Source organism: Aeromonas sp. QDB30, from assembly GCF_027707645.1.
GTDB lineage: Bacteria > Pseudomonadota > Gammaproteobacteria > Enterobacterales > Aeromonadaceae > Aeromonas > Aeromonas caviae.
Genome location: NZ_JAPCIY010000033.1, coordinates 1 through 42606 on the forward strand (window position 1 = coordinate 1; position 42606 = coordinate 42606).

The 42606-nt window shown below is 60.9% G+C and carries 42 protein-coding genes, 1 tRNA gene and 1 pseudogene; 20 read left to right on the forward strand and 24 right to left on the reverse strand.

Translation table 11 applies throughout. The features are described 5' to 3' along the window. Together PG896_RS11610 and PG896_RS11615 are read left to right on the forward strand one after the other, a co-directional pair. On the forward strand, positions 1–216 hold a 216-nt coding region (locus PG896_RS11610; RefSeq protein WP_223933732.1), incomplete at its 5' end, for a hypothetical protein. A gap of 153 nt (positions 217–369) precedes the next feature. Then, a complete protein-coding gene (locus PG896_RS11615; protein WP_041212350.1) occupies positions 370–909 on the forward strand; it encodes a gamma carbonic anhydrase family protein in 540 nt (179 codons plus the stop codon). Positions 910–986: 77 nt separating this feature from the next. Here PG896_RS11615 and polA read toward each other — a convergent pair whose 3' ends face one another. Then, positions 987–3740, reverse strand: a complete 2754-nt coding sequence (gene polA / locus PG896_RS11620; protein ID WP_270835740.1) for a DNA polymerase I — start codon at positions 3738–3740, stop codon at positions 987–989. Positions 3741–4141: 401 nt separating this feature from the next. On the opposite strand from polA, the gene elbB reads away from it, so the two are divergent. After that, positions 4142–4792, forward strand: a complete 651-nt coding sequence (gene elbB / locus PG896_RS11625; RefSeq protein WP_103244038.1) for an isoprenoid biosynthesis glyoxalase ElbB — start codon at positions 4142–4144, stop codon at positions 4790–4792. A gap of 72 nt (positions 4793–4864) precedes the next feature. Here the strand turns inward: elbB and PG896_RS11630 are convergent, their stop codons facing one another. The 4 genes from PG896_RS11630 to fieF form a co-directional block, all read right to left on the reverse strand. After that, positions 4865–5074 carry a cell division protein ZapB gene (locus tag PG896_RS11630; protein ID WP_010672454.1) on the reverse strand — a complete coding sequence of 70 codons (210 nt, stop codon included), beginning with the start codon at positions 5072–5074 and terminating at the stop codon, positions 4865–4867. A gap of 221 nt (positions 5075–5295) precedes the next feature. After that, complete coding sequence (locus tag PG896_RS11635) at positions 5296–6576, reverse strand: hypothetical protein (RefSeq protein ID WP_010672453.1); 1281 nt, start codon at positions 6574–6576, stop codon at positions 5296–5298. 21 nt (positions 6577–6597) lie between these two features. Continuing rightward, a complete protein-coding gene (cysE, locus tag PG896_RS11640; RefSeq protein ID WP_010672452.1) occupies positions 6598–7377 on the reverse strand; it encodes a serine O-acetyltransferase in 780 nt (259 codons plus the stop codon). A gap of 8 nt (positions 7378–7385) precedes the next feature. Then, on the reverse strand, positions 7386–8297 hold the full coding sequence (gene fieF, locus PG896_RS11645; RefSeq protein WP_043155671.1) for a cation efflux pump FieF: 912 nt from the start codon (positions 8295–8297) through the stop codon (positions 7386–7388). 87 nt (positions 8298–8384) lie between these two features. Between fieF and PG896_RS11650 the strand changes: the two genes are divergently transcribed. The 3 genes from PG896_RS11650 (at position 8385) to trmL (ending at position 10964) form a co-directional block, all read left to right on the forward strand. After that, the gene (locus tag PG896_RS11650; RefSeq protein ID WP_103244037.1) at positions 8385–9077 is read left to right on the forward strand and encodes a response regulator; all 693 of its coding nucleotides are present in this window, start codon (positions 8385–8387) and stop codon (positions 9075–9077) included. Next, a complete protein-coding gene (locus PG896_RS11655) occupies positions 9074–10429 on the forward strand; it encodes an ATP-binding protein (RefSeq protein ID WP_103244036.1) in 1356 nt (451 codons plus the stop codon). The genes PG896_RS11650 and PG896_RS11655 overlap by 4 nt, the downstream gene beginning before the upstream one ends. A 70-nt stretch (positions 10430–10499) precedes the next feature. Continuing rightward, complete coding sequence (trmL, locus tag PG896_RS11660; RefSeq protein WP_103244035.1) at positions 10500–10964, forward strand: tRNA (uridine(34)/cytosine(34)/5-carboxymethylaminomethyluridine(34)-2'-O)-methyltransferase TrmL; 465 nt, start codon at positions 10500–10502, stop codon at positions 10962–10964. Positions 10965–10995: 31 nt separating this feature from the next. Here trmL and dinF read toward each other — a convergent pair whose 3' ends face one another. The 4 genes from dinF to lexA all read right to left on the reverse strand — a co-directional run bounded on the left by dinF (position 10996) and on the right by lexA (position 14472). Then, entirely contained in the window at positions 10996–12366 is a 1371-nt protein-coding gene (gene dinF, locus PG896_RS11665) for an MATE family efflux transporter DinF (protein ID WP_161470368.1), read from the reverse strand. A 14-nt stretch (positions 12367–12380) separates the two neighbouring features. Then, the gene (locus PG896_RS11670; protein ID WP_270835741.1) at positions 12381–13016 is read right to left on the reverse strand and encodes an SCO family protein; all 636 of its coding nucleotides are present in this window, start codon (positions 13014–13016) and stop codon (positions 12381–12383) included. A 190-nt stretch (positions 13017–13206) separates the two neighbouring features. Beyond that, positions 13207–13416: a hypothetical protein gene (locus PG896_RS11675; RefSeq protein ID WP_080560358.1), complete on the reverse strand. Its 210-nt coding sequence runs from the start codon at positions 13414–13416 to the stop codon at positions 13207–13209. A 429-nt stretch (positions 13417–13845) separates the two neighbouring features. Further along, complete coding sequence (gene lexA, locus PG896_RS11680) at positions 13846–14472, reverse strand: transcriptional repressor LexA (RefSeq protein ID WP_010672444.1); 627 nt, start codon at positions 14470–14472, stop codon at positions 13846–13848. A gap of 204 nt (positions 14473–14676) precedes the next feature. Between lexA and plsB the strand changes: the two genes are divergently transcribed. Next, positions 14677–17100: a glycerol-3-phosphate 1-O-acyltransferase PlsB gene (gene plsB / locus PG896_RS11685; RefSeq protein ID WP_114523353.1), complete on the forward strand. Its 2424-nt coding sequence runs from the start codon at positions 14677–14679 to the stop codon at positions 17098–17100. Positions 17101–17380: 280 nt separating this feature from the next. Here plsB and ubiA read toward each other — a convergent pair whose 3' ends face one another. After that, positions 17381–18244, reverse strand: coding sequence for a 4-hydroxybenzoate octaprenyltransferase (gene ubiA, locus PG896_RS11690; RefSeq protein ID WP_010672442.1), 864 nt, complete (start codon positions 18242–18244; stop codon positions 17381–17383). Then, positions 18241–18792, reverse strand: coding sequence for a chorismate--pyruvate lyase family protein (locus PG896_RS11695; RefSeq protein ID WP_042879173.1), 552 nt, complete (start codon positions 18790–18792; stop codon positions 18241–18243). Before PG896_RS11695 ends, ubiA begins: the two co-directional genes overlap by 4 nt. 145 nt (positions 18793–18937) lie before the next feature. On the opposite strand from PG896_RS11695, the gene PG896_RS11700 reads away from it, so the two are divergent. Beyond that, positions 18938–19369: a flagellar basal body-associated FliL family protein gene (locus PG896_RS11700; protein WP_010672440.1), complete on the forward strand. Its 432-nt coding sequence runs from the start codon at positions 18938–18940 to the stop codon at positions 19367–19369. Between the two features lie 56 nt (positions 19370–19425). Continuing rightward, positions 19426–19596, forward strand: a complete 171-nt coding sequence (locus PG896_RS11705; protein ID WP_201872732.1) for a hypothetical protein — start codon at positions 19426–19428, stop codon at positions 19594–19596. Between the two features lie 57 nt (positions 19597–19653). Here the strand turns inward: PG896_RS11705 and PG896_RS11710 are convergent, their stop codons facing one another. The 3 genes from PG896_RS11710 to PG896_RS11720 form a co-directional block, all read right to left on the reverse strand. Beyond that, positions 19654–19998: a DUF2799 domain-containing protein gene (locus tag PG896_RS11710; protein ID WP_372587649.1), complete on the reverse strand. Its 345-nt coding sequence runs from the start codon at positions 19996–19998 to the stop codon at positions 19654–19656. Between the two features lie 162 nt (positions 19999–20160). Then, the gene (locus tag PG896_RS11715; RefSeq protein ID WP_010672437.1) at positions 20161–20283 is read right to left on the reverse strand and encodes a hypothetical protein; all 123 of its coding nucleotides are present in this window, start codon (positions 20281–20283) and stop codon (positions 20161–20163) included. A 265-nt stretch (positions 20284–20548) separates the two neighbouring features. Beyond that, positions 20549–21571, reverse strand: a complete 1023-nt coding sequence (locus tag PG896_RS11720) for a LacI family DNA-binding transcriptional regulator (protein ID WP_041212112.1) — start codon at positions 21569–21571, stop codon at positions 20549–20551. A gap of 252 nt (positions 21572–21823) precedes the next feature. Here PG896_RS11720 and PG896_RS11725 point away from each other — a divergent pair, with 252 nt between their 5' ends. From PG896_RS11725 to PG896_RS11740, 4 genes are all read left to right on the forward strand, one after another. Next, positions 21824–22267 (forward strand): PTS sugar transporter subunit IIA, encoded by a 444-nt coding sequence (locus PG896_RS11725; protein WP_005307534.1) that lies wholly within the window; start codon positions 21824–21826, stop codon positions 22265–22267. Positions 22268–22299: 32 nt separating this feature from the next. Continuing rightward, positions 22300–22587: a PTS sugar transporter subunit IIB gene (locus tag PG896_RS11730; RefSeq protein ID WP_161470367.1), complete on the forward strand. Its 288-nt coding sequence runs from the start codon at positions 22300–22302 to the stop codon at positions 22585–22587. A gap of 60 nt (positions 22588–22647) precedes the next feature. Then, positions 22648–23904, forward strand: coding sequence for a PTS ascorbate transporter subunit IIC (locus PG896_RS11735; RefSeq protein ID WP_011704190.1), 1257 nt, complete (start codon positions 22648–22650; stop codon positions 23902–23904). A 215-nt stretch (positions 23905–24119) separates the two neighbouring features. Further along, a complete protein-coding gene (locus tag PG896_RS11740) occupies positions 24120–25169 on the forward strand; it encodes a glycosyltransferase family 9 protein (RefSeq protein WP_210538303.1) in 1050 nt (349 codons plus the stop codon). 21 nt (positions 25170–25190) lie between these two features. On the opposite strand, the gene PG896_RS11745 is transcribed toward PG896_RS11740, so the two are convergent. The 7 genes and pseudogenes from PG896_RS11745 to rfaD form a co-directional block, all read right to left on the reverse strand. Then, a complete protein-coding gene (locus PG896_RS11745; RefSeq protein WP_119197083.1) occupies positions 25191–25886 on the reverse strand; it encodes a glycosyltransferase family 32 protein in 696 nt (231 codons plus the stop codon). Further along, entirely contained in the window at positions 25883–26614 is a 732-nt protein-coding gene (locus tag PG896_RS11750; protein ID WP_042864640.1) for a glycosyltransferase family 25 protein, read from the reverse strand. Before PG896_RS11750 ends, PG896_RS11745 begins: the two co-directional genes overlap by 4 nt. Continuing rightward, positions 26595–27917 (reverse strand): O-antigen ligase family protein, encoded by a 1323-nt coding sequence (locus PG896_RS11755; RefSeq protein WP_270835743.1) that lies wholly within the window; start codon positions 27915–27917, stop codon positions 26595–26597. Before PG896_RS11755 ends, PG896_RS11750 begins: the two co-directional genes overlap by 20 nt. Positions 27918–27939: 22 nt before the next feature. Next, positions 27940–28611 (reverse strand): annotated as a pseudogene (locus PG896_RS11760) (polysaccharide deacetylase family protein); the annotation flags it as partial. Then, on the reverse strand, positions 28563–29090 hold the full coding sequence (locus PG896_RS11765; RefSeq protein WP_234887991.1) for a hypothetical protein: 528 nt from the start codon (positions 29088–29090) through the stop codon (positions 28563–28565). The gene PG896_RS11765 and the pseudogene PG896_RS11760, both read right to left, overlap by 49 nt. A gap of 21 nt (positions 29091–29111) precedes the next feature. Continuing rightward, complete coding sequence (locus tag PG896_RS11770) at positions 29112–30230, reverse strand: glycosyltransferase family 4 protein (RefSeq protein WP_161470364.1); 1119 nt, start codon at positions 30228–30230, stop codon at positions 29112–29114. Then, complete coding sequence (gene rfaD / locus PG896_RS11775) at positions 30227–31183, reverse strand: ADP-glyceromanno-heptose 6-epimerase (protein ID WP_010672430.1); 957 nt, start codon at positions 31181–31183, stop codon at positions 30227–30229. The genes PG896_RS11770 and rfaD overlap by 4 nt, the downstream gene beginning before the upstream one ends. A gap of 154 nt (positions 31184–31337) precedes the next feature. On the opposite strand from rfaD, the gene PG896_RS11780 reads away from it, so the two are divergent. The 5 genes from PG896_RS11780 (at position 31338) to PG896_RS11800 (ending at position 37531) form a co-directional block, all read left to right on the forward strand. Then, the gene (locus PG896_RS11780; protein WP_052815559.1) at positions 31338–31982 is read left to right on the forward strand and encodes a TetR/AcrR family transcriptional regulator; all 645 of its coding nucleotides are present in this window, start codon (positions 31338–31340) and stop codon (positions 31980–31982) included. Between the two features lie 183 nt (positions 31983–32165). Then, a complete protein-coding gene (locus tag PG896_RS11785) occupies positions 32166–33356 on the forward strand; it encodes a glycine C-acetyltransferase (protein ID WP_270835742.1) in 1191 nt (396 codons plus the stop codon). Between the two features lie 89 nt (positions 33357–33445). Further along, positions 33446–34471, forward strand: coding sequence for an L-threonine 3-dehydrogenase (gene tdh, locus PG896_RS11790; protein WP_113978939.1), 1026 nt, complete (start codon positions 33446–33448; stop codon positions 34469–34471). A 219-nt stretch (positions 34472–34690) separates the two neighbouring features. After that, positions 34691–35143 carry a c-type cytochrome gene (locus PG896_RS11795; RefSeq protein WP_045522541.1) on the forward strand — a complete coding sequence of 151 codons (453 nt, stop codon included), beginning with the start codon at positions 34691–34693 and terminating at the stop codon, positions 35141–35143. Between the two features lie 84 nt (positions 35144–35227). Then, positions 35228–37531: a putative bifunctional diguanylate cyclase/phosphodiesterase gene (locus PG896_RS11800; RefSeq protein ID WP_223924699.1), complete on the forward strand. Its 2304-nt coding sequence runs from the start codon at positions 35228–35230 to the stop codon at positions 37529–37531. Here PG896_RS11800 and rep read toward each other — a convergent pair. Further along, entirely contained in the window at positions 37518–39530 is a 2013-nt protein-coding gene (gene rep / locus PG896_RS11805) for a DNA helicase Rep (protein WP_103858496.1), read from the reverse strand. The two genes, PG896_RS11800 and rep, sit on opposite strands and share 14 nt — an antisense overlap. Positions 39531–39682: 152 nt before the next feature. On the opposite strand from rep, the gene PG896_RS11810 reads away from it, so the two are divergent. Further along, positions 39683–40903, forward strand: coding sequence for a cysteine desulfurase (locus PG896_RS11810; RefSeq protein ID WP_223924698.1), 1221 nt, complete (start codon positions 39683–39685; stop codon positions 40901–40903). Positions 40904–40916: 13 nt separating this feature from the next. Then, positions 40917–41351 carry a SufE family protein gene (locus PG896_RS11815; RefSeq protein WP_103260989.1) on the forward strand — a complete coding sequence of 145 codons (435 nt, stop codon included), beginning with the start codon at positions 40917–40919 and terminating at the stop codon, positions 41349–41351. Positions 41352–41372: 21 nt separating this feature from the next. On the opposite strand, the gene tcdA is transcribed toward PG896_RS11815, so the two are convergent. Beyond that, positions 41373–42209, reverse strand: a complete 837-nt coding sequence (tcdA, locus tag PG896_RS11820) for a tRNA cyclic N6-threonylcarbamoyladenosine(37) synthase TcdA (protein ID WP_201891191.1) — start codon at positions 42207–42209, stop codon at positions 41373–41375. Positions 42210–42356: 147 nt separating this feature from the next. Beyond that, positions 42357–42433 (reverse strand) — tRNA-Asp (locus tag PG896_RS11825). Between the last annotated feature and the right edge of the window lie 173 nt (positions 42434–42606).

A 42606-nucleotide genomic window follows, 5' to 3' on the forward strand; every position in this document is an offset into this window, starting at 1 on the left:
GAAAATCAAAAATTGTTTTTGATGCTCGATGCTGTGAGTGCCCACACAGATTGCTTGATTCAAATTGTTAAAGAGCGACGCAGCTTTTGGCTGCTGCGGGAGTGGCATTCTACTCAACCGCCTTCTCGAGTCAAGCCTTATTTTTACAGGCTTTTCGAGACTACCGACCGGGTTGTTTGCGTTGCCGCTTGCCCTGTCGATGGAGGCGCATTATAGGGAGCGAATTCGTTCTGGCAACCCCTCCTCTGCAATAAAATTGCAAAAATCGGCACTTTTTTAGTTATTCATATCCAAACACAGCTTTTATACAAACTTATCCACAGAAACCGGTGTCATCTTGCTAGAATGGCCGAAAACAAGGAGGCCAAGATGGACTTGCGACTGAGACCTTACAAGGGAAAATGCCCGCAACTGGGCAAACGGGTATATGTGGATCCCTGCGCCACCCTGGTGGGGGATATCCAGCTGGGTGACGATGCCAGCATCTGGCCCATGGTGGCCGCCAGAGGGGACGTCAACCATATCCGCATCGGTGCGCGCAGCAACATTCAGGACGGTACAGTGCTGCACCTGACCCGCAAGAGTGCTGGCAATCCTGGCGGCTATCCGCTGCTTATCGGCGAGGATGTCACGGTCGGACACAAGGCGATGCTGCACGGTTGCACCATAGGCGACCGGGTACTGGTCGGCATGGGTGCCATCCTGCTGGATGGGGTGATCGTTGAAGACGATGTGATGATCGGGGCGGGCAGCCTGGTGCCGCCAGGCAAGCGGCTCGAGGCCGGCTTTCTTTATATGGGCAATCCCGTCAAGCAGGCCCGCCCTCTCAAGCCGGCCGAGATCGCCTTCCTGAAGACTTCGGCCGACAACTATGTGCTGCTCAAGGATGAATACCTGCAAGAGGCCTGACCCTGCAGCCACAAACAGGAAGCCCGGCATGATGCCGGGCTTCTCTTCTTATATAGCTATGTGACCATCAGACAGGATCAGTGGGCCTGATCCCAGTTGTCACCGGTGCCCGCTTCCACCACCAGCGGCACATCCAGTTCGGCCGCACCCGACATCTTCTCCTTGATGAGGGCGATGTACTCTTCCAGCTTCTCTTCGCGGATCTCGAACACCAGTTCATCGTGTACCTGCATCAACATGCGGATCGACTCGTCTTCAATCCCACGGATCCAGCCATCCACGTTGATCATGGCCCGTTTGATGATGTCGGCAGCGGTGCCCTGCATGGGAGCGTTGATGGCGGCCCGTTCGGCCGCCTTGCGCAGACCGGCGTTGCGGGACTTGATATCCGGCAGATAGAGGCGACGGCCAAACAGGGTTTCGACATACCCCTGGACGTCCGCCTGCTGGCGGGTACGCTCCATGTACTCCAGCACACCCGGGTAGCGTTCGAAGTAGAGATCCATGTACTTCTGCGCTTCGGCGCGACCGATCCCCAGCTGCTTGGCCAGACCGAAGGCACTCATGCCATAGATGAGACCAAAGTTGATCGCCTTGGCACTGCGGCGCATGTCGCTGGTCACCGCATCGAGCGCGACCCCGAACACCTCGGCGGCGGTCGCCTTGTGGATGTCCTTGCCCTCGGCGAAGGCGGTCAGCAACCCCTTGTCACCAGAGAGGTGGGCCATGATGCGCAGCTCGATCTGGGAGTAGTCCGCCGCCACCAGCTTGTAACCGGCGCACGGAATGAAGGCCTGCCGAATGCGGCGCCCCTGTTCGTTGCGTACCGGGATGTTCTGCAGGTTGGGATCGGTGGACGAGAGCCGACCGGTCGCCGCCACCGCCTGATGATAGGAGGTGTGCACCCGCCCGGTCTGCGGCTTGATCATCAGCGGCAGCTTGTCGGTGTAGGTGGACTTGAGCTTGGCCAGCCCACGGTGCTCCATCAGCAGTTGCGGCAGCTCATAGGTCTCCGCCAGCTCGGCCAGCACCTCTTCCGCAGTGGATGGCGCTCCCTTGGGGGTCTTTTTGATGATCGGCAGCCCCAGCTTGGTGAAGAGGATTTCACCCAGCTGCTTGGGCGAGGAGAGATTGAACTCCTGCCCGGCCAGCTCGTGGGCCTGCTTCTCCAGCTCTGCCAGACGCACTTCGATCTCCTGGCTCTGCTGATGCAGCAGCTTGGGCTCGATGGTGGTACCGAGTCGCTCCATCCGCGCCAGCACCGGCAGCAGCGGCAGTTCGATCTCGCTGAACACCTTGGCAAGGCCCGGCTCGGCAGAGAGCTTGCCCCACAGTGCCTGATGCAGACGCAGGGTGATGTCGGCATCTTCCGCCGCGTAAGGAGCCGCCTGCTCCAGTTCGATCTGGTTGAAGGTGAGCTGCTTGACCCCCTTGCCAGCAATGTCCTCGAACGAGATGGTCTCGACGTTCAGATACCTGCGGGCCAGGGAATCCATGTCGTGGCGGCTGGCGGTAGAGTTGAGCACATAGGACTCGAGCATGGTGTCGTAGGCGATACCCTGCAGCTCGATGCCGTGGTTGAGCAGCACGTTGTGATCGTACTTGAGGTTCTGCCCCACCTTGAGACGGGCCGGATCTTCCAGCAGCGGCTTGAGCTTGCCCAGCACCACGGCCTCGGTCAGCTGTACCGGCGCCCCCAGATAGTCGTGGCCGAAGGGCACGTAGGCCGCCTTGCCCGGCTCGATGGCAAAGGAGACGCCAACGACGCGCGCTTCCATATAGTCGAGACTGGTGGTCTCGGTGTCGAAGGCAAACAGCGGCGCCGCCTGCAACCGTGCCAGCCACTCATCGAATTCGGCCTCATCCAGGATGCAGCGATAGTCGGTTTCGATGGCGGCTGCCGGGGCGGCGCCTTCCTCATCACTTTCGGCTTCGCTCTCCTCAGCGCCACCGGACTCCAGCTCTTTGATCAGGTTGCGCAGCTCATACTCGCGATAGACCGCCAGCAGAGCCTCTTTGTCGATGGGGCCAAGCTGCAACTCTTCCAGGCTCTGCTCCAGCGCCACGTCGGTCTTGATGGTGGCCAGCACATAGGAAAGGCGCACCTGCTCTTCCTGCTCGCGGAACTTGTCGGCGAACGCCTTGGAGCCACGGAAGCCGAGCGCAGCCACCTTGTCGAGGTTGGCGGCGATCTCGTCGATGCTGCCTATCCCCTGCAACAGAGCCAGTGCGGTCTTCTCGCCGACACCTGTCATGCCGGGAATGTTGTCCACCTTGTCCCCCATCAGCGCCAGGTAATCGATGATGAGCTCGGGCGGTACGCCGAACTTCTCGATCACCCCTTCCCGATCGGTCTTCACATCCTTCATGGTGTCGATCAGGGTGACATGGTCGGAGACCAGCTGCGCCATGTCCTTGTCGCCGGTGCTGATGAGCACAGGCAACTGTTTCTCGGTCGCCTGACGGGCCAGAGTGCCGATCACGTCGTCAGCCTCCACCCCTTCGACCATCAGGAAGGGGAAACCCATCGCCTTGATCATCTGGTGGATAGGGGCGACCTGGCTGCGCAGATCGTCCGGCATGCTGGCGCGTGTTGCCTTGTATTCGGGATAGATGTCGTCACGGAAGGTCTTGCCCTTGGCGTCGAACACCACGGCCACGTGGCAGTCAGGGTACTGCTTGCGAAGGCTGCGCATCATGTTGGCCATGACACGGACGGCGCCGCTAGGCAAGCCGGTCGAGGTGCGCAGATCGGCCTGCTGCGAGGCAAAGAAGGCGCGGTAAAGATATGAAGAGCCGTCGACCAGAATAAGAGGATTGCTAGAGGCCATGAAAATCGTCCTGCCAAGAATAAACAGCCGCTAGGATGCCACAGGGCCCGCACCACACCAAGGGGACTCCCACCATCACCCCGGCGCACCGGTGGGGCACATTGCTGTGGATAACTCTGTGCTCAAAAATGGCACCATTGCATCACGGCCGTGACAAATCTGTGGATTAAAACAAAAAATATCTTTTAAAACATTGCGTTGAGAACATGAAAACTCAACATGACACACTCATCATGATCTCGATCAATGTGGAAAAAAATTCAAGGGGGGTACTGAGGCAGGATCCAAAACGAAACAATCCTAGCACAGGGAGATGACTTGACCAGCGGAGGTCGAACGATAACCATACAAAAGTACAACAATCTACCCTGGCTCACATTTTCAACAACGAGGAGTCTGTCATGAAAAAAGTGGCCGTGATCTTGAGTGGTTGTGGCGTGTTTGACGGCGCCGAAATCCACGAGGCCGTCATCAGCCTGCTGGCGCTGGCCCGTCAGGGAGCATCCGTTCAATGCTTCGCCCCCAATGTCCCTCAGCTTCATGTCATCAATCACCTGACCGGCGAGGTCAGCGAGGGAGAGAACCGCAACGTGCTGGTCGAGGCGGCCCGCATCTGCCGCGGCCAGATCAGAGATGCGGCTGAACTGGATGCAGCCGACTTCGACGCCCTGCTGGTGCCGGGCGGCTTCGGCGCCGCCAAGAACCTGTGTGACTTCGCCATCAAGGGCGCAGAGTGCCGCATCCAGCCGGATGTGCTGAAGGCCTGCCAGAGCTTTGCCAGAGCCGGCAAACCGGCCGCCTACATCTGCATCGCACCGGCCATGATCCCGCTCATCTATGGGGCAGGCACCCTGGCCACCATTGGCAACGACGAGGGCGCCGCCAACGCCATCGAAGCCATGGGTGGCAGTCATCTCGACTGCCCGGTGAGCGAATTCGTGGTGGATCAGGAGCGCAAGGTCATCTCCACCCCTGCCTACATGCTGGCCAACAATATTGTGGAGGCGGCGGACGGCATCGAGAAGACCGTCAAACAGCTACTGGCACTCTGATTGCCCGGCAGACCAAAACAAGCGGGCCGCTCAAGGAGCGGCCCGCTTTCATTCCGGTCAGTCTAGACGGGATCAGATGGCATCGCCCATCTGGTCCATCTTGCCCAGCAGGGCACGCAGACGCTCTTGCCAGGCAACGTGCTCGTTGCGCAGTTGGTGGTTTTCGTCTTGCAGCTTGCTGTTCTGCTCTTTCAGCTCGTCCAGCTCCATCTTCAGCAAGGAGATGTTGTCGACGGCGGATTGTACTTTGGATTCGAGTTGCTCAAGGACTTCTAGTGACATATGCATACCTGTATGTTCAATTGCGATGCCCCACAGAGGGCGATTCAAGCGCGTGGAGCCAGCATACCCTGATGCGCTCGGCACAAACAAGCCAGCACGTTGCAAAATGCGCCCTGCGGCCCGGTATTGCTTAAATATGCGTCGGTTTTTCTCGCAGGCAGCAGGAACCTCGATCCCGGGCGTCCGCCGTGGCATAACCCGCCCTCCTGCCGATGCCGTCATCAGCCATGCAAGGCGATGAAGCCCCCCATCATCAGACAGGCCACGGCGTACATCAGCAGGCCGTAGAGCAGGTTCCAGCGCAGCAGCAGCCCGGCGCTCAGGTTGTAGCGGGACGCCAGCGCCAGATTGGAGCCGGAGAGCGGGCTCGTCCCGGTCGCCAGCCCCCACCCCATGAGGAAGCACATGCCAAGCAGGCTGGGATCCGGTGCCAGCGGCCAGAGCAGCGGCGCCACCCCCGAGATGCTGATGAGAGGATGCACGCCCACTATGGCCACCAGGAAGATCAGCAGCAGGGTCAGGCAGGCTTCCAGCCAGCCGAAGTGGTTGAACAGCGGCAGGCCGTGGCCACTGCCAAAGTCCAGTACTGACAGCGCGCTGTTGATGCCAGCCGCCAGCAGGCCGGCCCCCAGAAACAGCACAAGCTGGCCACCGATAGCCGGGAAGCGCTCCACCACCTGGCGCTTGAGAGCTGCCCCTCGCCCCGCTTGCGGCATGAACAGCAAGGCCAGCAAGGGCGCCACCAGGGCGATCACCGCCAGAATGCTGAGTCCGGGCCAGAAACGGTGGATCACCAGCACCAGCAGTGCCAGGGTCACCGGTAGCCCCAGGGTCTGGAGCCGCAGCGGATAGCCTTCAAAGGTCTCCACACCGAGTCGCTCTACCTGCCAGGCCGTCAGCCCCATGGCCAGCAAGGCCGCCAGTATGCCAAAAGGCAGTATGCTGCCCAGTTGCAGACCCGGTGCATAGGTGAGGGCCACCGCCATGGCGACGAAGAAGGGGGACCAAAACGCAGCCGCACAGAAGATCCGGCTCAGCACCATGACCTGACGCCGCTCCAGCGTCCCGTTGCGCTCCAGCCGATCGCCGATGATGAAGAGCACCGAAAGATTGATGACGGCCCCCAGCAGATTGAGGCTGGCCATGGTGCTCCACAGCCCCTTGCGACCGGACCAGGAGGCGGTGCCTGTCAAGAGGCCGGAGGTAGCCAGATTGAGGGTGCTCACTGCGGCAAACATGGTCAGCATGTTGATGTTCGGCAAGAGCCAGTCACCTGGGCTGAGGCTGGCCCCCCGCCACCAGGAAAAGAGCAGCAGCAGGAGCGCCGCGCCGTAGAGGGCCAGCGCCTGGCGCCGTGCGGCACCCACCAGCCAGGGCCAGGTGAGCAGGGAGGCGGCCCAGGCCGCGATGGCGGCGGGCCAGGGGGAGAAGTCCAGATAAAGGTGCAGCAGGTTGAGCAGCCACATCCCCAGGATCAGAAAGCCTGACCAGCGCTTGACCATACAACGGCCTCGGTCAGGGGATCAGAGGCACTGATCCATGTCCAGGGAAGGTTTGTCGCACTCGGGGCGGCCCACAATCCTGGCGGGCACGCCAGCGACCGTGGTGTGAGGCGGCACCGGGTTGATCACCACGCTGCCGGCACCGATCTTGGCACCGACGCCCACCTCGATGTTGCCGAGCACCTTGGCCCCCGCCCCTATCATCACCCCTTCCCGGATTTTGGGGTGACGATCGCCACTCTCCTTGCCGGTCCCCCCCAGAGTCACACTCTGAAGGATGGAGACGTCGTTCTCGATGACGGCGGTTTCGCCGACCACGATACCGGTGGCATGGTCAAACATGATGCCCTTGCCGATGCGGGCGGCCGGGTGTACATCCACGCCGAACACCACGGAGATCTGGTTTTGCAGATAGAGCGCCAGGGCACGGCGTCCCTGACGCCACAACCAGTTGGCCACCCGATACCCCTGAAGAGCATGGAATCCCTTGAGGTAGAGCAGCGGGGTGGAGAAGAGGTCGACCGCCGGGTCGCGATCCTGCACCGCGCAGATGTCGGCGGCCACTGCGGCCAGCAGCTCGGGCTCGCTGCGCAGGGCCAGCTCGATCACTTCCCGCAAGGCTATGGCAGGCATGGTGGTGCTGTCGAGCTTGTTGGCGAGCTGGAAGCTCAGCGCCGAGCGCAAATCCCGGTGATTGAGAATGGTGGAATGAAAGAAGCTGGCCAGCATGGGCTCCTGGGCCGCCATGCTCTGCGCTTCCTGCTGAATTTTTTGCCAGGTTCTGGCAACCAGATCATCCATGTTGCAGCCTACTGTTGTTCAGGGTGAGTGCTTTGTCGTTCTTTTGTCAGCACCGAGATGGGGTCCATGTGAATGATCACATCCATCCGCTCGAAGGCCTGGCGGACGGCCAGTTCAGCCTCGTCGGCTATCTGATGGGCCCTGACCAGAGGCAGTTGATCATCGAGTTCCAGATGCAACTGCACGAAACGGGTCGGCCCGGATTGGCGGGTACGCAGGTCATGTACGCCATGCACCCCCTCTACGGCGCAGCAGAGGGCCATTATTCTCGCTTGTTCCTCCTCTGGCAACTGACGATCGAGCAGGGCCTGTACCGATTCGTAACCGATATGGACGGCCCCCCACACCAGGAACAGACCGATCAGAATGGCAAACAGGCCGTCGGCCCAGTACCACCCCTGCCCCGCCAGCACCAGTGCTACCAGCACGCCGCCATTGAGCAGCAGGTCGGAACGGTAGTGCAGCATGTCGGCCTTGATGGCCACACTGTTGGTCTTGCGGATGACAAAGCCCTGGAAGCTCACCAGCAACAGGGTCAGCACGATGGAGCCGACGCTGACCCAGATCCCCGCCTCCAGGCGCACCACGGGCACCTGATTCAGCATCGACGAGATGCCGTGCATCACCAGCAGCAGGGCGGACCCCGAGATAAAGGCCGACTGCACCAGACCCGCCAGGGACTCCGCCTTGCCGTGGCCGAAGCGATGCTCTTCGTCGGCAGGTGCCAGCGCATAACGGATGGCCAGCAGATTGATGAGAGAGGCGCTGATGTCCATGAAGGAATCGGTCAGGGATGCCAGCAGGCTGGATGAATCCGTCATCAGCCAAGCGATCAGTTTGCCCAGGATGAGCAGGGTGGCGGTGGTCACAGCGGCCATGCTGGCCAGGGTAACCCAGCGGGAATAGTGTTGGTGGCTCAAAACCGGCTTTCCTCCGACGCGTAAAAACTTATTATACCCTGACCCGGACGTCAGTTTGGCGTGCAAAATCAACAGAGTGACTCCCAGATGAACAAAATACTCCTGGTCGACGACGATCTCGCACTGACCCAGCTGCTCACCGAAATCCTGACCCTGGAGGGGTTTGAGGTCACCGTCGCCGAGGATGGGGAAGAGGGATTGCAGCGACTGGCAGAACAGGCTTTCGACCTGGTGCTGCTGGACGTCATGATGCCCAGACTCAACGGTTTCGCCATGCTGACCCGGCTGCGCAAGACCCACGACACCCCGGTGTTGATGCTGACCGCCCGTGGCGACAGCCAGGATCGGGTCAACGGGCTGGAGGCCGGTGCCGACGACTATCTCGCCAAGCCGTTCGACGACAGGGAACTGCTGGCCCGGGTGCGTGCCATCCTGCGTCGGACCCAGAGCCAGGCTCCCCAGCGCGGAGCCCCGGACGAGCTGAGATTCATGGATCTGGTGCTGCAGCCCGGCCTGCAACAGGCTCGCTGCGACGATCAGTTGCTGGAGCTCACTGCCACCGAGTTCGGCCTGCTGGAGTGCCTGCTGCGCAATCCGGGCCAGATCGTCAGCAAGGGCCTGCTCTCCGAGCAGGTGCTGGGCAAGAAGCTCGAACCTTTCGATCGGGCCATCGACATGCACCTGAGCAACCTGCGCAAGAAGCTGCCGGAGCGGGCTGACGGCCAGCCCCGCTTCAAGACGGTGCGGGGACGAGGCTACCTGTGGCTGGAGCAGGCATGAAATCGGCCCGCACCTTCAACGGTCTTTCCACCCAGATCTTCCTCTGGTTCTGGTTCATCCTGCTGCTGGTCGTGGCTGCGGTGGTGATCCTCCCCACCCTGGACCCCCGCAATATCATCCCGCTGCCGGCCCACGAGGTCACCCGTCTCAACAACAACCTGGCGGCGCTGCAACGGGGCGCGGATCCCGAGCAGGATTTCGATCTGGCCAAGGCCATCGATGCCGCGGGCCTCTTGCCGGTGGACAACATCTATCTACGCGATGCCAAGGGGCAGATGCAGTCCAGCACCCGGCTGAGCAAGTTCGTGATCCGTTTCATGCTCGACTCGGACAACCCGGCCAAGCCCATGCTGGGCAGCGAACACCAGCGCGCCATCGCCGGCCCCTTCCAGATGGTCCATCACGGCCAGACCTATCACGTCTATTTCGGTCTGAACGTCGAAAACTCCTACCTGTTCCTCTTCATCCAGATCCTGGATCACCCCATCCAGATCCTGGGCATCGCCATGCTGGTCAGCACCCCGCTCTGTCTGTTGCTCGCCTGGCGCCTGACCCGCCCCATACTGCAGTTGCAGCAGTCGGTCTCCCAACTCGCCCAGGGCAACCTGGAAATACAGATCCCCAACCTGGGTCGGCGCGACGAGATAGGCCAGCTGGCCGAACATGTCAGTCGCATGGTCGACACCCTCAAGGACATGATCCAGAAGCAGAAGCAGTTGCTCTCCGACATCTCCCACGAGCTGCGCAGCCCCCTGACCCGCATCCAGCTCGCACAGGCGCTGATCCGCCGCAAGCAGGGGGACAGCGCCGAGCTGGCGCGCATCGAAGGGGAGATAGCCCGGCTCGACAAGCTGATAGGGGATCTGCTGGATCTGTCGCGGGTGCAGCAACATGTGGAGGCGCCGGTGACGCTGCCCCTGGCGGAGCTGCTGGAGCCCATCCTGGACGATGCCATGTTCGAGGCAAACCAGAACGGCAAACAGCTCAGGCTCCCTTCCCTGCCCGCCGAATCCCTCACCATGTGGCCGGAGCTGCTGGCGCGCGCCCTGGAAAATCCCCTGCGCAACGCCCTCAAGTATGCCCGCGAGTTCATCAAGGTGGACTGGTACCGGGAGGGACGGGAATGGGTGATGACCATACGGGATGACGGCCCGGGCGTGCCGGTGGAGCAGCAGCCCCGGTTGTTCCTGCCCTTCTTTCGGGTGGACGATGCCCGCAACGCCAAGACCGGGGGCACGGGTCTCGGCCTTGCCATCGCCGCCGAGGCGATCCAGCGTCATGGGGGGACCATCCGGGCCAGCAGCAATCAGCCGACCGGACTGGTCATCACCATCCGTCTGCCCATGCCCTGACCTCCCCCTTTTCATCGGCACGGGTGCTGGGTATGCTGGCGCCCGTTTCGCACCAGCCCAGGATCCTTCCATGCTCGATATCGTGCTCTACCAACCGGAAATCCCCCCCAACACCGGCAACATCATTCGCCTCTGCGCCAATACCGGCTACCGGTTGCACCTGATAGAGCCCCTGGGGTTCGAGTGGGATGACAAACGGGTCAAGCGGGCCGGGCTCGACTATCACGAGTTTGCCGACGTCAAGCGCTGGCCTGACTATGAGGCGTTTCTGACGGCCGTCGCCCCCCAACGGGTCTTTGCCTGCACCACCAAGGGACGCACCGCCCACTCGGCGGCCCGGTTTGCCCCCGGTGACGCCCTGCTGTTCGGGCCCGAGAGCCGAGGCCTGCCCATGGAGATCATCGAGAGCCTGCCATTCGAGCAGCGGCTGCGCATCCCCATGCTGCCCCAGAGCCGCAGCATGAATCTGGCCAACGCCGTCGCGGTGTTCGTCTACGAGAGCTGGCGACAGTTCGACTATTCAGGCTCGCTCTGACCGCTGACGATATTGGCAAGACGGCCAGGATTCAGACTGACTGCGCCGCCCCCTGCCCCGCCAGCAGCCGTCCATCACGCTCCAGTCGCCAGCAGAGCCAGCCCAGCGTCAGGCCACGACCGGCCATCAAGGCACTCATGGCGGCCCACAGGGCCGCCACACCCCATCCCTGGCAGAACCACCAGATGGGAAAGAAGCCGGCAAACACCGCCACCAGCATGCTGTTGCGCATCTCCCGGGCCCGGGTGGCGCCGATAAAGACTCCGTCCAGCAGGAAGCACCAGACCGCCAGCAGCGGCATGGCCACCAGCCAGGGGAGCTGACGTTGCGCCTCGGCGATCACCGCCGGTATGTCGGTAATGTGGCGGATGAGCCAGTGTCCCCCCAGGGCAAACGAGAGGGTGAATGCCAGGGCGATCAGCAGCGCCCAGCCCAGATTGAGGACGATGGCCTCCCGCAGCAGCGGCCGATCACGCCGCCCGATGGCACGCCCTACCATGGCTTCCACCGCATAGGCAAATCCATCCAGCCCGTAGGAAATCAGCATCAGGAAATTGAGCAGCACCGCATTGGCGGCCACCGCCACATCCCCCAGCCTGGCCCCCTGCAGAGTCATGAACACGAAGCAGAGTTGCAGGCAGAGGGAGCGGATGAAAATATCCCGGTTCAGGGCGAGCAGCCGCAGCAGGGCCGGCCACTGGCGCCAGCGCTGCCAGGCGTTGTGCCACACCCCGGGATCAAGTCGGCGCAGATGCCGGCTCACCAGCCAGAACCCCACCCCGAGCGTGCTGTAATCCGCCAGCAGGGACGCTGCGGCCACCCCTTTCACCTGCCAGCCCAATCCCAGCACGAACCAGGCATCCAGCACCATGTTGACGAGATTGCCCAGGATCAGCAGCAGCATGGGACTGCGTGCATCCTGCATGCCCAGCAACCACCCCATGATGACCAGATTGCACAAGGCCGCCGGGGCGCTCCAGACCCGCACCGACACATATTGACCGGCATAGGTCTGTACCTCGGAAGAGCCGCCGCCGAGGGCGATGATGGCAGGCAGGAACGGCAACAACAGGAGCAACAGCACCATGCCCAGTCCGATCGCCAAGCCCAGGGCCCGCGCCAGGGTGTCGAGCTGCCCTTCGGCATGGGCTGCACCTTGAGCCTGGGCGGTCAGCCCTGTGGTGGACATGCGCAGGAAGCCAAGCAACCAGAACAGCAGATTGATGAAGGTCGCACCGACCGACACGCCCCCCAGAAACCAGGCCTGGCCAAGATGACCGATCACCCAGGTGTCCACCAACCCCAGCAAGGGCGTGGTGACGTTGGAGAACACCATGGGCAGGGCCAGGGCGAAGACGGCTCTGTGGCGGCGAGGATCCTTCAGCCAGGCGGGAATCAGCATGGTGTGCGCCGGGATCACTCGCCAGCCAGCCGCACAATGCGCGCGAAGTCGGCCACCATGGCCTGCATGTCCACGTGGGGCACCTCACCCGGTGCCACTTTGGGTCGGAAGGTGGCCACCAGCTTCCCCTCGGGGTTGATCAGCACGATGGAGGCGGAGTGGTCGATCAGGTAGTCCTTGCGATCCCCTTCCACGATGGAATAGACCAGCCCCAGATTGCGGACCAGAGGAAAGAGGGCACTGTGAGGTGCTGTCGCCGCCTTGAACTCGGGCTCGAAGAAGGCGGTATAGCTTTTCAGGCGGGCGCTGTCATCCCGTTGGGGATCCGCCGAGATGAATACCACCTGGCTAGTGGGGGCTATCTTCTTCAACGCCGGATAGACGCTGCGCAGATCCGCCAGCGTGGTCGGACAGACATCCGGGCAGTAGGTGTAGCCGATGAACAGAAAGCTCCAGTGTCCCGTCAGGTTGGCAGGGGTAAAGGGCTGTGCATCCGCATCCGTGAGGGTAAACGGGTTGATGTCTCGCCCCGCCGGGTAGTAATCGGCCTGTTCCGGCACCGCGGGCTGACGCCAGTAATAAGCCGCCGCAATGGCGCCGATGAACAGCAACAGCAGCAGCAGCAGCAGGTAAAAGCGTGGTTTAACCATATAAAACAAAGCCTTGCTTATGTTAGAAGCCCAGGGGGCAAAACCGGTAGGGGTCATTGTAACCCGCCCGCCCCCGCCGCTGGCTAGTCTTGCATCCCGGCGGGAAAGCGTCTGTGCCATGGATAAGCCGCATCGGCGCCAAAACAAGAGCCCCGCTCTGGCGGGGCTCTTGTCTGTACAGGAAGAGGGATCAGGGCCGCAGCCTGTGCTGCGGCTGGGCACGTCTCAGGGGGACGCGCAGCGGGATGACGGGGGCAGTCCAGGGCTCATCCGGCAATCCGATGTCGTGATGACGGCGAAACAGACGAACCAGGCGGACAATCTTGTCTTTGGGGCACCCAAGCCAGATGGTCCAACCATCTCCCTTGTGATAGACCCAGAGCGCATAGAACCATGTCATCCGACTGCCCTTGATGAATCGGGTGATGGAAGATGCGGGCGCTGCGGCCGGCACCGGATCCCACGGCGAGCTTGAAGCCATACCTGTCCTCCTTGCTCAACAGGTCACGCTGACGGGTCTCTTTGTCCCCAACGACGAACCAACCACGGCAGCGTACTGACTGTACGAGTCCCCAGTCTGAGGCGACTCTCCCTTCTGCGCACCGACCCGGCGATCATGCATCCCTGCCATGGCGTACTGCCCGGTGCGACTCCCCCTTCCCTGATCACCGACCATGACAGGGGCCTTATCAAAGGATATATCCGAAATGCATGTCGTGCGGCGAGACTGTGCACAGGAAGGAGAAGCGAAAAGGTGGGGAGGAAGATGCCATCGGCAGATGAAAATGAAGAGGCCTCCCGCAGGAGGCCTCTTCATCGCATCGGATGCTTACATCCAGTCGGCGTTGCGGATCACGCCAACCGCCAGGCCCTCTATGGTAAGGTGCTGACTGGCGAGATCCACCTCGATGGGGGAGAGCTCTTCGTTTTCCGGCAGCAGCCACACCTGGCTGCCCTTGCGCTGGAAGCGCTTGACGGTGACGTCCTCGTCCAGACGTGCCACCACGACCTGGCCGTTGCGTACCTCCTGGGTCTTGTGTACCGCCAGCAGGTCCCCGTCCATGATACCGATGTTCTTCATGCTCATGCCCTGCACCCGCAGCAGGAAGTCTGCCCGCGGGTGGAACAGGGCGGGATCCACCTGGTAGTGGCTCTCGATGTGTTCCTGGGCCAGGATGGGTTCCCCGGCCGCCACCTTGCCAATCAGTGGCAGGCCGTTTTCTTCAGGCTGCACGTCCTCTTCTTCGAGCAGCAGACGAATGCCGCGGGACGTACCCGGCATGATCTCGATGACCCCTTTTTTGGCCAGGGCCTTCAGATGTTCTTCGGCCGCGTTGGCCGACTTGAAGCCAAGCTTCTGGGCAATCTCGGCACGAGTCGGCGGCATGCCGGTCTCGTTCATGTTCGCCTTGATGAGCTCGAGTACTTCAGCCTGGCGAGGGGTAAGGGGTTTCATAGCATGGGCACCTGTCTTTTTATACAGCACACTGGCAGTATATACAGTGCTGGGGCCAAGGCAAGGCGCAACTGGCATTTGTCGCGACCCGACGCACATTTGTCCCTCCCCCCGCCCTGAAGTGCCGACTCATCGTACCTCTCGGCGACAAGCAGTCGGTGATTTGCTATGCTCACGCCGCATTTTTTTGGAGAGCAGACGCACATGTCCCTTGGACAGAAGATATCCAGAGCCATCCTGCAATGGCCGGTCAGCGGCTTGGTCAATCACAAGAGCCTGCCGGAAAACCCCATCACCGAGCTCAAGCTGGATCCGGCCAGACCCATCGTCTATGCCCTGAAGACCAGCTCGATCACCGACCTGATGACCCTGCAACAGTGCTGCGAGGATCTCGGCCTGCCCGGCCCCTTCACGCCGCTGGAGCTGAACGGTCAGCTGCTGCCACGCTACGTCTGTCTGGACCGTCCGCCTCCCCTGTTCGGCACGCGCAACAAGCCGCTCCCCTTCCTGCAGGAGTTCCACCAGCTGCTGGACCTGCACAAGCAGGATCCGGCGCTGGACATCCAGGTAGTACCCGTCACCCTGTTCTGGGGCCGCGCCCCGGGCCGGGAAGGCGAGGAGGCCTCCGGCTGGAACATCATCAGCAGCCTGGCGCCAAACCGCCTGAAGAAGGCGCTGATCGTGATCCTGAAAGGGCGCGAGAACCTGGTGCGCTTCTCCCCGCCCCTCTCTCTGCGCTACATGGCGGACAAGCACGGCACCGACGAGGCCATCGCCCACAAGCTGGCGCGGGTGGCCCGCACCCACTTCAGCCGCCAGCAGCTGGCCGCCACCGGGCCCAAGCTGCCGAACCGCAACCTGCTGTTCAAGCAACTGCTGGATTCGAGCGTGATCCAGCAGGCCATCGAGGAGGAGGCCAGACGGGAAGGGATCAGCCTGGAGAAGGCGCAAAAGCGTGCCCACGGCTACATGGACGAGATCGCCTCCAATTTCTCCTATCGGTTGATCCGCCTCGGCGAAAGCTTCCTTGGCTGGCTGTGGAACAAGCTCTATCGCGGCCTCTCGGTCAACGGAGCAGAGCAGGTGCGTCAGCTGGCCCAGGAAGGGCATGAGATCGTCTACGTCCCCTGCCATCGCAGCCACATGGATTACCTGCTGCTCTCCTACGTCATCTACCACCAGGGCATGGTGCCACCCCACATCGCGGCGGGCATCAACCTCAACTTCTGGCCGGCAGGCCCCATCTTCCGCCACGGCGGCGCCTTCTTCATCCGCCGCACCTTCAAGGGCAATCCGCTCTACAGCACGGTATTCCGGGAGTACCTCAACCTGCTGTTTGCCAAGGGCTACTCGGTGGAGTTCTTCACCGAGGGCGGGCGTTCGCGTACCGGTCGCCTGCTGCCCCCCAAGACCGGCATGCTGGCCATGACCCTGCAGGCCATGATGCGCGGGCTGGACAGGCCGGTCACCCTGGTCCCCGTCTACCTCGGCTACGAGCACGTGATGGAGGTGAATACCTACCACAACGAACTCAAGGGGAGCCGCAAGGAGAAGGAGAGCTTCCTGCAGGTGCTCGGCATCCTGCGCAAGCTGCGCAACTATGGCCGTGGCTTCGTCAATTTCGGCGAGCCGCTGACCCTCAACAGCTACCTCGGCGAACATGTGCCCACCTGGAAGGAGAGCATCGGCCGGGAGGAGCGCCCCGAGTGGATGGCCTCCACCGTCAACCAGCTGGCCGAGCTGCTGATGACCCGCATCAACGATGCCGCCGCCGTCAACGGCTTGACCCTGAGTGCCCTGGCCCTGCTGGCCGCCGAGCGCCACGCCCTGACCCGAGACGAACTCCAGGCCCAGCTCAACACCTATCTGGACCTGCTCAAGCAAGTGCCCTACAGCCCGCACAGCACCATCCCGGACGAGGACGCCAGAACCCTGCTGGAGCAGGCGATGGAGCTCAACAAGTTCGAGGTGAGCGAGGACAAGCTGGGCCAGATCATCAGCCTGGACCGCTATCAGGCGATCCTGCTCACCTACTACCGCAACAACATACTGCACCTGTTCGCCATGCCCTCCCTGGTGGCGGCCCTGATCGAGCGGTGCGAGGGGATCTCCCGCAGCGAGATCGTCGCCCGCTGTGTCGACATCTACCCCCTGCTCAAGACCGAACTCTTCCTGCGCTATGAAGAGGAGGAGCTGCCTGAACTGATCGATGCCCTGCTGGCCGAGCTGTTACGCCAGCAACTGGTCGAGGCCCGCGACGGCGGCTACTGGGTCAACCCCGGCAACCAGATGCGCCTGCTGCTCTTGGCCGAAAGCATCCAGGAGACCCTGCAACGCTACGCCATCGTGCTGACCCGCATGCTGGCCCAGCCCCACATCGAGGCGGAGCAGCTGGAAGCGGACGGCCTGATGATGGCGGAGCGCCTCGGTACCCTGCACGGCATCAACGCCCCCGAGTTCTTCGACCAGAAGCTGTTCAGCACCCTGATCCACACCCTGCGCAGCGAAGGCTATCTGGATCCGGGTTGCAAACCGGATCTCGGCCGCTTCCAGGCATTGGCCGACAACATAGTGCCGCTGCTCAGCAACAAGATCCGCCGCACCATCCAGGCGGGCAACCGGCTCTGAGGCGTCGACACCCAACAAAAAGGCCGCATCATGCGCAATGCTGTTCACTTAAGAGAATTTGAGTTCCAGTCCACGTAGTATCAGGACAAAAAATCGAGGGAGGCATGATGCCTCCCTCTTTCTATTGCAAGCCCCGCTGGATAAAGGCTGGAGGAAGATCGACTGGACACAGCCTTGCCCCCTCAACTCAAATCCAATTTATGAATAATCAGTCAAAAAAGTGCTTATCTGAACAGCATTGCGCATCATGCGGCCTTTTTTCATCCAGGAAGGGGGCGGGTTAGAGGTAGTGAACCATCACCCCGAGCAGCACCAGCGCCCCCACGTAGTTGTTGTTGAGGAAGGCCTGGAAGCAGGCTTCCCGCTGCCGCTCACGGATCAGTCGCTGTTGGTAGACGAACAGCGCCGCCGCCCCCAGCAGTCCCCAGTAATAACCTGACCCCAACCCCATCAGCTGCCCGACCCCCAGCAGGATCAGCAGGGTCGCCAGTTGCAGCGCGCCGATGATCCGCTTGTCGTGACGGCCGAACAGGATGGCGCTCGATTTCAGGCCGAGCTTGAGGTCGTCATCCCTGTCCACCATGGCGTACTCGGTGTCATAAGCGATAGTCCACAGCAGGTTGGCAAGAAACAACAGCCAGGCTTCCGGCGGCAGGGCATTGGCCTGGGCCGCGTAGGCCATGGGAATGGACCAGGAGAAGGCCATGCCGAGCACCAGCTGGGGGATGGGGATGAAGCGCTTCATGAAGGGGTAGCAGACCGCCAGCAGCAGACCGGCAAAGGACAGGCTGATGGTGAGTGGGTTCAACGTCAGCACCAGGGCGAACGAGAGAAGCGCCAGCACGGCGAACAGCACCAGCACTTCCCGCTCGGCGACCCGCCCCATGGGCAGCGGTCGCCCGGCGGTGCGTTTCACATGACCATCGAAGTTGCGATCCGCATAGTCATTGATGACACAGCCGGCGGAGCGCATCAGAAAAACGCCCACCACGAACACGGTCAGGATCCAGGGGTCAGGCAGGCCACCAGCCGCCAGACAGAGCGCCCACAGGGTCGGCCACAGCAGCAGCAGGGTACCGATGGGCTTGTCGATGCGGGCCAACTGCGCATAGGCCAGTCCCCGCTCCTTGGTTAACAGCTTCACTCCAGCTCCTTATCCGATGGCAACGAATGAGACGATAGCGAGGGCAGGAAAAGTTCATGGACCAGCAGTGGCCATTGCCCCAGAAACAGGCGGGAACGACGCCCCCAGACGGTGGCGGCCGGACACCAGGGATTGCTCGCTATCTCGAAACAGGCCAGTTGCAGGTGATCCCGCCGCGCCGGTGCCTCACCGAAAATGCGCTCTCCCAGCGGCTGCTCTCCCAGATCCTGCAAACCGCCCCCCTGCAAGGCCGCTTCGGCAAACAGGGTCCAACCCAGGATGGCAGGCCCGCCATCACCGTGCAGGATCACCTCGCGGCACATGCCCACGGGGGCCGACACCGCCACCAGCGCCTGCTCGTCCACCGTCAGCGACACGGCGCGATTGCCGAGCAGTTGCACCGAGAGATGATGATTGTAACGACGCAGGCGCCGGGTCATGGAATCGGCCTCCAGCAACCAGGGACGCAGCGCCTCGGGCGGTTCGCACTCTGCAGGCGCCCGCCACGGGACGAGCTGGACGAGGGGAACAGTCAACTCGGACTTCACAGCTTCACCATCCGGAGATTTCCGTTGTCAGGTTAAAAACCGGTTTATTATCCGTAAATCAATGGCGAATTGTAAGAACATCCGTGCTTGACGGCCCCGATGGCAGCATCAAAAATGGGGCATCCGTCGCTGCCGAGCCATCCAGATGAAGATCTTCAGAATTCTGCTGCTGTCCCTGGGTTGTACCCTCTTGAATACGCAGGCCTTCGCCAACGAGGAAGAGGCCACCGATCCCGCCTCCTCCGCCGTCCAGCCGGGATTCGCCTATCACGCACTGGATCCGGACATCATCACCAACTATCTTGGCGACGGCAAAACCCTCGGCTATGTACGGGTGACGGTAGAGCTGATGGCCACGGACGCTGCCGACCTCAAGTTGCTGGAGCAGCACGACCCCCTGATCCGCGACGCCATCATCCGGCTGATTGGCAGCAAGACGGGCGCACAGATCAAGTCCCTGGTGAACCGGGAAGAGCTGCGCAAGGAGTGTGAGGCCAAGGTCAACGAACTGCTGGTCAAGGAGACGGGCAAGAAGGCGGTCCGCGAGCTCATCTTCACCAAATACCTGTACCAGTAACCACACCGGGAGGGGTCCTGCCCCTCTCACCCGTTGCATTCACTGTCGAGGACGTCATGGGTCACAAGACGCTGTGTGAGTGGCGCCGTCACGAGATCCCCGCCGATCTCAAGACGCTGCGCAAGATTGTGCGCAAACCCAAATTCGTGTGTGGCAAGTGTGCCCGCAGCGCCAATGACAAGGATTACCTGTGCCAGCCGCTGCGGCTGAAGAATAAAGAAGGGTAGCTCCCTCTTCTCACGAAGAGGTTCACGCAATATTTCAGAAGAGAGAGGAAGGCTGATTTATTGATCAGTCCAGCCATGGCGACCCTGTTCAAACAGGCGACGGGCCTGCACGTCGTTGGGACAGACGCCGCGATACTCCTCTCCCGACCGTCCTGCCAGATAGAGATGCTCGGGTCGGCAATACCAGGCCAGCCCCTTCTGGCGACCCTGCTCCCAAAGGGCAAGGTCCACTTTTTCCCCGCACTGGGTCTGGTGAAAAGCCACCCGATCGCCAGCAAAACCGAGCTTGCCGTCCGCCTCTCCCACATCGCTCCACACCTTCTCGCAAGGGTCGTCGGAGTTGGAAACACAGCCCCCGAGCAGGGCGGCACAAAACATGATGACGAGTGAGCGCATATTCATCCTTGGCGTCGTTGGAATCTTTGTTGAGCCGCTGCCTGCCTCGTACAGCGTCATTTGAGCAGTTCATTCTAACCAGCCCGCCCCGTTCTCACCAAGGGCTGCCCCCCTCGCCACACAAAAAATCGGGCGGGCACCAGGCCCGCCCTCAGGCGTTACAGGGAGTCACTGATCGTCGAGAGGGTCATAGTCCTGCCAGCTCTCGTCATCCAGCTCCTCCAGCTCGTCTTCCCAGGATTCCGGCTCCCAGTCATCATCGAGATCGAAATCAGGCGTCTGCGTACCCATGCTCATTCTCCTTGGATAGTGCACCGGCCTACAAAGTCTATCCAGAATAATGGGGCTCGCCAGTGGTTCCGATCAGAGCTTTACCAAGGTGCAGCCAGCCACCTGGAGTCATGGCTCCGGTGGCATCCACGCTCTGCTCCAACCCGGTGACAGACCGGGCGAACACGTCGGCTGGCAGTGCCCGCGCAGGACGACGGTGCACCGACCGGGTCTTAGGTCACAACGCCTTGAACATGCTTGCCTCGCCCTGTCGTGGCATCGCTCGTCAGGTGCTCTGGCGCTTTTGCAATTGAAAATCCAGGGCGAGGCTCATGCCGGCCACCTCCTCGCCCGCCAACTGGCGCAGGATCAGCTCCGCCGCCTCCCTGCCCATCTGGTGATAGGGGATCCTGACCGAAGTCAGCGCAGGATGACAGGCGCGCGCCACATCCAGATCGTCGAAACCGGCGATGGCGAGCTTGCCCGGCACGCTCAGATGGCGGCGCTGGCATTCGAACAGCACCCCGGCCGCCAGCTCGTCGTTGACGCAGATCAGCGCATCCAGTTCGGGCCAGCGCAGCAGAAACTCCCCCAGCATGGCCGCCCCCGTGCTAAAACTCGGCAGCTCAGAGGTATTGATGATGGCGTCCGGAGAGAGGTAGTTGTCCAGCAGCGCCTTCTGCCAGCCCTGCATACGCTGCTGCAGCATCCACTGCTCCTGGCGGGCACAGAGAAAGCCGATGTTGCGATGACCGCGCTCGATGAGGTGGCGGGTCAGCTGATAACCGGCATCGAAGTTGGAGACCCCGACGTTCATGTCGATGGGATGGCGCGCCATGGCTCCCACCTCCACCACCGGCAAGCGAGCCGCCTGCAGGCGCTGCCGGATGACCTCCCCGGGATCCCCCCCAAACAACACCACGGCCGCCGGATTGTGCTGCAGGAAATTGCTGAGCAGGCTGGCCTCCTGCTGCTTCAGGTGCTGGGCATCCCCCAGCATGATCTGATAGCCCTCGGCGAGCAGGGTCTGCTGCAGCCCGGCAATCATGTCACCGCAAGCGCGTTCCGCCAGGCTGGGGACGATGACCACTATGGTCTGGGAAGTGGCGGACGCCAGCGCCCCCGCCGCCCGATTGGGGATATAGCCGAGTTCATCCACCGCCGCCTCGATGCGCTCGCGCATCTTGTCGGACACCAGCTCGGGGGTGCGCAGGGCGCGCGACACCGTCATGGCTCCCACGCCAGCCAACTGGGCCACGTCGTTGAGGGTCACCCGACCCGTGCTGCGGCGTTTTTTCGCTTCTGACATCCTTTCCCTTCCTCGGCATGCGGGCATTCACTTTAAGGCAAAAGCGGGGCACTGACTATTTGCTCAAACCGGATTTTACCTTCTTTGAGGCCGATAAGGGGCAGGATGAATCCCTCCTGTGAGAGAAATGATAGCGCTATCACAGATCAATGTTAGCGCTATCTGGTAGCGCTAACTTTCGGGATCAAGCTCACAGTTATCAAGGGGCAAGATCGCTAGATTGGCGCCATCCTATCCAGCCCGGACACTGCCATGCTGACCCAATTGCTGACCGAGGAGGTCATTTCCATCGAAGCGGGCGCCCGCGACTGGCGCCACGCCATCGAGCTGGCCACCGCCCCCCTGCTGGCCAACGGCACCATAGAGCCTTCCTATGTGGCGGCGCTCTATCGCTCCCACGAGGAGCTCGGCCCCTACTACGTGCTGGGACCGGGCCTGGCCATGCCCCACGCCCGCCCGGAAGACGGCGTCAACCGGTTGGGACTGGCGCTGACCGTGCTGAAGGAGGGGGTCAACTTCGGCTCCGAGGGCAACGACCCGGTGCGGCTGCTGGTCACCCTGGCCGCCAGCGACAGCAACTCCCACGTGGAGACCATCGCTCAGCTTGCCGAGCTGTTCATGAATGAAGAAGACGTGGCGGCCATCATGGCGGCCACCAGCAAAGACGACATCCTGCGCATCCTGGCGCGTTATTGAGCGGCGCCCTGCGCCCGACAGAGGAAGAGAGCATGAAAATTCTGGTTGTATGCGGACACGGCCTGGGCACCAGCCTGATGATGGAGATGAGCATCAAGAGCATTCTCAAGGAGCTGGCCGTGACGGCCGAGGTGGATCACCGGGATCTCGCCTCCGCCGGCAGCGAGAGCGCCGAGATCTTTGTCGCCACCCGCGACATCGCCGAACAGCTGGTCAGCATGGGTGTCAACGGTCGGCTGGTATCGCTGGACAACATGGTCGACAAGGCCGCCATGAAAGAAAAACTCGCCATCGCCCTGCACGAGCTGGGCGCACTCTAACCCCTTTGTGACTGTCTGGGCGGCTGGTGAGCCGCCGCTTCCATCTGCTTGGAGCTGACCATGGAATTTTTCAATTTTCTGATGTTTGACGTGCTGTCGGAGCCGGCCGTGCTGGTTGGCCTCATCGCCCTCATCGGCCTGATCGCCCAGAAGAAACCGGTGACCGAGTGCATCAAGGGCACGGTCAAGACCATCATGGGCTTCGTCATCCTGGGGGCTGGCGCCACCCTGGTGGTGAACTCCCTTGGCGACTTCGCCACCATCTTCCAGCACGCCTTCGGCATCAAGGGGGTCGTCCCCAACAACGAGGCGATCGTCTCCATCGCCCAGCAGTCATTCGGCAAGGAGATGGCGATGATCATGTTCTTCGCCATGCTGGTGAACATCCTGATCGCCCGGCTCACCCCGTGGAAATTCATCTTCCTGACCGGTCACCACACCCTGTTCATGTCGATGATGGTGGCAGCCATCCTCTCCGCCGGCGGTATGAGCGGCATCCCGCTCATCGCGGTGGGCAGCCTGGTGGTCGGCGTCACCATGGTGCTGTTCCCGGCCCTCGCCCACCCCTACATGAAGCAGATCACCGGCTCCGATGACGTGGCACTCGGCCACTTCTCCACCTGCTCCTACGTGCTGGCCGGCTGGATCGGCGCCAAATTCGGCAACAAGGCCCACAGCAGCGAAGAGGTGCAGGTGCCCAAGAGCCTGCTGTTCCTGCGCGATACCCCGGTGGCCATCTCCTTCACCATGGGCATCATCTTCCTCATCACCTCCGCCTTCGCCGGCCCCGAGTTCGTCGCCAGCGTCGCCAAGGGCAAGCACTGGTTCATGTTCTCCCTGATGCAGTCCATCACCTTCGCCGCCGGTGTCTACGTCATCCTGCAGGGGGTGCGGATGGTCATCGCCGAAATCGTGCCGGCCTTCAAGGGGATCTCCGACAAGCTGGTGCCCAACGCCAAGCCGGCGCTCGACTGCCCCATCGTCTTCCCCTATGCCCCCAATGCGGTGCTGATCGGCTTCCTGTCGAGCTTCGCCGCCGGTCTGGTGGGCATGGTGCTGCTCTACCTGCTGGGGCTCACCGTCATCATTCCAGGCGTCGTGCCGCACTTCTTCGTCGGTGCAGCGGCCGGGGTGTTCGGCAATGCCACCGGCGGCCGTCGCGGCGCTCTACTCGGTGCCTTCGCCAACGGCCTGCTGATCACCTTCCTGCCGGTGTTCCTGCTGCCGGTACTGGGGGATCTCGGCTTTGCCAACACCACCTTCAGCGATGCCGACTTCGGTGTGGTGGGGATCCTGCTCGGCCTCATCGTACGCTGATCACTCTTCCCCATCGGGGGCATGGCCAGCGGTGCCATGCCCCCGCTCATCTTCCCGCACTGCCAGCCGGGCCCCACCAGCCCGAACAACGTCGAAAATATGTGCAAACACAGTGCGTTGGATCGGATTTTCACCCCATAGCGGCAGCATCTGACAGGGGAGTACGATATGCTGATGCGCTGACGTTCAACCCGACCTCGCTCGAGACCCTTTCCATGAAATACCTGGTAGTACAAACCAAACAGATAGGAGATGTGCTGATCTCCACCTCACTGTGCAACAACCTCAAGCAGCACGACCCTGCCGGGGAAGTTCACTATCTGGTCATGGATTACTGCGCGGGCATGGCAGAGGGAAACCCCAACATCGATCGGTTGATCGTCATCGAGAAGGCGCGCCGCAACGAGTGGCGCTACATGAAGGATTTGCTGCTGGGCATTCGCCGCGAGCGCTACGATGTGGTGATCAACAGCCAGGGCCAGATGATAGGCCTGCTCACCTGCCTCTTCTCCGGCGCCCGCCTGCGGATCGGCTTCGACTCTTTCCCATGGCGCCTGGGCCACAACCGCATCGTGCGCTTTCGCCATGACACCGAGCATCAGGGCAACAGCACCCTGGTGGACGACCGATTTTCACTGCTCAAGCCCCTCGGCCTCGCCAGGGAGGATCGCAACTACTATCTCTGGCTCAGCGACGGGGAGAGACAACGGGGGCGCGAGACCCTGCTGGCCGCTGGCGTCGACCCGACCCGGCCACTCATCGCCATGGGAGTGAACTCCCTCGGTCACTACAAGCGCTGGCCCATCGACTGCTTCGCCAAAGTCGCCCAGTGGCTCATCGAGGAGCACAATGCCCAGATACTGGTCTATTGCGGACCGGGGGAAGAGGAGTACAACCGGGGGCTGAAGCCGCTGCTGCCAGAAGCGCTGCAGGCCAGCGTGTTTGACCATGTTCAGACCCGCTCGGTACGGGAGCTGGTGGGGCTCTTCGCCCATTGCCAGCTTTTCGTCGGCAATGACACCGGACCGCGCCACATGGCGCAGGCGCTGGATATCCCCCTGCTCACCATCGTCTCTCCCCTCGGACACTCCGCCATTGCCAATCCCGTCTCTCATCCCCGTTATCGCTTCGTCGACACGGGTCGTCAGGATCCGCAGCAGGAAATGCGCGAGGTACAGATGCAGCTGGATCAGCTTTGGAGTCAAGTCACACCCGTCACCGGCAAGCAGGCAGATGGAGACATGGCTCCCCTGCCCACTGTCTAGCACGGTGATGCCATATCGCCGTCATTTGCGCAGGCGGAAGAACTCCTTCTGCCATTCATAGAGATACCCTGACCAGCCTTTGGCCTTGGCACGCAGGAACACAAGACCGGATGAGCGTTTCCAGCTGTGCTGGAACCAGTGGGTCATGTAGCGCTCTGCCGCCGGCTCGAAATGAATCGCCTCCCCCTGGTAGTTGTAGAAATAGTGCTCGGGGGCGATCAGGGCGGTATCCCCTGATGATGCCAGCTTCTCCGAGACCAGGTGTGTCATTATCTCCGGCCCCATGTACATGGGAGAGGACATGATCTCCTGTTCATAGAAGCGCACCAGTTCGGACAGCATGGCCGAATCTTGTCTGGCGTAGATGACCGCGGTGCCGATCAGCCGATCGGATTCGTAGCCAACGCCAAAGGCCACGGACTCGAAGAGCGGGAAGGGATCCTGGTTGATGGTAACATCGGTATCCAGATACAGACCCCCTTCCTGAGCGAGGATCTTGAGCCGCAGGTAATCGGTCACGAAGGCCAGCAGGCCTCGCCGGTAGCACTCCCGGGCAAAGGTGCACTCCTGTATCCAGCGTTTGACCTGCGGATCCGTGTCCAGCCAGAGCTTGTAGTCGTAACCCTGCTTGCGCCAGTCATCGATACACACGTGCGCCAGAGGAGGCAAGCGGCTGCCGAGCCAGATGGCGTGAATGGTTCTGTTGGTCGCACTCATGCCTTGCCCCCCGCCTGTTTCATGTTCCACAGGGCCATCCTGACGAAGCGGTAGAAGCGATAGAGTTCACGGGTCAACTTGAATCCCAGCGGAACTTTCTTCAGCACGACCTGATTCTGGATGTCGCTGCCCATGTCCCGCGGACTGTAGATGGCATAGGGAATCAGGCCGGTACAGATGAGCCCGGTGCGATAGGACTCACCGATGAAGTTGTCGACCGAACAGAGCCACCGCTGGCTGTGGGCCAGCAACCGGCGGGCCCCTTGGGGAGAGATGCTGTATCCCGTGGTCCAGCACGAGTTGTTGTGCCAGAACATGAGCTGCATGTTGTCCACTGTAGTCAGGGCCGTGGCGGTACCGATCTGGGGTTCCACCTTCACGTACTCGTACTGTTCGTGGATCTTCGGCAGGGTACCCACCACCTCTTCAAAATACTGGGTGGGCAGGAAATCGTCTTCCAGGATGAGGATGGGCTCGTCGAGCTCGACACACTTCTCCCACAGCAGATAGTGGCTGGCATAGCACCCCTTTTCCCCGGGCGTCAGCGGTCTGCTGCGAAACCGGATCCTGTGCTGATCATCCGGCAGGGCCTGCAGCCGCTCGGGCAGCCCCTCAAAGCCGTTCACTGCGCTGAAAAATTCGAAGGGGATGCCTCTGGCAGAGAGCACAGACTCGACACGACTGCGCCGCTCGACAGCCCTGTCCAGACTAATGACGTAAATTTTCATGACCTTCCTTTCCAAGCCTGTTCAGTTCCCAATGCAATGCGGTCGAGTAGATGGCGCCCATGAAGACGCTGAATACCCACTGCCCGGAACGCATGTAGAAGAATGATTCGAAGTTGTTGATGATGAGCCAATAGAGGATGAAGGAGATGGCCAGCATCTTGATGAAACGGGACGAAACCGGACAGCACAGCACCTGGCGGAGCACCGAGAAGAGCGTGCCATACAACACCAGGAAACCGGCTACCCCCCAGCACACCAGTGTTTCCATGTTGGAGTTGTGCAGGTGACGAAACTCCCGGGTAATGTAGTCAGGCAGCGTCTTGGAGAGGGTGATCACCAACGACTGGCTACCATAGCCTGTCCCGAAGAAGGGGTGAGCCAGGAACCACTGGATGGCCTCCAGCCAGGTCTTCAATCGCACCCCGATGCTGAAGTTCCGTACCTCGTTCCAGTTACCCGTCAGGATGGCATGCACATCCCCCTGATGCACGAAGCCGGCCAGCAACCGCTCCCGGATGAACGAAACCTGATAAAGCGCCAGCATGGTCATCAGCAAGATGGCGTAGGTCAACACCACCTTGCGCCTTGGCCAGTGCTCTCCTCCCCCCAGCAAGGGGAGGATGGCCAGCGAAGCCGAGATCGCCAGCCAGGACTGACGGGACTGCAGAATGACGGAGAAGACCCCGAACAACAGGATGCCGAGCAGGATCCCGGCATTGCCCAGCGACAGCTTCCTGAATTTCGAGGTAAGCAACAAGAGCACAAAAAACAGGAAGCAGGCACCCGCGATCAGGGAGCCGTGCTGTGCATTGCGGTAATTGAAATCTACCCTGGCCCCATCAAGACCTGTCTCGACGATGGAGAAGAAGGAGGAGTGATAGGCAAAGGTGAAAATGACACCGAGGCAGAAGGTCAGCAGGGTGATGACGATGCGGCGCGGGTCCCCCTTCAGCCAGTAGGCGAGACCAAGGAAGAAGAAGAGGTATGCCATCGACTTCACAGAAGGGTATTTGAGGGCATAGTCGGGCACGAACTGTCTGGATGCGACCCAGCTCAGGCTCTGTACCACCAAGGCCAGACAGAGCAGTTGAAAGATCCTGTTCCTTGTAAAGAAGGCCCTCTCCACATAGAAGGCCATCAGGGTGGCCAACACTATGATGGACTGGCAGACGTCGGCGATCAGCTGAATTGAATCCTTGAACAGGGTGTAACCCAGAATATTCAGGAAGATGAAGTTGCCGAACGCCTGGCCGTGAAAGATGCGGAGAAAATAGTCACTCGTCGATGAGTCATGATCTGTCATACGGAGCAAGGTGTATTCCCTGTCAGGTTTTTCGGAAGACATAGTTGCCACGGATCTTGCGCCACAGACCGAACATGTCTGTGCGGGGGAAGATGGCGATCCGGCGGATCTGGAACGGATCCCGGTGCATGGCTCTGGGGCCGCTGTTGGTGGCCACAGCATAGCGATAACCGGCGGCAACGGCCTGGGATTTTGCACTGTCGTTCAGATCCCCGTAAGGATAGGCAAACGAGATCAGGGGATGGCCGAGCAGCTGCTCCAGCCAGGCCTTGTTGGCCTGGATCTGGTGGGCCTGCTCCTCTGGGGGGAGCGTACTCAGGCGGGGGTGAGTCAGGGTATGGCCCCCGATCTCCACATGACCGGAGGCCACCAGCGCCTTGATCTCCTCCGGGGTCATCAGGGTCACCGGGGTATCGGGGTGGGTCGGGTGCTCCACATCCCAGCGATTGTGATCCTCACCGGTCACCACATAGACCACCGCCTTGTAGCCATACTTTTCCAGCAGCGGCAGCATGCGGGTGAGGTTGTCCCGATAGCCGTCGTCCACGGTGATCATCAGGTACTTCTTGCCGTACTGCAGCCGGTGGATGAACCCGTTCTCCGCCAGGTCGGCAAATGTCAGCGTCTCGTAGCCCAGCCACTTCATCAGCTTGAGGTGCTTCTCGAACATGGCGACCGGGAGCCAGGTGCCATGCTGATGTTGCCAGCCTGAATAGGCATGATATCGCCAAATGCTCTTTCCATTCCTAGATAGAACTTATCGTAAATCGCGATGGAGCCAGCAATACAAGCCCCCACTGCAACCCCAAAAATCAGGCTAACGAGACGAACAGGATACCGAGAGAGCAAAGGTAAGGTAATTGCCGCCATTAGGACACGACTGGGACGATCGAATTCACGTAACTTGCCATCATCCAGCCATATAGAGAGGCCTTGCACAAAAACGTAAGCGAAAAAAATCAATGCCAATATTTTTACTTCCCTTGGCATATTCACCCAATAAAATGGCCGCCAACAAACTGTGATACTTGCTAGTAGTAATATAGCAGGCCCGTAGGAATACCCACTGGGAATGGTTAATGCTAATGCGCCAAATAAAAATGCAGACACCTGAACCAGGTTGTGAAGAATATTTATACGCAACGGCAAAATAATAGGGCTCGCCAATATCATGAAAGTGTATTCCTAGAAAAGTCATCTTTGCCGATAGTGCATACACAAGGCTTTCAGATGCTGAGACATATCAAATTCTTGCTCGGCCCGCTCGCGAGCCAATTTCCCCAGGCGATCACTTAATTCAGGATCTCGCAGCAGTACCTTGATCTGCGCAGCGATAACTTGCGGTTGCAATGGCTCGGCCAATAAACCCACACCACCAAGCACCTCTGGCACGGCACCGGTAGTGGCCCCGACGATCGGTTTACCGGCGGCCATCGCCTCGATCACGGTGAGGCCAAATGCCTCGTTATGAGAAGGAATGACCACCACATCCATCGCCTGCAACATACGGGCGGTATCTCGCCGGAAGCCGGAAAAATGCACGACACCACCGAGTTGCCGCTGGGTAATGTCGCACTCCAGCTCAGTGACGAAGGGCTCATCAGCCCCCTCGGTGGCAAGCGTCCCCCCCACCAGCAGCAGTTGAAGGTCGGGGAATTCGGTACGCAGCAGGGCAAAGGCCTCAAGCAGCTCACGCTGCCCCTTGCCGGGACTGAAACGGCCGACCATCCCGATCAGCGGGCCAGTGGGAATACCCAGCTCACCGCGAATAAGGGCTGGCTCTTCCTCGCAAGAGGTCAACTCGGTGCCCAGCCACAGCCGCTGAATACGCTCTGCGGGGAGCGGCAAGGCGGCGCGATTGCGCCTCAGTGTCTCGTCGCTGATGGAGAGCACCCTATCGACCTTGCCGTAGATCCAGCGATGCAACGGATCCTTCTTAGGTCGTTTTGAGCCCATATGCTCGGTGAAAATGAGGCGAAACGAGGAAATAGTGCCAAGTAATGCGGCCAACAGCAGATCGCTGGACTTGTGGCAGTGCACGATCTGGATGCCGCTTTGCTTCATCCAGCGCAGCAGCGCAGGCAGGCGCAAGATGGCCTGATTGCGTGATGCCGCCTCAAACACCTCAAAACCAGCGGCCTTCATATCTGAGGCAACTCGACTACCTGCCAGTGCCAACCCGAACACACGCCAACCTCGCTCTACCAGCCCCTTGCCGACCCGGATAGGGTACATCTCCAACCCCCCCCAACCCTGAGAAAGGCAGATCTGCAATACACTACCCGGCGCAACCACATTTGCCGGAGCGTTCATCGGTTCAACCAGGCCATGTAATCGGCCACGCCTTCGGCCACAGTCTTGAACTCGCCGTCATAGCCGACGCCGCGCAACTTGGTGAGATCCGCCTGGGTGAAGCTCTGGTAGCGACCCTTGAGGTGATCCGGGAAGGGAATGTATTCGATGGCGCCTTTCTGGTGATGCCTGATCACGGCTTCCGCCACGTTCTGGAACGGCTCAGCCCGGCCGGTGCCGCAGTTGAAGATGCCGGAGTGCTGCGGATTCTGCCAGAACCAGAGGTTCACCTTGCAGACGTCGTCCACGTAGATGAAGTCGCGCATCTGGCCGCCATCCGGGAAGCCGTCACAGCCCTCGAACAGCTTGGGATTGTCACCCTGCTTCACCTGGGTATTGAGGTGGAAGGCCACGGACGCCATGGAGCCCTTGTGCTGCTCGCGGGGACCATAGACGTTGAAGTACTTGAGACCCACCACCTGGGAGTTGATCTCCGGCATCCAGCGACGCACGTACTGATCGAACAGCTGCTTGGAGTAGCCGTAGACGTTGAGGGGCTGCTCGAACCGGGGATCTTCGATGAAGTTGTCGTTGCGCCCGCCATAGGTCGCGGCGGAAGAGGCGTAGATGAAGGGGATTTCCCGCTCGATGCAGTAGTGGAACAGATCCTTGGAGTACTCGTAGTTGACCTCCATGATGAACTTGCCGTTCCACTCGGTGGTCGCGGAGCAGGCGCCTTCGTGGAAGATCACCTCGATGCCGTCATCCCACTCCTCGAATTCGTCACCGGAGACGATCCGCGCCTGGAACTCGTCCTTGTCCATGTAGTCGGCGATGGTGAGGTCGACCAGGTTGACGAACTTGGTGCCGTCGGTCAGGTCATCGATGACCACGATATCGGTCCGTCCTTGAGCGTTCAGCTGCTTGACCAGATTGCTGCCGATAAAGCCAGCACCGCCAGTTACTACGATCATGGAGTTTGCCTCGCGTACGTTGTGGCCCCGTGTGACTGCCTGTTAAAGCTGTGTATAGTGGGCCAATTTGAAATTGCCGAAAAGTTTATCACGGGCCGCAAGGGGATTCGACCTCGATGACTTTTCCCCTTCGGGCCCGGCAGAGGGACCAGCGATGAAGACCAGAGACAGGATCATCCACAGCGCCACCGAGCTGTTCAACGATCAGGGCGAGCGCAACATCACCACCAACCACATTGCCGCACACCTTGGCATCAGCCCGGGCAACCTTTACTACCACTTCAGAAACAAAGAAGACATCATCCACTCCATCTTCGATCAGTACGCCCGCCACCTGAGCGACAGCTTCACTCCGATCCGCAGCAGCGAGATCCGGCTGGAGGATCTGATGGGCTACCTGGATGCCATCTTTTATTTGATGTGGCAGTTCCGCTTCTTCTACGCGAACCTGCCGGACATCCTGAGTCGCGACGAGCTTCTGCAGCAGAAATACCTCAAGGCACAGGAGCAGCTCCGTGCCACCGTGGAGACGCTGCTCAGAAGCCTGCGCGAAGGCGGTATCATCGCCGTCAGCGATGAAGACCTGCCGGATCTCGGTCAGACCATCAAGATGGTCGTCACCTGCTGGATCCCGTTCCAGATCGCCCAGGCCCCGGCCACCCGCATCACCAAGCCCCTGCTCTACCAGGGGGTCTTGCGGGTGCTGTTTTTGCTGCGCCCCTACGTGCAGCCACAAGTGGCCCCCCAGATACATCAACTGGAGCAACATTATCTCCAACTGGCCCAACCAGCCGGGTGAGATCTGTTTCACAATTGTTGATTATCAGCATAAAAATTTGAATTTATACGCAGGGATTACAGTAAAATGTTGCCCATTCTAGGGTCTGTCGGCGTTTCGTCGCGACCGTGACAACGCCGAACCGTACGGGTTGCACGGCCCGGGATCCTGATAACACAGTCGATACAGCAATGAGGACCGAGGATGTCTAACGGATTCTATCGTCACCTGACCGAACAGCTCGAACAGGTCAAGGCGGAAGGGCTATACAAGCAGGAGCGCATCATCACCTCGGCCCAGCAGGCCCAGATTGCGGTGGGCGGCGAGCAGGTACTGAACTTCTGTGCCAACAACTACCTGGGGCTGGCCAACCACCCCGACCTGATTGCCGCCGCCCATCAGGGGCTCGAGAGCCACGGCTTCGGCATGGCCTCCGTGCGCTTCATCTGCGGTACCCAGGACCAGCACAAGGCGCTGGAGCAGAAGCTGTCCGCCTTCCTCGGCACCGAAGACAGCATCCTCTACTCCTCCTGCTTCGACGCCAACGGCGGTCTGTTCGAGACCCTATTCGGTGCCGAAGACGCCATCATCTCCGACGCCCTCAACCATGCCTCCATCATCGATGGGGTGCGGTTGTGCAAGGCCAGGCGCTATCGCTACGCCAACAACGACATGGCCGAACTGGAAGCCCAGCTCAAGCAGGCCGATGCCGACGGCGCCCGCTTCAAACTGATCGCCACCGACGGTGTCTTCTCCATGGATGGCGTCATCGCCGACCTCAAATCCATCTGCGATCTGGCCGACCAGTACGATGCGCTGGTGATGGTGGATGACTCCCACGCCGTCGGCTTCATCGGTGAGAACGGCCGCGGCACCCACGAATACTGCGAGGTGATGGAACGGGTCGACATCATCACCGGTACCCTGGGCAAGGCGCTGGGTGGCGCGTCCGGTGGCTACACCTCCGGCAAGAAAGAGGTGATCGACTGGTTGCGTCAGCGCTCCCGTCCCTACCTCTTCTCCAACTCCCTGGCACCCTCCATCGTCTCGGCCACCATCAAGGTGATCGACATGCTGGCCGAGGGTCACGACCTGCGTGCCCGCCTCAAGGAGAACAGTGCCTACTTCCGCGAGCGCATGAGCGCCGCCGGCTTTACCCTGGCCGGTGCCGATCACGCCATCATTCCGGTCATGCTGGGGGATGCCAAACTGGCCGCCGAGATGGCGAGCCGCATGCTGGACGCCGGTATCTACGTGGTGGGCTTCTCCTTCCCCGTGGTACCCAAGGGTCAGGCGCGCATCCGGACCCAGATGTCCGCCGCCCATACCCGGGAGCAACTGGACAAGGCGATCGATGCCTTCATTCGCATCGGTCGCGAGCTCGGTGTGATTTGATCACATGGCTGGCTGATTAAAACGGGGGCCAAGGTTGGGCCCCATTTTATTACCCTCTGTACCCGGCATGGCGCCGTGAGGAATCTGTCATGAAAGCACTCTCCAAACTCAAATCCGAAGTCGGCATCTGGATGACCGATGTCCCGGCTCCCGAGCTCGGCCACAACGATCTGCTCATCAAGATCCGCAAGACCGCCATCTGTGGCACCGACATGCACATCTACAACTGGGACGAGTGGGCCCAGAAGACCATTCCCGTCCCCATGGTGGTGGGGCATGAGTATGTGGGAGAGGTGGTCGCCGTCGGCCAGGAAGTGCGCGGCTTCGCCATCGGCGATCGCGTCTCCGGCGAAGGCCACATCACCTGCGGCCACTGCCGCAACTGCCGTGCCGGTCGCACCCACCTGTGCCGCAACACCATTGGTGTGGGTGTGAACCGCCCGGGATCCTTCGCCGAATACCTGGTGATCCCGGCCTTCAACGCCTTCAAGCTGCCGGACAACATCCCCGATGAGCTGGCCGCCATCTTCGATCCGTTCGGCAACGCCGTGCACACCGCCCTCTCCTTCGACCTGGTGGGTGAAGACGTGCTCATCACCGGCGCAGGCCCTATCGGCATCATGGCCGCTGCCGTCTGCCGTCACGTTGGCGCCCGTCACGTGGTGATCACCGACGTCAACGAATACCGGCTGGAACTGGCCCGCAAGATGGGCGCCACCCGTGCCGTCAACGTGGCCAAGGAGAAGCTCTCCCATGTCATGGAAGATCTCGGCATGACCGAAGGGTTCGACGTGGGGCTGGAGATGTCCGGGGTGCCCAGCGCCTTCCAGGACATGATCGACAAGATGAACCACGGCGGCAAAATCGCCATGCTCGGCATTCCTCCCTCCACCATGGCCATCGACTGGGGCAAGGTGATCTTCAAGGGACTCTTCATCAAGGGGATCTACGGCCGCGAAATGTTCGAAACCTGGTACAAGATGGCAAGCCTCATCCAGTCTGGCCTGGATCTCAGCCCCATCATCACCCACCATTTCCATATCGATGACTTCCAGCAGGGCTTCGAAGCCATGGGCTCGGGCAAGTCCGGCAAGGTGATCCTGAACTGGGATTGACGACACGCGAGGGGCGCCTGGGCAATCAGCGCGCCCTCTCTTGTTCAGCCTCATGAAACCCGGCGCATGCCGGGTTTTTTTATGTGGGATCACCCCTTCCCGCTCTGCCACTTTGTTTGCAGATTGCTTAACACTTCACACACAAGCGTTTAAATGGCTGTAACTATTCGGTTATAATCCCGTCGTTTTCTGGGGATAATAAGAGCCTGCTGGGAGTACATGAGCGTGTTGAAAAAACTGAGCTATTTGCTGGCTGCCGGGATGGCGGCCGCCACTCTGTCCGGCGCCGTCCTTGCCGCCGATGACATGTCGACAGAGGCCATCGCCGAGCGTATTGCCCCGGTTGGCCAGGTTTATACCGCCAAGGATCTGGAAGGCATTGCGACAGCTGCGGCGGCGCCTGCGACAGCCTCCTCCGGCCCCCGTGACGGCGAAACCGTGTTCAAGGGTGCCTGCTTCGCCTGCCACGATACCGGTGCCGCCGGCGCCCCCAAGCGAGGTGACAAGGCCGCCTGGGAGCCACGCATCGCCCAGGGCTTCGACACCTTGCGCAAACACGCCATCGAAGGCTTCACCGGCAAGGCTGGCATGATGCCACCGCGGGGGACCTGCGCCACCTGCAGTGACGAAGAGATCGAGAACGCCATTCACTACATGATCGACAAGCTCTAAGTAATTGAAAGGGCTCCTCTTGCAGCCCTTTCAATCCCATCACTTCCGACTACGCTTGAAGGTAAGTTTTTTCGGGAGTGTTGCATGTCAGTTCAGCCCACCACACCGCCAGACTCGCACTCCTTGCTGGCGGTCGTCTCCTCCATCATGGATTTTCCCGCCCCCGGCATTGCCTCCCCCGAGGATTACGCCCGACTGGTCGGTCTGCTGGACACACTCTGCCCTCTGCAACATTTCGCCATGCTGGGGCTGGCCGACGGGGGGCTGAACTGGCGCTACACCTATCAGCTTCCCGACGTGTTCAAGCAACAATTGGGACGGGAAGAACCTCGCCTCACCGAACAGCTCACCCGGCTCGATGAAGGTCAGGGCTGGTGCGTGCAGCCTGTGGAGCATATCGACGTGCAGTGGTTGTTGGCACGCAGCACCCCGGAGCAGGCACCCACCCTGAGGCTGCTGCTGGAGTGCCTGGCCAAACGCCTGCACGAAACCCAGACCGGTACCCAGCTGGCGGGGCAGGCCTCCCCTCTCATGCAGCGGGATCCCCAGTGGCAGGAGAAAATCGAGAAGATCGGCCGAGTGATGCGCCTGGCTCACAACCTGCCTCAGCATGCCCTGTTTGCCCAGTTGGAAGCTGTGTTGCGCCAGATGCTCTCGGTCAGCGACATGTTGCTGATCCGGCTGGAAAACCAGCGACTGGAGCGACTCTATCCACCACACCTGACATACGACGATGACATCATTCGGGCCATGTGCCACAGCACCAACAGCGTAGAGCGCCATGAAGAGGGGCTTTACTGGTACAGCCTGCCCCTGCGCCAGCAGCAGCAATACTTTGCCCACCTCATCCTCAACATGACCCGGCCTCTGGAAACCGATGACAGGCTGTTCCTCGATTTCCTGCGCCATCAGCTGACCCTGTTGCTGGAGCTCAAAAGGGTGCGACAGCAACTCGATGAGCTCAACTCGGAGGAGTCCATCAACCAGCGACTCCAACAGCTGCGCCAAACCAACTTGAGGTTGCAGAAACGGCTCAAGCATCATCAGGAGCTGGAGCGGCGGCTCCAGTTCAATGCCCTGCACGACCCGCTGACCCAGTTGCCAAACCGGGCGCTGCTGATGAATCACCTGCATCATGCCATGACCCGCTACCGCCGTTACCAGACAGCCGGCTTCACCCTGATTTTCGTCGATGTGGATCACTTCAAGCAGGTCAATGACGCCCTGGGCCACAGTGCCGGCGATCAGTTGCTGCAGGAGCTGGGCAGCAGGCTGCAAGGCTGCATCCGGCAAAATGACATGGTGGCGAGGCTCGGAGGGGACGAATTCGTCATCTATCTGGACAACAGCCAGCGGGAAGAGGACATCAGCCCCGTGCTCAATCGCCTGATTGGCCGTATCGGCCATCCGTTCCGGATCCAGGGCAACGAACTGACCATCACCGTCAGTCTGGGGGTCGCCAGCGTGACGGAGCAAACGGCCGATGTCAGTGAACTGCTGCACCAGGCAGACCTCGCCATGTACCAGGCCAAGCGCAACGGTCGCAGCCGCATCGTCATGTATTCGGAGGCCTGTACCGAACAGGCGGGGTCACCGGAAGAGCGGCTCTTCAGAGCCTTGCGGGAAGGGCGGATTGTGCCCTACTTCCAGCCGGTGATCAGGCTGTGTGACAGCCGCCTGGTCGGACTGGAGGTGATGGCGCGCTGGATAACGGAGGAAGGGGAGCTCAAGGATGCATTCGACTTCATTCCTCTGGCGGAACAGTGCGGCCTCATTCAGGATCTGGACCGCCAGATCCTCAAGCGCACCTGCCAGCAACTGAAGCTTTGGCAGCCCGCCTCCGGGGTCGGTCGTTTCAGGATAGCCATCAACCTCTCCGGCAAGCACCTGGCCAGCCACGAGCAGATCATGCAACTGCTCACCATCATGGAGGAGGAGGGTGTCATCCCCGCATGTTTCATCTTTGAGTTCAACGAACGCGAGCTCTCCCGGCAGAGTGCCGACTCCCTCACAGCCTTGCATGAACTGAGGGCGAAAGGGATCCAGGTCAGCCTGGATGACTTCGGCACCGGCTTCTCTTCTCTCAACGCCCTGTTTCACTTCCCAGTGGATTACATCAAGGTGGACGACAGCTTCACCCATCGCATGTTGAACTCACCCAAGGATCTGGCGCTGATCCGCGCCATGCGGGACATCTGCCAGGACCTCGACTTCACCCTGGTGGTCGAGGGGATCGAAAATCAGCAACAGTTGCAAAAGCTCATCGAGCTTGGCTGCGCCCTCGGGCAGGGGCGCCACATCTCCCCCCCGCTGCCGGGAGCCGATATTCCCCCCCTGCTGGGTCAGGCCGCCCGAGAGGCCAAGCCTTCCGGCCTCAATCCTTCTTGAACAGGGCCCGCAGGTTGGCGACACCAACCTGCCCCTTCTGCTGGCGCTCCTCTGCCGTCACCTTCTTCTGGTTTTCCCACTCCAGGTCATCCTGGGGCAGCTCCAGCAGGAAGCGGCTCGGCTCCGGCCGCACCGACTCGCCAAACTGGCGACGCTCCTTGCAGAGGGTAAAGGTCAGCTCGGTCTGGGCCCGGGTAATCCCCACGTAGGCGAGGCGTCGCTCCTCCTCCACGTTGTCCTCGTCGATGCTGGTCTGGTGCGGCAGTAACCCCTCCTCCATTCCCACCATGTAGACATAGGGAAACTCCAGTCCCTTGGAGGCGTGCAATGTCATCAGCTGCACCTGATCCGCCTCATCCTCCCCTTCGTTGCGCTCCATCATGTCCCGCAGGGTGAGGCGAGTCACCACCTGAGCAAGCGTCATCGACTCCTCCAGCTCATCCCCCTCCAGCATCTCGCTGATCCAGCGATAAAGGGTGGAGACGTTTTGCATCCGCATCTCCGCCGCCTTCGGACTGGGGGAGGTCTCATAGAGCCACTCCTCATAGTGGATCTCCTTGATCATGTCCCGCACCGCCTCCACCGGATTGCCGCGCAGCGCCTGATCGCCGAGCCGTACCAGCCAGTTGGTGAAGGCCTGCAAGGCGGATAGACCGCGCCCGGAGAGGTGTTGCTCCAGCCCCAGCTCGAAGCTGGCGGCAAACAGGCTCTTGCCGCGCTGGTTGGCGTACTGGCCCAGTTTTTCGAGGGTGGTGGGGCCTATCTCGCGGCGCGGCAGGTTGACCACCCGCAGGAAGGCAGTGTCCTCGTCCGGGTTCACCAGCAGCTTGAGGTAGGCCATGATGTCCTTGATCTCGGTGCGGGAGAAAAATGAGGTACCGCCGGAGATACGGTAGGGAATGCGGTTGGTCATCAGCGCCTTCTCGAAGATGCGCGACTGATGGTTGCCCCGGTAGAGGATGGCGTAATCCTTGAAGCGGGTGCGGTTCATGAACTTGTGGCCCATCAGCTCGGCGGCGATGCGCTCCGCCTCGTGCTCCTCATTCTTGGCAAACAGCACCTTGAGCTTCACCCCTTCATCGAGCTCGGAGAAAAGCGCCTTGTCATAGACGTGGGGGTTGTTGGCGATCAGGATGTTGGCGCACTTGAGGATGCGCCGCTTGGAGCGGTAGTTCTGCTCCAGCTTGATGAGCCGCAGATTGGGGAAATCTTCGTTCAGCAGCACCAGGTTCTGCGGCTTGGCACCGCGCCAGGAGTAGATGGACTGGTCGTCGTCCCCCACCACGGTGAAGCGGGCCCGCTCGCCGACGATCTGCTTCACCAGCTCGTACTGGCTGGTATTGGTGTCCTGGTATTCATCGACCAGCAGGTAGCGGATCTTGTTCTGCCAGCGCTCGCGCACCTCCTGGTTGCTCTTGAGCAACAGGGTCGGCATCACGATGAGGTCGTCGAAATCCAGCGCGTTGTAGGCCACCATCTGGCGGTGGTAACGCTCATAGAGCTGAGCCATCAGCACCTCTTCCGGCCCGCGGGCGATGCGCATGGCCCGGGCAGGCAGGATGAGGTCGTTCTTCCAGTTGGAGATCTGGCTGATGAGGGCCGAGAGCTTGTCCTTGTCGTTGTCGAGCTCTGCCTCGGTCAGCTCCTTGAGCAGCGCCAGCTGATCGGTGTCGTCGAACAGGGAGAAGTTGACCTTGAGGTTCAGGCTCTTGTGCTCGCGGCGAATGATCTCGAGCCCCAGGGTATGGAAGGTGGAGACCATCAGCCCCCGCGCCTCCTTGCGACCCAGGGTCTGACCGACCCGCTCCTTCATCTCCCGCGCCGCCTTGTTGGTAAAGGTGACCGCCGCTATGTTGCGTGCGTTGTAGCCGCACTGCTGCACCAGATAGGCAATCTTGTTGGTGATGACGCGGGTTTTGCCCGATCCGGCACCCGCCAGCACCAGGCAAGGGCCGGAGACATACTTGACCGCTTCGTTCTGATTGGGGTTGAGCTTCATGGGCCGGATCTCTTGGCTTATGATGAGGGGCGGCATTGTAGCAGAGATCCCGCGGGCAGCCGAAACCGGGCACGGGATCCCGCCACTTCATCTTGTGTTTGCCCGCCATTTTCCGGATCATGACCGACTTTTCCAGACGAGATGAGGGGAGCATGAATCAGCAACAGCACGCCCGGCTGCGCGGCCAGTTTCCGGCCTTGGCGCAGGAGGTGAACGGCCACCCTCTGGTCTATCTGGACAACGCCGCCACCACCCAGAAACCGCAAGCCGTGCTGGATGCGATCAATCACTACTATCGGGCCGACAATGCCAACGTGCACCGCGCCGCCCATGCCCTGAGCGGCCGGGCCACACGCGCCTTCGAAGATGCCCGTGAGACGGTTGCCCGCTTTATCAATGCCTCTCGCAGCCACGAAGTGATATGGACCCGTGGCACCACGGAGGCGATCAATCTGGTGGCACAGAGCTGGGGGATGAGCGAGCTGAGGGCGGGGGATGAAATCGTGCTCAGCACCCTGGAGCATCACGCCAATATCGTCCCCTGGCAGCTGGTCGCCCAGCGTACCGGTGCCGTCATCCGGGTCATCCCCCTCGATGAGCGGGGCGATCTCGATCTGGCCGCCTATCACGCCATGTTGGGGCCACGGACCCGACTGGTAAGCGTGGCTCACGTCTCCAATGCCCTTGGCACCGTCACTCCAGTCAAAGAGATGGTGGCAGCGGCCAAGGCGGTCGGGTCCCTGAGTCTGATCGACGGTGCCCAGGCAGTGGCTCACCTGGAGGTAGATGTGCAGGCCATAGGTTGCGACTTCTACGCCTTCTCCGGTCACAAGCTCTATGGCCCGACCGGCATCGGTGTGTTGTGGGGCCGCACCGAACTACTGGAGCGGATGCCGCCCTGGCAAGCGGGAGGCGAGATGATCGACAGGGTCAGCTTTGCCGGTACCACCTTCAACACCCTGCCCTTCAAATTCGAGGCAGGCACCCCCCATATTGCCGGCGCCATCGGCCTGGCCGCAGCCATCGACTTTGTGATGAAGCAGGACAGGGACTCACTGGCCAGCCATGAAGCAGCGCTGACCGACTATCTGGTTGCCGGACTGCAACAGGTGCCGGGGCTGCGTCTGGTCGGCGAACCCGGCCAGCGCGCCGGCGCCGTCTCCTTCCTGCTGGAGGATATCCACCCGCAGGACGCCGCCACCCTGCTCGACATGCAGGGCATAGCCCTGCGGGTCGGCCATCACTGCGCCATGCCGCTGATGGAATCGCTCGGTGTCGGCGGCACGATGCGCGCCTCGCTGGCCTGCTACAACAATCGGGACGATGTCGACGCCCTGCTGGCCGCCCTGCACAAACTCCGTGATTTCTTCTAAGGCAGACAATCCAATGAACAGCCTCGCAACCTATACCCCCATAGGCCTTGAGCCCGACGCAAATAGCATCCGTCAGCAGTTTGCGGCAGCAAACGGCTGGGAGAACCAGTACCGACTCATCATCCAGCTCGGCAAACAGCTACCTGCACTGCCCGGCGAATGGCAGCAGGAGGAATTTCGCCTCAAGGGGTGTGAAAGCCAGGCCTGGTTGAAGGGTGAGAAGAGCGAGGATGACCGTTGGCACTTTGCCTGCGACTCCGATGCCCGCATCGTGCGTGGACTCATCGTCATCGTGCTGGCGGCGCTCAATCATCAGACTGCCAACGCTATCCAGGCTTTTGATATGGATACTTATTTCAGCGAACTGGGGCTCGAGAAACACCTGAGCCCGTCGCGAGGCAACGGGCTCAGGGCAATCGTGTTGGCAATCCGGGAGCAGGCTGCCTAACCCACCTTGTACAGTGGTCGATCAGGCTTCGCCAATCGACCCTGCGTCTTCATTTCCGGCCTCTTTCTCGGCGCGGGCTCCCCGCTCGGCAATCTTCTTCAATACCCGGGACGCGGCAACCAAGCCAAAAGTGGCCGTCACCGGCGTCACGGCACCGAAGCCGGAGGCGCAATCCATCCTCATATTGCCGTCGCTGGCCGCCTTGGCCTGGCAGGTGCCGCCATTACCATCCGGATAACTCAGCTGCTCGGTTGAGAAGACACACTCCACCCCGAATTTGCGCGCCGGATTCTTGCTGAAGTTGTGCAGTCGGCGCAGGTCGGAGCGCACCTTGGCGGCCAGCGGATCCTGAATGGTCTTGGCCAGGTCGGCCACGGTGATCTGGGTCGGGTCCATCTGCCCGCCGGCACCGCCCGCCACGATCACCGGGATCTTGTTGCGCTTGCAGAAGGCAATCAGCGCCACCTTGGCCTTGACCGAGTCGATGGCATCTACCACATAGTCAAACTCCCGCTTGATATGCTCGCCCAGGTTGTCGGCGGTGACGAAGTCATCCACCTCGATCACCTCGCAATCCGGGTTGATGGCACGGATGCGCTCGGCCATCACCTCCGTCTTGAGACGGCCGACCGTGCCCTGCATGGCATGGATCTGGCGATTGGTGTTGGTGATGCAGATGTCGTCCATGTCGATCAGAGTGATCTGGTTGATGCCGGCCCGAGCCAACGCCTCGGCCGCCCAGGAGCCGACGCCACCGATCCCGACCACGCAGACTTTCGCCTGGCTGAAGGAGCCAAGGGCACGCTGGCCATAAAGACGGGCTATGCCCCCGAATCGCTGTAGATACTCTGCTTTCATACCACCACCTTGCTTGAGGGCGGCCATTATAGCGGCAACCTCTCTCAGGGGCGATGATCGGATGATGGTGGTGTTGATGTGAGGGGAAAAGGGTGCTGTCTCGGGAACGAAAAAAAGCCCAGTCGTTAGACTGGGCTTCTTAAGTAGTGGCGGAGCGGACGGGACTCGAACCCGCGACCCCCGGCGTGACAGGCCGGTATTCTAACCGACTGAACTACCGCTCCGCATTCGGTTAGCTTTCGCTAAATCTTTTGCTGCTTGTTTGTGAGGTGTCATCCTCGCAGCCGGTTATGTGATTCTTCACATCACCGTTTAATTGAGTGCCTGGCAGTGTCCTACTCTCGCATGGCGAATGCCACACTACCATCGGCGCTACAGCGTTTCACTTCTGAGTTCG

Coding starts and splice junctions, on each gene's coding strand:
- PG896_RS11675 (WP_080560358.1), bottom strand. CDS start 13,416: ATGACATGGTTCTATGCGCTCTGGGTCTATCACAAGGGAGATGGTTGG.
- PG896_RS11740 (WP_210538303.1), top strand. CDS start 24,120: ATGAAATACCTGGTAGTACAAACCAAACAGATAGGAGATGTGCTGATC.
- cysE (WP_010672452.1), bottom strand. CDS start 7,377: ATGGATGATCTGGTTGCCAGAACCTGGCAAAAAATTCAGCAGGAAGCG.
- polA (WP_270835740.1), bottom strand. CDS start 3,740: ATGGCCTCTAGCAATCCTCTTATTCTGGTCGACGGCTCTTCATATCTT.
- rfaD (WP_010672430.1), bottom strand. CDS start 31,183: ATGATCGTAGTAACTGGCGGTGCTGGCTTTATCGGCAGCAATCTGGTC.
- trmL (WP_103244035.1), top strand. CDS start 10,500: ATGCTCGATATCGTGCTCTACCAACCGGAAATCCCCCCCAACACCGGC.
- PG896_RS11800 (WP_223924699.1), top strand. CDS start 35,228: ATGTCAGTTCAGCCCACCACACCGCCAGACTCGCACTCCTTGCTGGCG.
- PG896_RS11720 (WP_041212112.1), bottom strand. CDS start 21,571: ATGTCAGAAGCGAAAAAACGCCGCAGCACGGGTCGGGTGACCCTCAAC.
- PG896_RS11750 (WP_042864640.1), bottom strand. CDS start 26,614: ATGAAAATTTACGTCATTAGTCTGGACAGGGCTGTCGAGCGGCGCAGT.
- dinF (WP_161470368.1), bottom strand. CDS start 12,366: ATGCTGATTCCCGCCTGGCTGAAGGATCCTCGCCGCCACAGAGCCGTC.
- PG896_RS11635 (WP_010672453.1), bottom strand. CDS start 6,576: ATGGTCAAGCGCTGGTCAGGCTTTCTGATCCTGGGGATGTGGCTGCTC.
- tcdA (WP_201891191.1), bottom strand. CDS start 42,209: ATGAAAGCAGAGTATCTACAGCGATTCGGGGGCATAGCCCGTCTTTAT.
- PG896_RS11615 (WP_041212350.1), top strand. CDS start 370: ATGGACTTGCGACTGAGACCTTACAAGGGAAAATGCCCGCAACTGGGC.
- PG896_RS11735 (WP_011704190.1), top strand. CDS start 22,648: ATGGAATTTTTCAATTTTCTGATGTTTGACGTGCTGTCGGAGCCGGCC.
- PG896_RS11755 (WP_270835743.1), bottom strand. CDS start 27,917: ATGACAGATCATGACTCATCGACGAGTGACTATTTTCTCCGCATCTTT.
- PG896_RS11710 (WP_372587649.1), bottom strand. CDS start 19,998: ATGAATATGCGCTCACTCGTCATCATGTTTTGTGCCGCCCTGCTCGGG.
- PG896_RS11810 (WP_223924698.1), top strand. CDS start 39,683: ATGAATCAGCAACAGCACGCCCGGCTGCGCGGCCAGTTTCCGGCCTTG.
- tdh (WP_113978939.1), top strand. CDS start 33,446: ATGAAAGCACTCTCCAAACTCAAATCCGAAGTCGGCATCTGGATGACC.
- elbB (WP_103244038.1), top strand. CDS start 4,142: ATGAAAAAAGTGGCCGTGATCTTGAGTGGTTGTGGCGTGTTTGACGGC.
- rep (WP_103858496.1), bottom strand. CDS start 39,530: ATGAAGCTCAACCCCAATCAGAACGAAGCGGTCAAGTATGTCTCCGGC.
- PG896_RS11780 (WP_052815559.1), top strand. CDS start 31,338: ATGAAGACCAGAGACAGGATCATCCACAGCGCCACCGAGCTGTTCAAC.
- PG896_RS11700 (WP_010672440.1), top strand. CDS start 18,938: ATGAAGATCTTCAGAATTCTGCTGCTGTCCCTGGGTTGTACCCTCTTG.
- PG896_RS11785 (WP_270835742.1), top strand. CDS start 32,166: ATGTCTAACGGATTCTATCGTCACCTGACCGAACAGCTCGAACAGGTC.
- PG896_RS11705 (WP_201872732.1), top strand. CDS start 19,426: ATGGGTCACAAGACGCTGTGTGAGTGGCGCCGTCACGAGATCCCCGCC.
- PG896_RS11815 (WP_103260989.1), top strand. CDS start 40,917: ATGAACAGCCTCGCAACCTATACCCCCATAGGCCTTGAGCCCGACGCA.
- PG896_RS11730 (WP_161470367.1), top strand. CDS start 22,300: ATGAAAATTCTGGTTGTATGCGGACACGGCCTGGGCACCAGCCTGATG.
- PG896_RS11795 (WP_045522541.1), top strand. CDS start 34,691: ATGAGCGTGTTGAAAAAACTGAGCTATTTGCTGGCTGCCGGGATGGCG.
- PG896_RS11765 (WP_234887991.1), bottom strand. CDS start 29,090: ATGATATTGGCGAGCCCTATTATTTTGCCGTTGCGTATAAATATTCTT.
- PG896_RS11745 (WP_119197083.1), bottom strand. CDS start 25,886: ATGAGTGCGACCAACAGAACCATTCACGCCATCTGGCTCGGCAGCCGC.
- plsB (WP_114523353.1), top strand. CDS start 14,677: ATGTCCCTTGGACAGAAGATATCCAGAGCCATCCTGCAATGGCCGGTC.
- lexA (WP_010672444.1), bottom strand. CDS start 14,472: ATGAAACCCCTTACCCCTCGCCAGGCTGAAGTACTCGAGCTCATCAAG.
- PG896_RS11650 (WP_103244037.1), top strand. CDS start 8,385: ATGAACAAAATACTCCTGGTCGACGACGATCTCGCACTGACCCAGCTG.
- PG896_RS11715 (WP_010672437.1), bottom strand. CDS start 20,283: ATGGGTACGCAGACGCCTGATTTCGATCTCGATGATGACTGGGAGCCG.
- PG896_RS11725 (WP_005307534.1), top strand. CDS start 21,824: ATGCTGACCCAATTGCTGACCGAGGAGGTCATTTCCATCGAAGCGGGC.
- PG896_RS11630 (WP_010672454.1), bottom strand. CDS start 5,074: ATGTCACTAGAAGTCCTTGAGCAACTCGAATCCAAAGTACAATCCGCC.
- PG896_RS11770 (WP_161470364.1), bottom strand. CDS start 30,230: ATGAACGCTCCGGCAAATGTGGTTGCGCCGGGTAGTGTATTGCAGATC.
- PG896_RS11655 (WP_103244036.1), top strand. CDS start 9,074: ATGAAATCGGCCCGCACCTTCAACGGTCTTTCCACCCAGATCTTCCTC.
- PG896_RS11670 (WP_270835741.1), bottom strand. CDS start 13,016: ATGGTTAAACCACGCTTTTACCTGCTGCTGCTGCTGCTGTTGCTGTTC.